Annotated in this window: 61 protein-coding genes and 1 riboswitch (2 of these 62 running past the window's edge); of the genes, 30 read left to right on the top strand and 31 right to left on the bottom strand. The window is 46.9% G+C overall.

The features are described from left to right. The 5 genes in view from ccmE to ccmA are tightly spaced (at most 11 nt apart) and all read right to left on the bottom strand, a layout consistent with a single transcriptional unit that may run on beyond the window. On the bottom strand, positions 1-91 hold the start of the coding sequence (ccmE, locus tag MJO46_RS11570) for a cytochrome c maturation protein CcmE (protein ID WP_253989439.1). It extends 398 nt beyond the left edge of the window; the window shows 91 of its 489 coding nt (coding positions 1-91); it begins with the start codon at positions 89-91; its stop codon lies beyond the left edge, outside the window. After that, entirely contained in the window at positions 88-288 is a 201-nt protein-coding gene (gene ccmD, locus MJO46_RS11565) for a heme exporter protein CcmD (RefSeq protein ID WP_198781930.1), read from the bottom strand. Before ccmD ends, ccmE begins: the two co-directional genes overlap by 4 nt. Continuing rightward, positions 288-1,034, bottom strand: coding sequence for a heme ABC transporter permease (locus MJO46_RS11560; RefSeq protein ID WP_253989438.1), 747 nt, complete (start codon positions 1,032-1,034; stop codon positions 288-290). Before MJO46_RS11560 ends, ccmD begins: the two co-directional genes overlap by 1 nt. 1 nt (position 1,035) lies before the next feature. Beyond that, positions 1,036-1,722 carry a heme exporter protein CcmB gene (ccmB, locus tag MJO46_RS11555; protein ID WP_253989437.1) on the bottom strand — a complete coding sequence of 229 codons (687 nt, stop codon included), beginning with the start codon at positions 1,720-1,722 and terminating at the stop codon, positions 1,036-1,038. An 11-nt stretch (positions 1,723-1,733) separates the two neighbouring features. Next, a complete protein-coding gene (ccmA, locus tag MJO46_RS11550; RefSeq protein ID WP_198781932.1) occupies positions 1,734-2,384 on the bottom strand; it encodes a cytochrome c biogenesis heme-transporting ATPase CcmA in 651 nt (216 codons plus the stop codon). 317 nt (positions 2,385-2,701) lie between these two features. Between ccmA and MJO46_RS11545 the strand changes: the two genes are divergently transcribed. After that, the gene (locus tag MJO46_RS11545) at positions 2,702-3,001 is read left to right on the top strand and encodes a cytochrome c5 family protein (protein ID WP_253989459.1); all 300 of its coding nucleotides are present in this window, start codon (positions 2,702-2,704) and stop codon (positions 2,999-3,001) included. A gap of 82 nt (positions 3,002-3,083) precedes the next feature. Here the strand turns inward: MJO46_RS11545 and ccmI are convergent, their stop codons facing one another. Further along, entirely contained in the window at positions 3,084-4,331 is a 1,248-nt protein-coding gene (ccmI, locus tag MJO46_RS11540; RefSeq protein ID WP_253989458.1) for a c-type cytochrome biogenesis protein CcmI, read from the bottom strand. A gap of 400 nt (positions 4,332-4,731) precedes the next feature. On the opposite strand from ccmI, the gene MJO46_RS11535 reads away from it, so the two are divergent. From MJO46_RS11535 to MJO46_RS11510, 6 genes are all read left to right on the top strand, one after another. Continuing rightward, positions 4,732-6,711 carry a heme lyase CcmF/NrfE family subunit gene (locus MJO46_RS11535; RefSeq protein ID WP_253989436.1) on the top strand — a complete coding sequence of 660 codons (1,980 nt, stop codon included), beginning with the start codon at positions 4,732-4,734 and terminating at the stop codon, positions 6,709-6,711. Positions 6,712-6,722: 11 nt separating this feature from the next. Continuing rightward, a complete protein-coding gene (locus MJO46_RS11530; protein WP_198781935.1) occupies positions 6,723-7,277 on the top strand; it encodes a DsbE family thiol:disulfide interchange protein in 555 nt (184 codons plus the stop codon). Next, positions 7,274-7,753 (top strand): heme lyase NrfEFG subunit NrfF, encoded by a 480-nt coding sequence (gene nrfF, locus MJO46_RS11525; protein ID WP_253989435.1) that lies wholly within the window; start codon positions 7,274-7,276, stop codon positions 7,751-7,753. Before MJO46_RS11530 ends, nrfF begins: the two co-directional genes overlap by 4 nt. Beyond that, positions 7,750-8,334, top strand: a complete 585-nt coding sequence (locus tag MJO46_RS11520) for a TlpA disulfide reductase family protein (RefSeq protein ID WP_253989434.1) — start codon at positions 7,750-7,752, stop codon at positions 8,332-8,334. The genes nrfF and MJO46_RS11520 overlap by 4 nt, the downstream gene beginning before the upstream one ends. Before the next feature lie 475 nt (positions 8,335-8,809). Further along, positions 8,810-9,322 (top strand): DUF1993 family protein, encoded by a 513-nt coding sequence (locus MJO46_RS11515; protein ID WP_253989457.1) that lies wholly within the window; start codon positions 8,810-8,812, stop codon positions 9,320-9,322. A gap of 407 nt (positions 9,323-9,729) precedes the next feature. Further along, positions 9,730-9,939, top strand: coding sequence for a hypothetical protein (locus tag MJO46_RS11510; protein WP_253989433.1), 210 nt, complete (start codon positions 9,730-9,732; stop codon positions 9,937-9,939). 673 nt (positions 9,940-10,612) lie between these two features. Here MJO46_RS11510 and MJO46_RS11505 read toward each other — a convergent pair. The 7 genes from MJO46_RS11505 to MJO46_RS11475 all read right to left on the bottom strand — a co-directional run bounded on the left by MJO46_RS11505 (position 10,613) and on the right by MJO46_RS11475 (position 15,138). Beyond that, positions 10,613-11,089, bottom strand: coding sequence for a GNAT family N-acetyltransferase (locus MJO46_RS11505; RefSeq protein WP_253989432.1), 477 nt, complete (start codon positions 11,087-11,089; stop codon positions 10,613-10,615). Between the two features lie 99 nt (positions 11,090-11,188). Continuing rightward, positions 11,189-12,505, bottom strand: a complete 1,317-nt coding sequence (locus MJO46_RS11500; RefSeq protein ID WP_253989431.1) for a sensor histidine kinase — start codon at positions 12,503-12,505, stop codon at positions 11,189-11,191. 4 nt (positions 12,506-12,509) lie between these two features. Next, positions 12,510-13,169, bottom strand: a complete 660-nt coding sequence (locus tag MJO46_RS11495; protein WP_253989430.1) for a response regulator transcription factor — start codon at positions 13,167-13,169, stop codon at positions 12,510-12,512. Then, the gene (locus MJO46_RS11490) at positions 13,169-13,435 is read right to left on the bottom strand and encodes a PepSY domain-containing protein (protein ID WP_220777685.1); all 267 of its coding nucleotides are present in this window, start codon (positions 13,433-13,435) and stop codon (positions 13,169-13,171) included. Before MJO46_RS11490 ends, MJO46_RS11495 begins: the two co-directional genes overlap by 1 nt. Further along, positions 13,428-13,991, bottom strand: a complete 564-nt coding sequence (locus MJO46_RS11485) for a diheme cytochrome c (RefSeq protein WP_253989429.1) — start codon at positions 13,989-13,991, stop codon at positions 13,428-13,430. The genes MJO46_RS11490 and MJO46_RS11485 overlap by 8 nt, the downstream gene beginning before the upstream one ends. Positions 13,992-14,059: 68 nt before the next feature. Next, positions 14,060-14,497, bottom strand: a complete 438-nt coding sequence (locus MJO46_RS11480; RefSeq protein WP_253989428.1) for a DUF1924 domain-containing protein — start codon at positions 14,495-14,497, stop codon at positions 14,060-14,062. Between the two features lie 53 nt (positions 14,498-14,550). Beyond that, positions 14,551-15,138 (bottom strand): cytochrome b/b6 domain-containing protein, encoded by a 588-nt coding sequence (locus MJO46_RS11475; protein WP_253989427.1) that lies wholly within the window; start codon positions 15,136-15,138, stop codon positions 14,551-14,553. 216 nt (positions 15,139-15,354) lie between these two features. Here MJO46_RS11475 and MJO46_RS11470 point away from each other — a divergent pair, with 216 nt between their 5' ends. Then, a complete protein-coding gene (locus MJO46_RS11470) occupies positions 15,355-15,810 on the top strand; it encodes a DUF2809 domain-containing protein (RefSeq protein ID WP_253989426.1) in 456 nt (151 codons plus the stop codon). 70 nt (positions 15,811-15,880) lie between these two features. Continuing rightward, a complete protein-coding gene (locus MJO46_RS11465) occupies positions 15,881-16,384 on the top strand; it encodes a hypothetical protein (protein ID WP_253989425.1) in 504 nt (167 codons plus the stop codon). Positions 16,385-16,541: 157 nt separating this feature from the next. Here the strand turns inward: MJO46_RS11465 and MJO46_RS11460 are convergent, their stop codons facing one another. Then, positions 16,542-18,062: an aldehyde dehydrogenase family protein gene (locus MJO46_RS11460; protein WP_253989424.1), complete on the bottom strand. Its 1,521-nt coding sequence runs from the start codon at positions 18,060-18,062 to the stop codon at positions 16,542-16,544. A 260-nt stretch (positions 18,063-18,322) separates the two neighbouring features. Here MJO46_RS11460 and MJO46_RS11455 point away from each other — a divergent pair, with 260 nt between their 5' ends. Then, positions 18,323-20,218, top strand: a complete 1,896-nt coding sequence (locus MJO46_RS11455) for a sigma-54-dependent Fis family transcriptional regulator (RefSeq protein WP_253989423.1) — start codon at positions 18,323-18,325, stop codon at positions 20,216-20,218. 42 nt (positions 20,219-20,260) lie between these two features. Here MJO46_RS11455 and MJO46_RS11450 read toward each other — a convergent pair whose 3' ends face one another. Together MJO46_RS11450 and MJO46_RS11445 are read right to left on the bottom strand one after the other, a co-directional pair. Continuing rightward, on the bottom strand, positions 20,261-21,610 hold the full coding sequence (locus tag MJO46_RS11450; RefSeq protein WP_253989422.1) for an ATP-binding protein: 1,350 nt from the start codon (positions 21,608-21,610) through the stop codon (positions 20,261-20,263). Positions 21,611-21,625: 15 nt separating this feature from the next. Then, entirely contained in the window at positions 21,626-22,312 is a 687-nt protein-coding gene (locus MJO46_RS11445) for a response regulator (RefSeq protein ID WP_011074105.1), read from the bottom strand. Positions 22,313-22,657: 345 nt separating this feature from the next. On the opposite strand from MJO46_RS11445, the gene MJO46_RS11440 reads away from it, so the two are divergent. From MJO46_RS11440 to MJO46_RS11430, 3 genes are all read left to right on the top strand, one after another. Next, complete coding sequence (locus MJO46_RS11440; protein WP_253989456.1) at positions 22,658-23,134, top strand: Spy/CpxP family protein refolding chaperone; 477 nt, start codon at positions 22,658-22,660, stop codon at positions 23,132-23,134. A gap of 62 nt (positions 23,135-23,196) precedes the next feature. Next, positions 23,197-24,090, top strand: coding sequence for a cation diffusion facilitator family transporter (locus MJO46_RS11435; RefSeq protein WP_253989421.1), 894 nt, complete (start codon positions 23,197-23,199; stop codon positions 24,088-24,090). 188 nt (positions 24,091-24,278) lie between these two features. Then, positions 24,279-24,842 (top strand): porin family protein, encoded by a 564-nt coding sequence (locus tag MJO46_RS11430; RefSeq protein ID WP_253989420.1) that lies wholly within the window; start codon positions 24,279-24,281, stop codon positions 24,840-24,842. A gap of 127 nt (positions 24,843-24,969) precedes the next feature. Here the strand turns inward: MJO46_RS11430 and glnG are convergent, their stop codons facing one another. From glnG to ovoA, 9 genes are all read right to left on the bottom strand, one after another. Continuing rightward, positions 24,970-26,382, bottom strand: a complete 1,413-nt coding sequence (gene glnG, locus MJO46_RS11425) for a nitrogen regulation protein NR(I) (protein WP_253989419.1) — start codon at positions 26,380-26,382, stop codon at positions 24,970-24,972. Positions 26,383-26,420: 38 nt separating this feature from the next. Then, complete coding sequence (gene glnL, locus MJO46_RS11420; protein ID WP_253989418.1) at positions 26,421-27,467, bottom strand: nitrogen regulation protein NR(II); 1,047 nt, start codon at positions 27,465-27,467, stop codon at positions 26,421-26,423. Positions 27,468-27,588: 121 nt separating this feature from the next. Beyond that, positions 27,589-28,125 carry a DUF4124 domain-containing protein gene (locus tag MJO46_RS11415; RefSeq protein ID WP_253989417.1) on the bottom strand — a complete coding sequence of 179 codons (537 nt, stop codon included), beginning with the start codon at positions 28,123-28,125 and terminating at the stop codon, positions 27,589-27,591. 190 nt (positions 28,126-28,315) lie between these two features. Continuing rightward, a complete protein-coding gene (locus MJO46_RS11410; RefSeq protein WP_253989416.1) occupies positions 28,316-28,942 on the bottom strand; it encodes a glutathione S-transferase family protein in 627 nt (208 codons plus the stop codon). Positions 28,943-29,076: 134 nt separating this feature from the next. After that, a complete protein-coding gene (locus MJO46_RS11405; RefSeq protein ID WP_253989415.1) occupies positions 29,077-29,769 on the bottom strand; it encodes a type 1 glutamine amidotransferase domain-containing protein in 693 nt (230 codons plus the stop codon). Between the two features lie 71 nt (positions 29,770-29,840). After that, positions 29,841-30,998, bottom strand: a complete 1,158-nt coding sequence (locus MJO46_RS11400; protein ID WP_253989414.1) for an iron-containing alcohol dehydrogenase — start codon at positions 30,996-30,998, stop codon at positions 29,841-29,843. Positions 30,999-31,139: 141 nt separating this feature from the next. Continuing rightward, positions 31,140-31,736: a TetR/AcrR family transcriptional regulator gene (locus tag MJO46_RS11395; RefSeq protein WP_253989413.1), complete on the bottom strand. Its 597-nt coding sequence runs from the start codon at positions 31,734-31,736 to the stop codon at positions 31,140-31,142. A 288-nt stretch (positions 31,737-32,024) separates the two neighbouring features. Then, complete coding sequence (locus tag MJO46_RS11390; protein WP_253989412.1) at positions 32,025-32,336, bottom strand: pyrimidine/purine nucleoside phosphorylase; 312 nt, start codon at positions 32,334-32,336, stop codon at positions 32,025-32,027. A gap of 63 nt (positions 32,337-32,399) precedes the next feature. Beyond that, entirely contained in the window at positions 32,400-34,517 is a 2,118-nt protein-coding gene (ovoA, locus tag MJO46_RS11385) for a 5-histidylcysteine sulfoxide synthase (RefSeq protein WP_253989411.1), read from the bottom strand. A gap of 350 nt (positions 34,518-34,867) precedes the next feature. On the opposite strand from ovoA, the gene MJO46_RS11380 reads away from it, so the two are divergent. The 4 genes from MJO46_RS11380 (at position 34,868) to MJO46_RS11365 (ending at position 37,813) form a co-directional block, all read left to right on the top strand. Beyond that, entirely contained in the window at positions 34,868-35,263 is a 396-nt protein-coding gene (locus MJO46_RS11380) for a hypothetical protein (protein WP_198781380.1), read from the top strand. A gap of 279 nt (positions 35,264-35,542) precedes the next feature. Next, entirely contained in the window at positions 35,543-36,394 is an 852-nt protein-coding gene (locus MJO46_RS11375) for a PfkB family carbohydrate kinase (RefSeq protein ID WP_253989410.1), read from the top strand. Between the two features lie 336 nt (positions 36,395-36,730). Next, positions 36,731-37,420 carry an MOSC domain-containing protein gene (locus MJO46_RS11370; protein WP_253989409.1) on the top strand — a complete coding sequence of 230 codons (690 nt, stop codon included), beginning with the start codon at positions 36,731-36,733 and terminating at the stop codon, positions 37,418-37,420. A 36-nt stretch (positions 37,421-37,456) separates the two neighbouring features. Beyond that, on the top strand, positions 37,457-37,813 hold the full coding sequence (locus tag MJO46_RS11365; protein ID WP_198781377.1) for a DUF4870 domain-containing protein: 357 nt from the start codon (positions 37,457-37,459) through the stop codon (positions 37,811-37,813). A gap of 72 nt (positions 37,814-37,885) precedes the next feature. On the opposite strand, the gene MJO46_RS11360 is transcribed toward MJO46_RS11365, so the two are convergent. Then, entirely contained in the window at positions 37,886-39,802 is a 1,917-nt protein-coding gene (locus MJO46_RS11360; protein ID WP_253989408.1) for a methyl-accepting chemotaxis protein, read from the bottom strand. 299 nt (positions 39,803-40,101) lie between these two features. Continuing rightward, entirely contained in the window at positions 40,102-41,751 is a 1,650-nt protein-coding gene (locus MJO46_RS11355) for an electron transfer flavoprotein-ubiquinone oxidoreductase (protein ID WP_253989407.1), read from the bottom strand. A gap of 247 nt (positions 41,752-41,998) precedes the next feature. Next, positions 41,999-42,132, top strand: a riboswitch (molybdenum cofactor riboswitch). Here MJO46_RS11355 and moaA point away from each other — a divergent pair. From moaA to MJO46_RS11320, 7 genes are all read left to right on the top strand, one after another. After that, positions 42,120-43,100: a GTP 3',8-cyclase MoaA gene (gene moaA, locus MJO46_RS11350; RefSeq protein ID WP_253989406.1), complete on the top strand. Its 981-nt coding sequence runs from the start codon at positions 42,120-42,122 to the stop codon at positions 43,098-43,100. It overlaps the preceding riboswitch by 13 nt. A gap of 98 nt (positions 43,101-43,198) precedes the next feature. After that, positions 43,199-43,675, top strand: a complete 477-nt coding sequence (moaC, locus tag MJO46_RS11345; protein WP_006086547.1) for a cyclic pyranopterin monophosphate synthase MoaC — start codon at positions 43,199-43,201, stop codon at positions 43,673-43,675. 23 nt (positions 43,676-43,698) lie between these two features. Beyond that, positions 43,699-43,950, top strand: a complete 252-nt coding sequence (moaD, locus tag MJO46_RS11340) for a molybdopterin synthase sulfur carrier subunit (protein ID WP_198781372.1) — start codon at positions 43,699-43,701, stop codon at positions 43,948-43,950. 1 nt (position 43,951) lies between these two features. Further along, positions 43,952-44,419: a molybdopterin synthase catalytic subunit MoaE gene (gene moaE / locus MJO46_RS11335; RefSeq protein WP_253989405.1), complete on the top strand. Its 468-nt coding sequence runs from the start codon at positions 43,952-43,954 to the stop codon at positions 44,417-44,419. A 235-nt stretch (positions 44,420-44,654) separates the two neighbouring features. After that, complete coding sequence (modA, locus tag MJO46_RS11330) at positions 44,655-45,458, top strand: molybdate ABC transporter substrate-binding protein (RefSeq protein ID WP_253989404.1); 804 nt, start codon at positions 44,655-44,657, stop codon at positions 45,456-45,458. Then, positions 45,458-46,138, top strand: coding sequence for a molybdate ABC transporter permease subunit (gene modB, locus MJO46_RS11325; protein WP_253989455.1), 681 nt, complete (start codon positions 45,458-45,460; stop codon positions 46,136-46,138). The genes modA and modB overlap by 1 nt, the downstream gene beginning before the upstream one ends. Then, positions 46,119-47,222 (top strand): ABC transporter ATP-binding protein, encoded by a 1,104-nt coding sequence (locus tag MJO46_RS11320; RefSeq protein WP_253989403.1) that lies wholly within the window; start codon positions 46,119-46,121, stop codon positions 47,220-47,222. Before modB ends, MJO46_RS11320 begins: the two co-directional genes overlap by 20 nt. Positions 47,223-47,236: 14 nt before the next feature. Here the strand turns inward: MJO46_RS11320 and MJO46_RS11315 are convergent, their stop codons facing one another. Beyond that, positions 47,237-47,398 (bottom strand): hypothetical protein, encoded by a 162-nt coding sequence (locus tag MJO46_RS11315; RefSeq protein ID WP_253989402.1) that lies wholly within the window; start codon positions 47,396-47,398, stop codon positions 47,237-47,239. 370 nt (positions 47,399-47,768) lie between these two features. Here MJO46_RS11315 and MJO46_RS11310 point away from each other — a divergent pair, with 370 nt between their 5' ends. Genes MJO46_RS11310 through MJO46_RS11295 form a run of 4 tightly spaced genes read left to right on the top strand, consistent with a single transcriptional unit; the run spans position 47,769 to position 51,040 of the window. Further along, positions 47,769-48,290, top strand: a complete 522-nt coding sequence (locus MJO46_RS11310; protein WP_253989401.1) for a hypothetical protein — start codon at positions 47,769-47,771, stop codon at positions 48,288-48,290. A gap of 49 nt (positions 48,291-48,339) precedes the next feature. After that, a complete protein-coding gene (locus tag MJO46_RS11305; RefSeq protein ID WP_253989400.1) occupies positions 48,340-49,017 on the top strand; it encodes a response regulator transcription factor in 678 nt (225 codons plus the stop codon). 49 nt (positions 49,018-49,066) lie between these two features. Further along, a complete protein-coding gene (locus tag MJO46_RS11300; protein ID WP_253989399.1) occupies positions 49,067-50,323 on the top strand; it encodes a HAMP domain-containing histidine kinase in 1,257 nt (418 codons plus the stop codon). A gap of 33 nt (positions 50,324-50,356) precedes the next feature. Next, the gene (locus tag MJO46_RS11295; protein ID WP_253989398.1) at positions 50,357-51,040 is read left to right on the top strand and encodes a TIGR01621 family pseudouridine synthase; all 684 of its coding nucleotides are present in this window, start codon (positions 50,357-50,359) and stop codon (positions 51,038-51,040) included. 4 nt (positions 51,041-51,044) lie between these two features. Here the strand turns inward: MJO46_RS11295 and MJO46_RS11290 are convergent, their stop codons facing one another. Continuing rightward, the gene (locus tag MJO46_RS11290) at positions 51,045-52,223 is read right to left on the bottom strand and encodes a GGDEF domain-containing protein (RefSeq protein ID WP_253989397.1); all 1,179 of its coding nucleotides are present in this window, start codon (positions 52,221-52,223) and stop codon (positions 51,045-51,047) included. Between the two features lie 195 nt (positions 52,224-52,418). Between MJO46_RS11290 and MJO46_RS11285 the strand changes: the two genes are divergently transcribed. Then, positions 52,419-52,586: a YqaE/Pmp3 family membrane protein gene (locus MJO46_RS11285; protein WP_006079767.1), complete on the top strand. Its 168-nt coding sequence runs from the start codon at positions 52,419-52,421 to the stop codon at positions 52,584-52,586. A gap of 72 nt (positions 52,587-52,658) precedes the next feature. On the opposite strand, the gene MJO46_RS11280 is transcribed toward MJO46_RS11285, so the two are convergent. Beyond that, on the bottom strand, positions 52,659-54,827 hold the full coding sequence (locus tag MJO46_RS11280) for a TonB-dependent receptor (RefSeq protein ID WP_253989396.1): 2,169 nt from the start codon (positions 54,825-54,827) through the stop codon (positions 52,659-52,661). A 346-nt stretch (positions 54,828-55,173) separates the two neighbouring features. Between MJO46_RS11280 and MJO46_RS11275 the strand changes: the two genes are divergently transcribed. Further along, the gene (locus tag MJO46_RS11275; protein ID WP_253989395.1) at positions 55,174-55,362 is read left to right on the top strand and encodes a DUF2986 domain-containing protein; all 189 of its coding nucleotides are present in this window, start codon (positions 55,174-55,176) and stop codon (positions 55,360-55,362) included. A 33-nt stretch (positions 55,363-55,395) separates the two neighbouring features. Here MJO46_RS11275 and MJO46_RS11270 read toward each other — a convergent pair whose 3' ends face one another. Continuing rightward, positions 55,396-55,446 carry the 3' portion of a M23 family metallopeptidase gene (locus MJO46_RS11270; RefSeq protein WP_253989394.1) on the bottom strand. 462 nt of this gene lie beyond the right edge of the window, so 51 of the gene's 513 nt are visible here — the last part of the coding sequence; the start codon falls outside the window, past its right edge; its stop codon occupies positions 55,396-55,398.

Below are 55,446 nucleotides of genomic sequence, written 5' to 3'. Positions count from 1 at the left end.
TCAGCGCATACAGTAAAAGCGAAGCAATCGCGGCAACACCACCGATTAATGCTACAGCTAGCGTCAGTCTCTTTTTGCGTCTTGGGTTCACGATTTGGTACTCCTAGTTTCTTTAAGGCGTTCTTCGCGGTTCATTTTTTTCGCAATCTCGATCAGTACTTTGCGTTTTTGGCGCGCACTGGTAATGATGAGTGTAGACAAGCAGAAGAAGGTTACACCGTAGGATAGCCAGACATAGAATGCATAGCCGCCCATATTGAAAAAATCACTGATTGAATCGAATTGCATTATTTGACCTCCTCAGCCTTTGCAAGTTCACGCACCCAAGGGCGCATGCCATTTCTTGCTAAAATCTCTGCTTTAAATCTCACAATAGTGATGGCGCCTATCATAAGGCCGAAACCTAAAATATTGATTAAAAGTGGGTACAACATTTCAGTCGACATGGTCGATTTCTCGGTAATACGGATAGTTGATGGCTGATGTAATGAACTCCACCATTCAACTGAGTATTTGATAATAGGGATATTAATGACACCCACGATCGCCAAGATCCCTGCAGCACGAGCCGCAAGCACTTTATCTTCAAATGATGCATAAAGTGATATTACGCCTAGGTATAGGAAAAGTAGCACTAGTTCCGATGTCAGGCGTGCATCCCATACCCACCAAGTGCCCCACATAGGTTTACCCCATGCAGCCCCGGTGAAGAGCGCAATAAAGGTGATGACAGCACCAATAGGTGCGATGGACGCTGCAGCCCAATCCGCCAGTTTGACCTGCCAGACTAAGCCAATAAAGGCGGCCGTCGCCATACCCATATAGGCGGCCATCGACATAGAGGCGGCCGGAACATGGATAAAGATAATGCGGTAGCTATCACCCTGTTGGTAGTCTGTGGGGGCAAATAGCAATCCCCAGACTGTGCCTACTGTGATGCAAAGACAGGCTAAGGTAGCAAACCAAGGAAATAAGGTTCCTGATAATTTATATGCGCGTTCAGGATCCGCGTAAGGGTGTAACCATTTCCACATTTTAGTTAGTACTCACTCGCAGAGATGCACCGATAGCAAAGGGTGCTAAGGTTAACGAACCGACCAGCATGGCGCCAATTATAGCGAGCTGACCATCATAGGGTAAATTCATTCCTGCCGCATCTATAGCGCTAGTTGCGAAAATGAGCACGGGAATATATAGGGGTAAAATTAGCAAGCTGAGGAGCACACCACCTTTGCGTAGGCCAACCGTTAACGCTACACCAATAGCGCCAAGTAGCGAAAGAACTGGTGTCCCGAGGGCGAGTGTCGCAATGAGCGCGCCGTAACTATTGCTATCGAGATTGAGCAACACCGCAAGCAGTGGCGCGATAATGATCAGTGGCACACCGGTTAAAATCCAGTGGGCTAACACTTTCGCTAATACCAGAATGGCTAATGGTTGTGGGCTCAGTAGCATTTGTTCTAAGCTGCCATCACTAAAGTCGGCTTTGAATAAACGTTCAAGCGAGAGCATAGACGCGAGCAACGCCGCAACCCAAATGATCCCTGGTGCAACGCGGGCTAACATCTGTGGCTCTGGCCCAATGCCTAAAGGGAATAAGGTCACGACCATCACGAAGAATAATAACGGGTTAAAAATATCACCACGGTGACGGATGGCAATTTTGAGATCTCGCTGGAGCAAGGTAACAAACGCCTGGGTAAAGCTGATGCCTCTTTTCATTGTGCTTAACCTTATACGAAGCGATAATCTAGACGAATTTTACGAAGCCTATCATCTTTGATAATGCCCATATCTTGGTGAGTTGTGAGGATCACGCAACCTCCATTATCCGCATGTTGGATAAATAATTGCTCCAGTTCTTCAACCCCTTTTTTATCGATAGCAGTAAAAGGTTCATCGAGGATCCAAATTCTACTGTTATTGTGCCAGAGTCGCGCTAATGCGGTTCTGCGGTGCTGGCCAGCGGATAAATGTCCTGCTAGTGCTTCTTCAAAGCCAGTTAAATTAACTTTGGCTAAAATTGACGCTGTATCAAAATCATCATAACCACTGATTCTTAAATTGAAATTAAGGTTTTCTTCGGCGGTTAATTCGCACTTTACTCCGGCAAGGTGGCCTAAATACAACAAGTCTTCATTGTATTCATCGCGGCAGCTGTTGATATCTTCATTGAGATAATAGGTTTGTCCCGCATAGGGGCGCGAAAGGCCAGCCAAAATACGTAGTAAGCTCGTTTTACCCGCGCCATTAGGTCCTTCAATTTGGACTATATCACCAGCATTAATTTCAAAACTTAATTCATCAAACAGGATACGTTCTTCGCGGATACATGTCAGCTTGCTCGCTGATACCAGTGTGTTTACTGAAGTTATATTTGTCACTGAACCCTCTATCTCAAGCCGGAAGGAAACACAAGTGATTCTAACACAAACGTTATTGGGGGTTTACACTTGCTTTGTACTAGATGTCAGCAATTTGATGTGGTTCCAATAACCGCAATATTTATCGAACTTTTTTACGACTTGCTAATATATTAACGAATTTGCCATGCTTGTCGCCTGATAAGATTTACGCTGAGATTCTAATCACAAAAAGGTGAGATTTATTGAAGTTTGTAGTAATCTTAGTGCGCTATTATGAGTCTGCCTTAGAAGGGCAGCGTCGAGCTTTGTACGTATTTGCATTAGGAACATTGAACATGAAAAAACTGTTAGCAATGACTGCAGTCGCTGCTTTGACTATGTCGGTCAACGTATCAGCTCAAGAAGCTGAAGCTATTTATAATAAGGCATGTACCGTATGCCACAGCATGGGTGTTGCTGGTGCTCCAAAAGCGCATAACGCTGCAGAATGGGAACCACGCTTAGCTAAAGGTATTGATACTTTATTGAAAAGTGTGAAAACTGGTCTAAACGCTATGCCACCAGGTGGTATGTGTACTGATTGTACTGATGAAGATTACAAAGCAGCTATTGAATTTATGTCTAAAGCTCAGTAATTTTTTCAGTGTTAAAAAAACCGGCGCAAGCCGGTTTTTTTATGTCTGCGCTAAGCCAAGACTTAGCGCTATGGGAGAAGATTTATTGTACTTGGGTATCCAGTACTAAATTTGCGGTTTCACCCACATTCACTTTGCTGATCTTGCCTTGGATATCGCCAGCCTGTGGTTTGATATTGCCATGCTTAGATAAGACGGCAATGACTTCAACACTCGCGGTTTGGCTTAATTTTACATCGCCACCCATGCCAGTGCTGTCATCCAATGTCACTGTAACAGGTAAGGATTTTGCACTGACCTTAGTCGCTGCTAACGGTACTTTAGGGCCTTCAGTTGCACGGGCGAATACAAAGATAGTGTCTTCTGGGCTAGCCTTAGCTGCAAGTTCGGGAGAGATAGAGATAGCGATACTCACCGATTTGTTCGCAACCTTAGCTTGTTTGTGCGTGTCATCGTTTGGCATACCCGTAGTTTCAGCTTTCATCCGCAAATTAGCGGTTTCGATGGCTTCCATCAAAGCGGCGCGATCAACATCGGTGCGGTTACTGTCGAGAATGGTTTGCCAAGAGGTGATCGCTTTTTGGTAATTTGCCGTGAAGAATGCATCCATACCCACGAGAAGCAGGGTTGACGGATCCTGTGGATCCATTGCTAAGGATTCATCGATCAATGCCTGAATGGGCGGCGTCATTTGCTGGCCAGCCTTGTAGTACATAGCCGTGGCTTTTGGACCTAACAATTCAGCGTGCTTACCCACTAACGCTATGACTTTATCAAATGCGGCAATGGCTTTGTCGAATTGGTTTGCAGAGACATAGGCATGGCCTAGGCTAAACCATGCTTGGCTGTTCTCTGGCTCGGCTTGAATCTGAGCTTCCATCATTTGCACACGTTGCGCCATGATCTGCGCCGTATCCATGCCTGCATGGGGATTAGCAGGTTGGACATTATCGATGTTTTGGAAGGCACCTAAGTGTTGATAGAGGTAACCTGAGATGGCAATCAAGCATACCGACATGATCGATGGCCAGAGGATGGTTTTGGGTTTGATTTGATTTACTAACGAATCATCACCCGCTTGTTTGATATCTTGTAGCAAGCTGATTTCTAGCTCTTTCTTTAGGGCATCGAACTCGGCTTGATCGAGTAATTCTTCGCTAAGCTCTTTTTCAAGCGTCGCCAGACGTTCATTAAACAGTTCGAGGTTGGTTTGTTTACGCACGCCGGCCTCTTCTGTGCGTAACAGTTTTTGTTGTCTGAAATGCGGGATCCAAATCAACGTTAGGCTGACTAACACAACAAGCGCAATAAAAATCCAAAATGTCGTCATTGTTTCTATATTCACTTTAGTTTGCATAAAAGCGGTGTTACCGCCGGCTTGGAAGCAAGATTATACGTAAAGATTATTCATTGAACAGTAATATAAGGCATTCATGACGCTGAAAGCTTATAGTTGGGCACTGGTTCACAAATTGATCCATCTTGTCAAATTGGTATGAAACTTAAGGCTCATTTATCTGTCACACCCAGAACTGTAGGCCTTATATGACTTTTATTTACCTCAAAAATTGAGAATGAGACAAGTCACCCAGTTTTGTACGAAAGAGGCAGACAGGAACAATAGCAAATACTAAAATGAGCAAAATTTCGTGCGTTTGTGTGAACAGCATGTTGTGCGTTGGTCTAGAATCTTTCTAAATCAACATATTATTAGAGACTGAGGAAAACCCATGATCCCAGAACTTGGACACTTTTCGTTGATAATAGGGGTGGCATTTGCCTTCTTATTAATCAGCGTTCCCCTTATAGGTGTTGCCCGTAAAGATCAATATTTAGTGAGATATGCTTGGCCGTTAGCGTATGGAATGTTCTTCTTTATCACTTTATCTGTGATATCACTTGGTTATAGTTTTGCCGTCGATGATTTTTCTGTCGCCTATGTCGCGCATCACTCAAATTCTCAGTTACCTATCTTCTTTAAGATTGCGGCCGTATGGGGCGGTCACGAAGGGTCACTACTATTTTGGGTATTCGCCCTGTCGACTTGGGCTGCATCGGTTGCCTTATTTAGTAAAGGCTTAGAAGAAGTGTTTACTGCCCGTGTGTTGGCGGTATTAGCACTGATTGTCATTGGCTTTAGCTTATTTATGTTGCTCACCTCGAGCCCATTTGAGCGTTTATTCCCTATGCCAGCAGAAGGCCGTGACTTAAATCCTATGCTGCAGGATGTGGGATTAATCTTCCATCCACCTATGTTGTACTTAGGTTATGTGGGTTTCTCGGTAAGTTTTGCCTTTGCCATTGCAGCCTTAATGAGTGGACGTTTAGATTCTGCTTGGGCGCGTTGGTCACGTCCTTGGACATTAGCCGCTTGGATCTTCCTAACTGGCGGTATCGCGTTAGGTTCTTGGTGGGCATATTACGAATTAGGCTGGGGCGGCTGGTGGTTCTGGGATCCAGTGGAAAATGCTTCCTTTATGCCTTGGTTAGTCGGTACTGCGCTGGTTCATTCCTTGATTGTGACCGAGAAACGCGGAGCCTTCCGTAACTGGACGGTATTGCTGTCAATTTTTGCCTTCTCTTTAAGTTTACTCGGCACCTTTATCGTGCGTTCTGGGGTGTTGACCTCAGTGCATTCATTTGCAGCCGATCCAAGCCGCGGTATGTTTATTCTATTACTGCTTGGTTTAGCCATCGGCGGTTCGCTGACTTTGTTCGCCTTCCGCGCCAGCGAAATGAGTAGCCCAGCACGTTTCGAACTGAAGTCAAAAGAAACCATGCTGTTAGTCTGTAACGTGTTACTGACGGTTGCAGCGGGTACTGTACTGTTAGGCACTTTATATCCACTGCTGATCGATGCGTTAGGCATGGGTAAAATCTCTGTTGGACCTCCATATTTTAACGCGGTATTCGTGCCTATCGTTTTAGTCCTATTCGGCTTTATGGGTGTGGGTCCAATCATTCGTTGGAAAAAATCCAAAGCGGGTGAGTTAAAGCGTCAGTTATTACTGCCAGCACTTATTTCAATTGCGATTGGTGCTGTGATGCCATTCATTATTGATGGCGTCTTTAACGCTTGGGTTGCCTGTGGTATCGCTGCCGCTACATGGATTATTCTTGCGACGATCAGAGCGGCTTATAACATTGTTAAGCCAAAAGATGGCGATGTGAGCATAGCTCGTATGGGACGCAGTCAACTTGGTATGATCATCGCTCACTTAGGTATTGCCGTGTCAGTGATCGGTGCCACTATGGTGTCCAACTACTCGATTGAAAAAAGTGTTCGTATGGGCCCTGGTATCAGCCAAGAGTTAGCGGGTTATACCTTTAAATACCTTGAAACTAAGAATGTTGTTGGTCCTAACTACACAGCGCAACAAGGCCAGATCGAGGTTTATAAGGGTGATAAATTACTGACATTACTCAAGCCTGATCGTCGCCAGTACAATGTGCGTACCATGGATATGACTGAAGCCGGTATCGACTGGGGTCTGTTCCGCGATCTGTATGTGACTATGGGCGATCCTATCAGCAGCACCGAGTTTGCAGTACGTTTGAACTATAAGCCCTTCGTTCGCTGGTTATGGTTCGGGTCAATTTTTATGATGGTCGGCGGTTTCTTTGCGGCATCAGACAAACGGTATCGCTCAAAGGTCGCTGAAGTTGTTAAGCCGGAAGCTGGCAAAGCGAAATTGGCAACGGCTCAATAGTTGGGGAATGTATGAAGAAGTTGGTTCTGTTTATCCCATTGGTCATATTTCTCGCCATGGGGGTGTTTTTATATAAAGGATTATTCTTGAATCCACAGCAACTGGATTCCGCCCTAGAAGGAAAGCCTATTCCGGCTTTCCAACTGGAACGTCTCGAAACACCTGCAGAGATGATTACGAACGAGCAATTGAAAGGTAAAGTGTCACTACTCAATGTGTGGGCGACTTGGTGCCCCTCTTGTAAATATGAGCACCCTTTCTTAGTGATGTTAAAACGTAAAAATCTTCTGCCAATATATGGGATTAACTATCGCGATGAACGTGGTCCCGCATTAGAAGAGTTACGTCGCCAGGGCGATCCCTATAACGTCAATATTTATGATAAAGATGGTCGTTTAGGATTAGATCTTGGCGTTTACGGTGCACCTGAAAGTTTTGTTGTTGATCATAATGGTATTATTCGCTATCGCTACGCGGGTCCAATTGACCAGCGTGTATGGAGTGAAACCCTTTACCCAATGATCCAACAATTACAAGCTGAAGCAGTGAAGGATGGCGCATCATGAAAATGCTGACAAAACTCATCGGTGGTCTAGTGCTGTTGTTCAGCATGACGACCGCCGTCATGGCAACACCAGTCGATACTTACGAATTCAAAACACCTGAAAATCAAAAGCGTGGTTTGTCTTTGGCCCATGAACTGCGTTGTCCACAGTGTCAAAATCAAAACTTGATCGATTCTAATTCACCCGTTGCCCGAGATTTGCGTCTTGAAGTCTTTAAGATGGTTGATGAAGGTAAAGGAGATGAGGAGATCATCGAGTTTATGACCAGCCGCTATGGTGAGTTTGTACTCTATAAGCCCAAAATGGAGACTAAAACCTACATTCTCTGGTTAGGTCCCGTAGCTCTATTGCTATTCGGGTTACTTATCGGTTTTGTCTTTATTCGTAAGCAACGTATTAGTGGCAATGCGCCACAGGAAATCAGCGCCGAAGATCAACAAGCGTTGGATGCGTTACTCAAGCGTGATAATAAATGAAGCATCCATTAGCGACGACATTGATTCTATCTTGCCTATCCTTATTGGTTGGTGGCAGTGCTTATGCCTACCCAGGCATGCAACAGGCAACTAAACCGATAGAGTCAACGGTCGATCTCATCAATATATTGCCGAAGACATACCCAATCAAACCCGTAGCCTTTAATGATGTCGATGGCAAAGCCATCGACTTCAGCCACTACAAAGGTAAAGTCATTATGGTGAACATGTGGGCAACTTGGTGTCCACCCTGCGTGAGAGAGCTACCTGCGATTGAAAGATTGGCAACTAAGTTTAAAGCGGAAGACTTTGCGCTGTTACCTATATCCATCGATGCTGAAGGTAAACAGCAAGTACAATCGTTTTTGAACACACTAGGGATGGCAGGGTTTAACTCTTATTACGATCCTGAGCAAAACCTAGGACAAGTATTTCCACTTGATACTATTCCTGCCACCTTTATCCTAGATCAAGACGGTCAGCTCATTGCGTTTGTGCGATCTTTTGTCGATTGGGACGACGCAAAAGCTGTCTCATTAATCCAAGGTTTTATTGATAAAGGCCGTGAAAAGCCCAATTAATCGGCACTTTGCATAGAAAAGAATCGCCATTGTTTAAAAGATCGCCATGCGATCTTTTTTCATTTAATAGCCCAGTTAGGCATCCATGCCTCTCGTTCATGAGCTCATCGCGGTGCGATATTTCACCCGCCAGCATTAAGACGAAAGCCTCTGCAGTAATGCAGAGGCTTTTTTCGTTGTGGAGAAATTGACATTATTGGTGATGTCTCAAGCTATTATTCGTTCAACTGTCCAACTTTTGTACCGTTAATCACTTTTGTCCTGATTGAATCTTAACCCCTTGTCGCTTAACAAATACTCTTCCTTAAAAGATTCATCTGTTTCTAATCATTTTTAGCTGCTTATTAGGGCTTATTTTGATGTGTTTATTGTTAAGCAGATACTTAAATTCTAAGAATGATTGAAATTGAGTTATTTGCCCCAAGATAGTCTTAAGTGCTGCAGTTTTGTAGCGTCCATCAATGAGGTCTATGCCATGCTTTATGATTTAACGGTTGTGCAATTTAGCAAGATGCTGAAAAATTTAAGCGTTATTCTTGAAAAGGGTGAGTGTTTCGCAAACCTCAAAAAAGTTGATATGGCGGTGCTATTAAACTCACGTTTAGCGCCGGATCAATTTAACCTTATTCGCCAAGTTCAAATTGCCTGCGATACTGCCAAAATTGGCGTGGCACGTTTGACTGATAACTTAGATACAGTGCCGAAGCACGATGACAACGAAACAACTTTGGCTGAGTTGCAAGCGCGTATTAGCTCAGTATTGGACTACTTAGCTACGTTCAAAGCGGATGATTTTGCTAATGCGGCCACGATCCATGTCTCGCAACCACGCTGGGAAGGAAAATATCTTACAGGTTATGAGTTTGCGATTGAGCATGCGATTCCGAATTTATACTTCCATATAACAACAGCCTACGCAATTTTGCGCCACAACGGTGTTGAAATTGGCAAGAAAGATTACCTCGGCGCTATGCCATATAAGTCGTAAATTTAGGCTAGATGTAGTACTGTTGCGCAGCCTAATTGTTGCGCAACAGCGTTTTGCCGCTCGAGCTGACCAACCTTTCTGCATTATTACCTGTTGTTTTTCTATCTTTGTTATGTCGCTTTATCGCCGGAAAATTTAGGACTCGTTAGGGTTCTGTTGTGTCGATGAAGTTAATCAATACTCAGTTTTTCATTTCGACCTTACGTCTCGATCATCTTCACCCTATCAGCAGTGATTTAATCTTGTTGACTTAGGTCGGTTATATGGATTGTAAGTTTATGAGTCGCCAAATGCGCTGTTACTTAAAGTGAATGGCGAATGAACTCATTAAAGATGACCTGTTTGTTCGTTTTGAGCAGGGATTTACTGGAAGAGCCTATTTAAGGTTCTCATTAAAGGAGTTAGCTATGTCTATCGAATCTCAAGCCATCGAGAGTCCCACGGATGCAACGGCAACTGATTTGCCGATGAAGAGCAAGAAAGCCAAAAAAGCCGCCATTACCACTGGTTTGCGCCTCAAAGACAAGTTGACCCACGACACTCGCCGTCGAATTGAAATTTTGCACGAGCAACGCCAACTATCCAATCGTTTTGGCGTAGATATTGAAATTGGTTAATTTAGTTATAGCGATTATTTTTGCGTAATGCTGAGAGCCCAGACTTTTATTGAGTATGGGCTTATTTTTAGCAAACCTATTGATGTTACCTTGATGGTGCTGTGAAGGAATGAACACTCGTTAATTGTATTATTGTGTTTTATTTGTATCTCAATGAATAACCCCGCCAGCTCTTGCAATACCAATGATCCCAATCAGGATCCAAAATCCATTCAGTAAGGTGTAGGCATTATCTTTGCGTAATGTGGCGCACCATGTAAGTAGCACTGCATCTATCGTGTTGAATATCCAGACAAACATAAAAGGACTTTCTGGTCCTAGCCAGCTAACGAGCGAGAAACTAAAAATCCTCATTAATACGCCAACCATTTCTAGGGTTCGCATGTTGGCTGTTATGTAAGCGTTAATTTTTGTGAGAAACCAAGCCATTATCTACTACTTTTATAAGTTAAGTTTATTCAATAATTGAATTTTTATTGGGTAACGGTGCTATCGAAGTTGATCGAGCAAATTGCCAGCATGCTAACTGATGTTTTACTTGTTTCCAAGGTCACTTCAGTTGAAAAATGGCAAAAAATTAACTTATTTTCTAGCGGTTACCAGTGCGTTAGATTTTGAATCGAGGGCTTAGAGGATTTAGTAAAACTTATAGTAGATCGTTTGGTTAATATTTTTATCTATTTGAGTGAGTTAATTCATACTCCATTATCGTGACCATCTCGCCCTTATAATCTTCCTGTGAAATCCTTGACCAACCCAGTGCTCGATAAAAATCGGCTTTATCTGCAGTAAACAAATAGATTTTCTGTAAACCAATCGCTCTAGCATGCTCAATGACGGCATTGACGAGCAATTTACCTAATCCTTTATTTCGATGGGCTGCATTCACATACACATTGGCGAGCCAAGGACTTAAGTCGGTTCGGCTGTCCATATCGGCGGCGATTAATGACGATGATCCCATTACTTGATTTGCCTGTTCGCAGATAAACATTGTAGGCATAGCTGTGTCAGTTAAATACTCGTTCATTTCCTCAATCAATGTAGTGACTGAAGCATCCGCAGAACTCAAATGTGCCCATGCTTGATGATGCCACTCCGCCAATTGTGGAATGTGCTGCGGGGCAGATTTTAGGTCGATAACTTTCATATAAATCTCTAGATTGATTGGGGAAAGGGGGAAATGAGCAAATTATCCCCTCTGTTACTTGCATGAACTCAGTGGTCACAGGCCGAGTGAGTATACTGCTTAACTTGGGAGCGGCAGAAATATGCTGGCGTTAAGTCCACCTTGTTGCGCGTGGCTAAAGCTGAGTTTGCCTTGATAACTGTCGACGATATCTTTACAGATTGATAATCCTAAGCCATGGCCTTGGATGTTTTCATCTAGCCGAATGCCACGCTCAATGATAACGGACAGTGCGGCATCTGAGACGCCTTCACCATCATCACTCACTTCTATCCCATAGCCTGTTGCTGGTACATTCTGCTGGCTGATACGGATCTCAATGTTCTTGCGGCTATGTTTGCAGGCGTTATCCAGTAAATTGCCTAAGAGTTCGAGTAAGTCATCCCGATCAAACGGCATCACTAAGCCACTCGCGTAATGGCTATGAATAATGCGGTCTGGGTAGATGCGCTGCATCACTTGGATCAGCGGCGCGAGATCGTCATCGAGCACGGTATAACGCCCCGGAGTGGATAGGCCGACAATCTTAGTTCGCTTAAGCTCTCTCTCAATGATGTGGTGCAGGTTTGCGAGCACCTTGCTGCCCTCACTCCGCTGTTCTGGCGGAAGGCTTTCTAGGTAGGACTGCAGCCCTTGTAGCGGACGCTTCATTTCGTGGGCTAAGTTACCCAAGGCATTCCGGGAGCGTTGCACTCGCTGGCCCAATTGATTGACTAAGCGATCTATCTCCTCAATCAGCGGAATGATTTCGCTCGGCATTTGGTCTGGATTGATTTCTTGCCCTTGGGTGCGCATTTGCCGGATAGCTTCTGGCATCTGCTCTAGGGGTTTAAAGCCACGTTTCAGTAGCTGATACTGCGCTAGTAATAGAATGACAATCGTGAGTAATACCGCCGCACTGGCAAAGGCTAAAAAGTGGATTTGGGTTTGTTCAAGTGAGCTAATATCTTCCGTTACCCATAGGGTAACTAACTGATCTTCTTTGATTACGGCCTGACTGAACATCAGCCAATGTTCTTTACCGACAAATTCAGTGGCTTGATGTTGTTCGCCCGCGTTTAGCTGAGGAATATTCACGTCTTGGTCAAATAAGGATCGTGAACGCAGGGTTTGCTCGCCGATTTGAATTGCAAAATAATGCCCAGAATTAACCCTGTGGTACACATTGGGTAAACGGTCGGAGGTGAGCGCCCAGGTGCCATCGGGATTATGATTCAGGGCGGAGATCAGGCTATCGGCATCGTGTTGCAATCGCGAGGCAACAAAGTCTTGGGTTAATACTTGGATACCTTGGTACAGAAAATACAGTAATAGCACCATGGCAAAGGTGAGCGTGATCAGCAGATTGCGCGTCAGATAACCCTTGAGTGAATACACGCCTTTACTCCTTGAGTCGATAACCTTGGCCGCGGCGGGTTTCGATATAATCCTTGCCTAGGCGCTGGCGCAGGCGGTTGACATACACTTCGATGACATTGCTGTCTTTGATTTGATCTTCTTCGTAAATACGTTCACTGAGCTCTGACTTAGAGACGATCTTGCTGGGATTGACCATTAAGTAATGTAGCAGCCGATATTCAATCTTAGTCAGTTCTATTACTTCACCATCGACATTGGTGACGGTTTGTTTGTCGACATCGAGGGAGACACCGGCATGTTGTAGCACATTGTCGGCTCGGCCAAAGTGGCGGCGGATCAACACTTCGAGCCTTGCGAGGAGTTCTTCTATGTGAAAAGGCTTGCCGAGGTAATCATCGGCACCCGCCTTGAGGCCGTCGACCCGTTCGTGCCACGCATCGCGGGCGGTGAGAATAAGCACTGGCATAGCCAAGCCCTTTTGTCGCCATTGGCTGAGGACTTGTAAACCGGGTTTGCCGGGTAAACCCAGATCGAGGATCACGGCTTCGAAGTTTTCTTCTTCGCCTAAAAAAGCGCCGTCGATACCGTTATCGGCGTGCTCGACGGTATAACCCGCCTTGTTGAGTGCGGGAATGAGGCGCGCGACCAGATCGGTATCATCTTCAATCAATAGCAAACGCATCAGTCGACCTTTTCCTTTAGCCACTCGCCGGTTTTGGCGTCAATCTTGATTTCATACACTATGCCATCATCGCGGAGGATTTCGAGCTCGTAGATGATCCTTCCATGTTTTTGCTCGACTTCTAAGTCCAACAGTCGCCCCTGCAGGCGTGATTCATAGCGTTGCATTATGGTGTCGAAGGGCAAAACCTTGCCCTCCTTAACCCACTCGACTACTTTGTTTGAAAGATCATCGTCGTGGGCATCAGTGCTTGCACTGCTAATCATTCCAACGGCCAAAGCCAGGAATATTAACGGTATCTTCATCGAATATGCCCTTCTCTGCGAGGTTGTGACAATTGCTGCATTGACTGAATGAGCCGACTTTGGGGTTATCTTGCACCATACGCCTTGGGATCTCATCGTGTTCGTGGATAAAAAATGCCTGTTCTGTGATCTTCTGCGGCCCTGCGCTTGCGAGCAGCGGCGTGCTATTTTTCATCACCTTACCATTTTGTGCCGCATGTTGAACCAGATATTCCTCAATTCTGGCAGTGACTTGAGGATCTAGGCTGGCGTTGTCGCCAAAGTGGTTATCAAGATTTGCGGTAATGGCACGCCACTTGTCGGCGGGGAGTAAGTTCGCTGGGTAAGCCATGTGGCAACTGCCACATTCTGCCGTATATTCCACATTCTGTGGAATGGCGCGGTTGAGTTCATGGCCATCGTCCGCATAGCCTGTACCGGTTAAGGTTAGGCTGATGCCGATAACGCCAATGGCTAATGCCGCGGCTGTGAGTGATGAACCTAAGATCCAGCTAATAGGGTGTGCTTGTTGAGTCATAATATCTTCCTTTTTGTATCGTTACCTTCTATGGAAGGTATTGAAATTAATCGCTCTAATTAAATGAGTTATTGCAGGCTTAACCAGAGTAAGGCATCGCCTTTTTCCTGCGGTGTGCAGTCGCGTTTAAAGGTCCAGTTACAGTTACGGCTAAACCATTTCTCGATTTTGGCTGAGTCGGTTAACCGATCTGCGGTAATCGACGGCGCCATAGGGTCAATGGGTTTACGGGTATTTTGGTGCATGCCCATGTCGGTGACTTTGGCGGTATGGCAACTGGCGCAGCTGCGACCGTCCATGTCCTGTAGCCAAAGCTTTTGTCCTGCGGCGGCGGTAAAAGGTCCAGCACCTTGGGCTTGATAGCGTTGCAGTTGCGTGCCAATACGCTCGGCGCTCAGTGGCAGGCTTTGCACTTTATTGTTAGCGGCACTAACGCTAGTCAGCAGCAAGGTTGAAATCGCGACAACAAGGCATTTCTTATTCGTGTGTCTGGTTAATCTGTTCATAGGGCATTCCTTTTGGGCTGGATGTCTTATTGCTAAACAAAATGGCTAATGGATTAATCTTTTTGTTCCACTGGGCGTTGTTTCTTGCCCGTGACCATGGCTCTAACTAAGTTTTCTTTGTGTAACAGGCTGCTGACGATGACGCCGCCAACATGGATGACCACAAGGAACACAGTGAAGTTAGCAAAGAATTCATGGACTTCTTTTATGGCGCCTTCTGGCCAAGTGGCGAAAAAGCTCGTGGCTAATGGGCCGTGTCCGTCGGTTGCGTACAGTGCCATGCCTGAGAATCCCGTGATGGCTATGCTGGCAATCAAGGCCACAATCATCATTGCCCCGGCGGGGTTATGGCCTATGTAGTCTTTGGCTTTGCCTGTGGTGAATCCTTTGAGGTACACCAGCACTTCTTTAGGGCGAGTGACAAAGTTGCTAAAGCGCGCATTGTGGGTGCCCATCACGCCCCAGATCAGACGAAACACCAGTAAAATTAAGATGCTATAACCCGCGTAACTGTGGATGGTCATCCACTCGTCTTCGCCTTCAGTGAGGTAGGCTAAGGTAAAAAAGCCGACGAGTGACCAATGGAATATGCGGATCAACAGGTCCCAGACTTTGATGGTTTGCAGTGTGTTTGATGACATGGTGTGACGCTCCTAAGTGGGTTTAGGTGTAGGCTACTTAACCCAAACTTAAACCTCGCTTAAATTTTGAGGCGCGAACATTTATCGAATTGGTGGGGTTAAGTGGTGCGCTTGCTTGGGTGGCGAGTCTTAAATGTCAACGAAAGCTCGCTTGTTAACCTCTTGGTATTACGGTAGATTCTGCGACCACAACCGAGTGAAGGGACTAACTTATCTATGTCTACCGCCGTTATTCGCGCTTTCATCAGCCGCAATCCGAGTCGTAAATCCTTTTGTATTTATGCTGTTTTATTATTTTTGACCGAAGTCTTAATTGCTTTATATGCGCCTGCGGGTTTTATCCGTGGTTTTGTGGGCGATGTATTGGTGGTGATCTTACTGTTTTGCATGGTGCGGGCTGTCGTTCCTCTAGCAGTCAATCCGGTCGCCAATAGTAAAGACGAGGGCATTAAGCGCTTATTTCAAACTCCTTGGTTGGCGCTCGCGGTATTGCTGTTTGCCTTTGCCATCGAGTTTGGTCAGTATTGGGGTTTAGTCGACAAGCTAGGCTTGGGCGGAAATCGCTTGGCGCGGATAGTGATAGGTAGCCATTTCGATCCACTCGATCTGTTGGCATATTTTGTTGGTTACTTAATTTTATTGGGCTGTTATTGGAAAAGCCGTCAGTCCTAGTATTTGAATCTGCAAGAGCTGCGTGGCATGTGTTTTCGCGGATAAGTAGGCGAGATAAGTGGGGTAAGGGATGCAGCCGATAACGGGGTTTTCACTGCTAACAGCACGTACCGATGGACTTGAGCTTAATCCACTGAAAATGCCTTTGTATTTCAATGGCCAACATACTCATACCTTTATTGCAGGCTTAGTGATTGAAGGTCAATACCGCTGCGTTTTACCCAATAACACCTCGGGGTATTTGGTCATCACTTCTTTCGATTGTCCCTTTGAAGAATCAACCGAGTTTAGTTTGCTTGATGAAGGGTTTAAGCTCATTGCGACAACCTCTTTGGCGCAAATGTATGATTCATTCCTACTGCACTCACACTGGCCCATGGCGGATAACCGCGTGCGGCTGCACTATTACGGTCAGTTTGTGCTGGATTTAGTCATTACTGCGGGCAGCTCTTGGTTAACGGCGCGGCCGAAACTTAAGCTAGTTGAGGTTGTTGATCCCCAAAGCGATCCGCAAACAGCAGCCTCTCTTGCTGAATTAGCCCAGCGATTAGCGCAGATTGATAAAATCAACTGAGTGGGTTTGAATTGAGTGAAAAGAGAAAGGGCTATTCGCCCTTTCATGTTTATCATTTATATCTATTACTCATGCGGAAAGTTTTATAAGCCTGTTTACAAAGACATTTAAAAACCTAAATAAAAGCTTCCTCACATCATCTAGGTCCCTAAAAATCTTAGAAGAAACCTAAAGGATTCACATCGTAACTCACCAAAAGATTCTTGGTATTTTGATAATGGTTGAGCATCATCTTATGGGTTTCGCGGCCGATGCCGGATTTTTTGTATCCGCCAAAAGCGGCATGGGCAGGATAGGCGTGGTAACAGTTAATCCACACGCGGCCCGCTTGAATGCCGCGTCCCATACGTTGAGCTGTGTTCATATCCCGCGTCCACACGCCAGCGCCTAAGCCGTACTCAGTATCGTTGGCGATCGCTAAGGCTTCGGCTTCATCTTTAAAGGTGGTGACCGAAATGACGGGGCCGAAGATCTCTTCTTGGAAGATACGCATCTTATTGTGGCCTTTCATAATCGTCGGGCTGATGTAATAACCTTCGCTTTGGCCGCCATCGAGTTGGCAAAGAGTGCCTCCCAATAGCACTTCTGCACCTTCAGCCTTACCTATGGCTAAGTAGCTTAAGATTTTATCGAACTGTTCTTTAGAGGCTTGAGCGCCAACTTGAGTGTCGGTATCTAAGGGATCGCCTTGCTTAATGGTTTGCGCGCGGGCGAGTACTTTTTCGATAAAGCGATCGAAAATCGACTCTTGGATTAACACCCGTGATGGGCAAGTACAGACTTCACCTTGGTTAAAGAAGGCTAGCAACATGCCTTCGACGGCCTTATTTAAATATTCGTCTTCATGGTCCATCACATCGGCAAAAAACACGTTAGGCGACTTGCCGCCAAGCTCAACGGTCGATGGAATTAAGGATTCTGCGGCGCATTTTAAAATGTGATAACCAATTTCGGTGGAGCCCGTAAACGCAAGTTTAGCGATGCGTTTGCTGGTGGCCAGTGCTTGTCCTGCTTCGGCGCCAAAGCCGTTAACTACGTTAAGGATCCCTGCGGGTAATAGGTCTTCAATCAGTTCGAGCAAGACCAGAATCGATACTGGTGTCTGCTCCGCAGGCTTGAGTACCACACAGTTACCCGCCGCCAGCGCAGGGGCGATTTTCCATGCCGCCATTAAGAGCGGGAAGTTCCAAGGAATAATCTGGCCGACCACGCCTAAAGGCTCTGGAAAGTGATAACTGACAGTATTGCCATCGATATCGGCGGCGCTGCCTTCCTGTGCGCGGATGCAACCGGCAAAGTAGCGGAAGTGATCGACGAATAAGGGCAAGTCGGCATTTAAGGTTTCACGCACCGCTTTACCGTTTTCCCAGGTTTCGGCGACGGCTAAATATTCGAGATTTTGTTCGACCCGATCGGCAATGCGCAATAACAGGTTTGAACGTTCGGTAACTGAGGTTTTACCCCATGCTTCTCTCGCTGCGTGGGCTGCATCTAATGCTAATTCAATATCTTGGGCATCGGAGCGTGGGATTTGGCAAAAGTTTTGGCCATTCACGGGGGAGCGATTATCGAAGTATTTACCATTGACTGGGGCGACCCATTTACCACCGATAAAGTTGGCATATTTTTCTTTGAAGTTAACGATTGCGCCTGCGGTTCCGGGCTGAGCATAAATCATAGAATCATTCCTTCTTGTTGATTAGCTTAGTGTTCTCTAACGTAACACTTGAGACTTGCATACCTAAGGTGCATCGCAAGGAGGGTGCCAAACTGGCAAGAGTTGTACACTTGTTGCGCTAACAGTATGATGAAAAGCTAATTTTGCAGATTTGAAACAGTATGGGCACTCAGGGAGTGAGGTGTGTCCTGTGGTCACTTTGTCATCGAACGGCACACTCAAGTGTGCCGAAACGGAACACAGCTCGGGGGAGCACGGCTATGGCAGTTAAACCGCATTTACCATCGACACAGGCGTGGTTGGCCGATTCGTGGCAGCGCAGCATTGGCGCTGGCTTGTCCGAGTTTCAGTTACCCCAAGAACTTAGGCTCGATGCTAGCGAACTAAAGCAGAAACATGAGCAATATCAAATGCTCATAGCATTAGTGCAATCCCATGCCTTGCCCTTGTTCAATCAGTTGATGGCGCATTCTAATAGCCGACTCTTGCTCTCCGATGCCGAAGGTTATGTGCTTAGGCACTGGGGCGTGAGCCGCTACTCCACAAAACTGGCGGATGTGGCTCTGGATATTGGGGTTAATTGGCTTGAGCAGCACAAGGGCACCAATGCGATAGGGACGGCACTCACCGCCAAACAAGCGGTTTCTGTGGTGGGTGAGCAGCATTTTATTCGCCAGAATCGTTTTATGAGTTGCACCGCCTGCCCAATATTTTCCCCTCAAGGTGAAATGCTTGGGGTGATTGATATCACCAGCGAGCAGCAAAGACACACTCAGCAGACGCTGATGTTAGTGTCGAGTTTGGCACAGCAGGTCGAGACCGCGCTCTTGTGTCATCTGCCCGATAGCCATTATCGAATCGATTTAGCGGCGCAGCCAAACCTGCTGAATTCGGGTTGGCAGGGCATAGTGATTGCCGATAGCGATGGCCGCATCGTTGGGTATAATCCCATGGCGAAACAATTGCTTAATCAAGCCAAGGTGGGTGATAGCGTTGAGCAGTACTTAGGCGATAATTGGAGCCGTGCGGGTGGCTTTAATCAGCATTTAGACTTACATCTACAGACTCAATCCTTAAATATTCCCAGCGCCAAGAGTCGGGTGGCGATGAGCAATAAATCGCTTAATCAATTGGGTGTGCGGTTTCGCGATCCTCAACTTGAGCGCGCATGGCAACATGCCAATAAGGTGATCACTAAACAAATTCCGCTGTTAGTGCTTGGTGAAACCGGCGTCGGTAAAGAGCAGTTTGTGAAAAAACTCCACGCCCAGAGTGCGCGTCGCACCGAGCCCTTAGTGGCGGTGAACTGCGCCGCATTGCCCGCCGAGTTAGTCGAATCTGAACTCTTTGGTTATCAGGCAGGCGCGTTTACTGGGGCCAACCGCACTGGATTTATCGGTAAAATTCGCCAAGCCCACGGCGGTTTTTTGTTTTTAGATGAAATCGGTGAAATGCCGCTGGCGGCCCAGAGTCGTTTACTCAGAGTACTGCAGGAGCGCGAAGTGGTGCCCGTTGGCAGTAATCAAAGCTTTAAAGTCGACATTCAAATCATTGCCGCGACCCATATGGATTTAGAACAACAGGTGACTCAAGGGTTGTTTCGGCAGGATTTATTCTATCGATTGAATGGTCTGCAAGTACGTTTACCTGCGCTGCGTGAGCGGCTGGATATCGAGCGTATTATCCATAAATTGCATCGTAAACATCGTATCGCCGCGCAGGATATCTGCCCTGAACTGCTAGGGCAATTGATGCAACACGACTGGCCGGGCAATTTGCGTGAACTGGATAACCTTATGCAAGTGGCTTGCTTGATGGCAGAAGGAGATGGCACCCTAACGTGGCAGCATTTGCCCGATTATCTGGCGGCTAAATTAGCGGGCGAGCCGCAAAAAGTGGAACGGTTAAATGCTGAGTTGTTATCAGAAGAGGCGATAACTCATCAAGATCCAGCATCACTGCTGCAAAGTGGCAAGTTCACTGCGGAGTTGAATATCGCGGCGGTTAGATCAGACTCCTTAAATAAGGCGATTTATAGCAATGTGCAGCAGGCATTTCAGGCTTGTAATGGCAATGTAAGTCAATGCGCTAAACGCTTAGGGATTAGCCGTAATGCCTTGTATCGTAAATTGAAACAGATGGGACTTAAAGCTTAGCTCTAAGCGTAAGGTTTAGTCCCATGTCGATTGATTTAAGGTTTAAACAGGTAGAGTAATATTGACTTCAAGCCCATGTGGAATGCAGTTTTTCGCCTTAATCTTACCCTTATGGGCGGTAATCGCAGCTTCGGTAATGGCAAGTCCTAAACCCCAACCGCCACTTTCTCTCTGTCTTGCCGAATCGGGGCGGTAGAAAGGCTTAAAAATAGCATCAAGCTCAGAGGCATCAATGCCAGGACCATCATCTTTAATGGTGATATAGACTTCATCAGCCGTGGCGCTGGCGTGTATATAGATATCATTTTGGGCATAACGAATCGCATTGCGCAGCAGGTTTTCGATGGCGCGGGAAAGGGATTTTGGAAATTGAGCTAATTCGATATCTTCATCTATTTCTATGGTGATTTTTTTGCCCTGTTGCTCGGCTTCAAATTCTGCATCATCCAATACTTGGCTTAAGGATTCGGCTAGGCCTAATTTGACCTTTGTCTCGTTAGTGCTGAGTTTAACTCGTGACAACTCGAGTAACTCGGCGATCAGTTTCTCTAACTGCTCGGCCTCGTAGGCGATGCGGTCTGTCTCTGTGGTTTGCTGCCCCTTTTTACGGGCGAGGGCGAGGGATAGTTGCAGGCGCGTCAAGGGGGTGCGCAGTTCATGGGAAATGTCACCCATCAACCGCTGTTGGTTGTTCACCATAGCTTCAATGGAATCCGCCATGCTGTTAAAAGCAGTGGCGAGTTGGCCTATTTCATCATTACGTTGGGTTGTTGCCCTATCTACGCGGTTGCTTAAGTCACCTTCTGCGAGGGCATTGGCACTCTTTTTAAGTGAATTTAATGCTTTGCCTAGATGCCATGCGAGTAGGCCACAGAGTAATCCCGATAGAAAAATCGCTAGGCTTAGCGTTAATAGCTTGTTTTCAATGAAGAAGAAAAACCAAGGACGCGGATGGATATCCGGTAGGCGGCCATAGATAAAATAGGTTTCACCTTCTAAGGTGAATTGGTGGGGACCGAAAACCAATTCGTCTTTAAATTGATGGCTAATAGGTTGTTTTTCTTCATCGGTCATTAACATAAAGCTGCGAACACCGCGGCTTATTCTATTGGTATTAAGCACTTGTCCTTGGCTGTTTACTAAGTACAGCCGCAGTGGTTTACCTTCTATATCCCTGTGTCTTTCCCAGCGGCGCAGAAAATCTGATTTGAGTAGAGTCGGATTTTCTTGGATGCGTAATGCAACCGTGGCGAGCATTTTTTCAAGGTGCGGTGGAATGGGTGCCCTATCATGATTTTGTTGTAGCAATGGCAATAGGCCAACCAAAGCAATGATCAGCGAGCTGCAGAGCCAAAATCCGAGTAATAATTTGATAAATAAGCGATTAGGCACAGTCAACTCCGCCGTTTAGGGTAACCAAATATAGCCTTTGCCACGGATAGTTTTCACCCTCGGCCTGCCATCGCTACGTTCGGGGAGCTTTTTCCGTAAATTGGACAGGTGCATATCTAAACTGCGATCGAAGGGCATCAGTTTTTTACCGAGCACAATTTCGTTTAATTCTTCCTTATTCATTAACTCGCCAGCGTGCAGCGCCAGAGTATGCAGCAGGGTAAATTCTGTGCCAGTGAGTATGATCAACTGCTCGTTACAGTAAGCCTCTTGGCGGGAAGGGTCTAAACGCAGATCACCAAATTCCTGTGCTGGAGTCGCATGAATTTCTTGGGCCGTTAAATGGGAGCGGCGGATAATGGCGCGAATACGGGCGATAAGCTCTCTGTCGTTAAAGGGCTTAGGCAAATAGTCGTCGGCCCCGATTTCAAGGCCAACAACGCGGTCGATTTCATCACCTCGGGCGGTCAGCATTAACACTGGGGTTTGCTTATGTTGTCGTAGGGCGCGTAGCACTTCGAAACCATTTAACTTAGGTAACATCACATCGAGTAAGATCAAATCGTAGTCCGTCGCCAAGGCCAACTCTAGGCCCTGTTTGCCATCGTAGGCCAGGGTTAACTTAAACCCTTCTAACTCGAGTAATTGCCCGAGGAGTTCCGATAAACCGAGATCGTCATCGATCAATAATATCCGACTCATACTGTTCCTTAATCTTTGTGATATGGCTTTATACGCTTTTATCACTGGCAATTTTGTACTTTGGCTGAGTATACCCGTTTTGATGTCAATTGCTGTGTAGCAATGTAAGCCAAAGTAAAGAATAGAGAATCTGCTATATCCAAGTTACCTCAAGAGTCGAGTTTCAGCATATTAAGGTTGTTTGGGCAGAGTTATTGTCGCAACTTTACAGTGATTTACTCAGGCAACGCCCTCACTTACATATAGCCCTTTAGACTGTAATGGTCGAAAGTGATTTGGCTTTTAAAAGGGTCGTCACTGTGTCTTATCTTTACAACATAAAGTTGAACTATTGAGGTTAACATGATGAAAACATTATCTCCTTTAAAAGCAGGCCTATTTGCCTTATTCGCAAGCTCAGCCGTATTAGCGACAACGGTCAATGCAGAACCGACTCAAGGTTGTGACCATTCAATGGGTGAGTTCCATAAAAAAGGCGATAGGATGGCCCATGACGGTATGCACAGAATGTTTGAAGGGCTCGATTTAACCGATGCGCAGAAGGCCGATATTAAAAAACTGTTTGCCGAGCAACGTGCCGCTCGCAGTGAAGATCGACCAACGAAAGAAGCACGTTTAGCCCTTCGCAATGAACTGCAAGCTTTAATCACCTCTGCAAGCTTTGATGAAGCACAGGCCAAGGCGTTACTCAGCGCGCAGCAAGAAAAGCGTCAAGAGCATGCTATCGAGCGTATGAAGATGCAGAACCAAATTTACAATCTGCTGACGGCGGAGCAGCAGGCTAAATTTAAAGCGCGATTTGAAGCACAAGTTGTTAAATAACCTCGCGGTTAAGCAACTTAGCTGATATACAATAGAGTCATAGCTTCCCGATATAAATCCCAATGACTCAAACTTCCCAATACGATTTTTGGGTCAAACTGGCTAGCCGCGCTTCCGTGGCTACCGCTTTGACCCTTATTACTATCAAGCTATTGGCTTGGTTATACTCAGGTTCTGCCAGTATGTTGGCGTCCCTGACGGACTCCTTTGCCGATGCACTCGCTTCTATTATCAACTTTATTGCCATTCGCTATGCGTTAGTGCCTGCCGATCATGACCATAGGTATGGTCACGGAAAAGCAGAACCCTTAGCATCCCTCGCCCAATCAGCCTTTATTATGGGCTCCGCTTTTTTGTTGCTGTTTTACGGTGGAGAACGCCTTATTACCCCTGCACCTGTGGAAAATGCCACCCTAGGGGTAGTGGTTTCTGTGGTTGCGATAGTGTTGACACTGGCATTGGTGATGTTGCAAAAACGGGCGCTCGCCGCAACCAATAGCACAGTGGTAGAAGCCGATTCATTACACTATAAGTCCGACCTATTCCTTAATGCAGCTGTGTTATTGGCATTAGTCCTATCCCAATATGGCTGGTGGTGGACAGATGGATTATTTGCGGTAATGATTGCCTTTTATATTGGTCATCAAGCCTTTGGCCTAGGTTATCGCTCAATTCAGGCTCTGTTAGACCGAGAGTTAGATGAAGAAACCCGTCAGCAGATCAAGCAAATTGCGAAGGAAGACCCTCGGGTGCAAGGGCTGCATGATTTACGGACGCGGCAGGCGGGTAAAACGGTTTTTATTCAATTTCATTTAGAGCTCGATGGCAATTTAAGTTTGAATGAAGCCCACAGTATTGCCGATACAACAGGGATAAGAGTCAAGGCTGCATTTGAAGATGCTGAGGTGATTATTCACCAAGATCCGGTAAAACTGGAGCCGAGTCTCAATCCGTAAGTTTAGGATGAGATGTCGCGGTTAAAACAAGTCTACGACTGTATAGCGGTTCTTTTTGAGCCGCTTATTTAAAGCTGAATCAATCCTGTATAGAGTGTATTTAATTTTTGTCACCGGTAACTCTTCTTATCGGTTTGTTGTAATATCCGCAGCGTTTAGTTATCAGCTTAAATCATTAGGGAAGTATGATGAAAAAATTATCTTTAGTTACCATTTCTTTATTATCAGTATTAGCGACAGCCCAAGTTTCTGCGGCCACCGACACAACAGGATTTTATGTAGGTGGTGCATTGAATAAAGTCACAATCGATGGTGATGATTTTACTGACTCTCAGTCAGGTACTGGTATTGGTGCTTACGGCGGTTATAACTTTAACGACTGGTTTGGTTTAGAAGCTAACCTGTTTGCCACTGGCGATCTAGGCGATAGGGATGTGGATGTTAGCGCTGGCGCATTAAGCTTTACACCTAAATTTACCGCACAAATCAATGATATTTTCTCAGTTTACGGTAAAGTGGGTATCGCCTCTATGGCGATAGTGCTCGATGGTAATGGTTTTGATGAAGACTTGACTGGTTTTGGTTGGACCTACGGTGTAGGTGTAAATGCTGCCGTGACCGAGCACCTCAATATTCGAGTCAGTTATGATGTCACTACGGGTGAATTGGATGCTGATAATAACTATTTAGGATTAAACGATATTGACACAGATATTAAGCAATTTGCTGTCGGTGTACATTATCAATTCTAATTTGTCGGTATTTAGCGCGTTTAATCGTCGCGAGCCGCAATAGAATAAATCTATACAAAGGGATATGAATATATCCCTTTTTGTTGTCTAAAAATAAACCTATATCGCTATTATTAGCGGGTAACGCTTAATCCATAGACAACTCTTTTAATTTTCGCGTTAGCGTATTTCGCCCCCAACCTAAACGTTTCGCCGCTTCTTGTTTATGGCCTTGGGTATGGCGCAGCGCAGTTTCTAGTAGAATACGCTCGAAAGCGGGCTGCACCTCGGTCAATAGATCGCTATTTCCCTCCGAGAGTTTTTGATCTATCCACTCAGTCAGTGCTGATTGCCAATCTTGGCTGCCTTTCGCCGCGTGGGCCACACTCACAGGCTCTTTGAGCAGCTCAGGCGGTAAATCCTGGGGTAAAATTTCTTGCCCCGATGCCATTACGGTTAACCAACGACAGGTGTTTTCGAGCTGCCTTACGTTACCCGGCCAGGGAAGCTGTGAGAGCTTAGCCGCAGTTTCCTTGGTCATTATTTTAGTTTCGACGCCGATTTCCTTTGCCGCCGAGGCCAGAAAATGGGTAGCGAGCTGGGGTATGTCCTCACGGCGTTGTGATAGTGGCGGTAAGTGCACGCGGATCACGTTGAGGCGATGGAATAAATCTTCCCTAAAGCCGCCTTTTTGTACTAACAATTCAAGATCTTGGTGGGTCGCCGCAATAATGCGCACATCGACTTGTACCGCGCTGTGGCCACCGACTCGGTAGAACTGGCCATCGGCGAGGACCCGTAGCAGTCGTGTTTGCACATCCAGCGGCATATCGCCGATTTCATCTAAAAAGAGGGTGCCACCGTTAGCTTGCTCGAAGCGACCTTGGCGCACGTTGGCGGCACCTGTGAAGGCACCTTTTTCATGGCCGAAGAGTTCAGACTCGATCAAATCCTTAGGGATCGCCGCCATGTTCAGCGCGATAAACGGCTTATCTTTACGTGGGCTGTGCTTGTGTAATGCGCCAGCCACTAACTCTTTTCCCGTACCCGATTGACCATTGATCAGCACGCTGATCGATGAGCGTGAAAGCCTACCTATAGCGCGAAACACTTCCTGCATCGCTGGCGCTTCACCTATGATTTCGGGGGTTTTGACTTGGGTTTCCTGCGTGGGGGCCGGGCTCTGCTCGGTTGCATGGGTGAGTGCGCGCTCGACGAGGGAGATGGCCTCATCGATGTCGAAGGGTTTGGGTAGATACTCAAATGCGCCCGCTTGATAGGCGCTGACGGCACTGTCTAAGTCCGAGTGCGCCGTCATAATGATCACGGGGATATGTGGGTAATGGATTTGCAGCCTTTCGAGTAGGCTGAGCCCATCTGTTCCCGGCATGCGGATATCCGACACTATTACCCTTGGTTGGGAGATCTCTAATGCCTGCCATAGGGACTCAGCCGCGGCAAAGCTGGCGGTGCTGAGTTTGGCACCTTGGAGTGCTTTTTCTAGCACCCAACGTATCGAGCTATCATCGTCGAGGATCCACACTTGTTCACTCATTCGCATCTTGCTTCCTCATACGGTATGGGTTGGTGCTGTCGCAATTATTTGGCGCTTAAAATCGGTAAAGAAATCATAAATTCGGTATGCCCTGCGCTGGAGAGACAATCGATTCTGCCCGAATGTAATCGGGCAATATTATGGGCAATTGACAAACCTAGCCCTGAACCTTGCTCCCGGCTGGTGACCATAGGGTAAAACAGCGTATCCATCAGCTCTGGTGGTATACCAGGACCATTGTCGATAATGGATAGGGTTAGCACTAGCTTGTGGCGCTGTGAGCCTATTGTCACTTGGTGCTGGGTGCGAGTGCGGATCAAAATCTCGCCGCCCGTATGCTCAAGTGCTTGGACTGCGTTTTGCAAAATATTGAGCACGGCCTGCTGCATTTGGTCTGGGTCCATCTCGATATCGGGAATGGACGGATCGTAGTCTCGCTTTAACTGGATATTGGCGGGCAGCGTCATTTCCACCAGTTTGTACACCTTCTGCACCACTTGATGAATGTTATGCAGACTGTGTTGTGTCGGCCTTTGGGGGCCGAGCAGGCGGTCGACTAAGTTACGCAGGCGATCGGCTTGCTCTATGATTAGGCTAGTAAATTCCTTTTGTGCCGGGTCGTCGAGTTCCCGGGATAATAGCTGCGCCGCACCGCGCAGACCGCCGAGGGGATTTTTGATCTCGTGGGCTAAGTTACGCACTAAAAACTGCGCCGCTTGCTGTTGTGCATCTTGGCTCAGTTGCTGGTGGATACGTCGCTGTTGGTCGACTTGGCGCAGCTCAAGCAGGCTCAATTGCGTTTCATTTTCGAGGGGGATCAGTGTGAGATCCACAGTGTGATGTTGGCCATCGAGGGTGACAAGTGTGGCGGTGTTTACCGTTAATCCTTGGCTGGCTTGTACGGCATCACTCAGCAATTGAGCCTGGATACCAAGAATTTGATAATGCTCCGGCAAGGCTTGCTCTATTAGTCTATGGCTACCCACGCCTAATAATTGCTCTGCCGCCGCATTGGCATAGCAAGGTTTGAGATCCTTATCTATGACAAGTACCGCAGTGACTAAATGATTAAGCAGAGTCTCTTTATCCATCGACCGTTCCTGAAAATAAAGTTGCACCACTATGGTGCACCAATCTGGTGCAAGCTGCAACTCGACTTCATCAAACGGTCTAATTTATCCTGAACAACCTAACACATTGTTATTAAATGTCTTAATTGGATTTTGGTTGTTTCTTTGGGGGTGGAGTCATCGCCGCTTGATGAAGAAATATCTTTCTTGGTGAACTAGATGCAAAGACTTTGCCGCTTTGAGTCATAGCGTCAACAACAAGGGTATGTTCGCCCCTATCTATGTTGGTGAGTTTAAATATGCCGCCCACTTGGGGTTGGCCAACCACTTGTCCATCGAGTTTTAATGCCATCAGATATCGGCCCTTAATTTCGGGTGTCACAGTGGCTATCACTTCAAAATCGCCATTATTATCTCTGACGGTCGCTTCTTCTTCAGGCGAAGTGATATTGACTTGATAAGCCATGTTTTCAATCACTTGATCGTTAGCGCTAGAATCGAGTTGGGCTGGAGGTAAGGCGATTTGGTTCAAGGTTTTCTCTTTTAACTCAACTACTTCTGCATTGGGATGTGGTTCATCAGAGTAATGAACTTTCCCATCCTTATCGACCCATTTATACACAGTTGCCTGTGCCAGCATGCTAAGCAGCAATAGGCCTATGAGTGTGAATGTGCGCATGCAAAAGCCCTTTTATCAGTGAGGGGGAGTTGATCAAGATTAGTCTCTTTTACATCAAAAATCATGGTGTTTGTTATGCGGCGTCGTTATATGGAAGGTGTAAAGCAGGCAGAAAAAGGGAGGCAAAAGCGGACTGGGTCCAATGTGCTTAAATTCGGGCACTATCATGTACCCGAACTCGAGTTGTAAATTACAGGCTTGCGTCGAGTCGTTTCTCGATCTCACTCGCTTTAACCCAAGCAGAGTGTTGGAACAATTGAGTTGCATAGCGTTGAATGTGTTCAAATTTTGCGAGATCGCCACTGTTAGCCAGTAGTTCGACCACGAAGGACATCATAATATCCGCGCCTGTGAGCTTGTCTGCAACCAAGTAGGTTTTATCGGCTAACCTATCATTGAAGTAGTGGCTTATCTTGCTGACTTCCATCGCCGCATAACCTTCAAGGAAGTTGGTTTTACAGCCATCCTTTTGCACGAACATACGCAGTAATAAAGGCAGCATGGCTGAGCTTTCGGCAAAGTGTAGCCATTGCAGATAATCGACGTAGTCAGCGCTGTCTCTAGCCGGTGCTAAGGTGTCAGCCGCATATTTTTCAATCAGATACTCAGTGATCGCGCCCGACTCGGCTATCACTTGCCCGTCCATTTCGATAACGGGAGATTTGCCCAACGGATGAATTTGCTTAAGTTCGGGTGGTGCGAGAAAAGTCTGGCTATCACGCTGATAACTCTTGATTTGATAAGGTTGACCGAGTTCTTCTAGCAACCAGATGATACGTTTAGAGCGTGATTTATTGAGATGGTGCAAGGTGATCATGGGCTTCCCTTTCGACGGTGAGAGTACATTTTGGCTACCGCACCATTATGGTGCGGCAGATCTTTTTTAACGCATTTAGCACACTTGTGCGCCTGTCTTTGTTTATTTCAAGCTGAGCATTGCGTATTTATCGCTTAGCCTCTCGCGTTCAGTTGCGCAACTATGGCCTGCGCAACGGCTTCCGATGACCCCGGATTTTGGCCTGTGATCAAATGGCCATCTGCGACGACAAAGCTTGTCCAGTCATCACCTTTGACATAAGTGCCACCATTTTTCTGCAGCATGTCTTCAACCAAAAATGGCACGACATGAGTGAGTTGCACGGCTTCTTCTTCAGAATTACTGAAACCAGTAACACGCTTACCGCTGACCAATGGCTTACCATCACTGGTTTTAGGATGCAGCAATGCAGCAGGCGCATGACAGACTAGCCCTAGGGGTTTATTCGCTTGATAGAACTGTTCAATCAAGGCGATAGAATGCTTATCTTCGGCAAGATCCCACAGTGGGCCGTGGCCGCCTGGATAGAAAACCGCATCATAATCCGCTGCGTTTATTTCACTTAAGCGAGTGGTATTTGCCAGCAGTGCTTGCGCCTCGGGATCTTTGCTAAAGCGCGCAGTAGCTGCGGTCTGAAAGTCTGGCTCATCACTTTTAGGGTCGAGCGGTGGTTGACCGCCCTGTGGCGAGGCTAAGGTAATATCAAAACCTTTATCTTTAAACTCATAAAAAGGTGAGGCGAATTCTTCGAGCCAAAAGCCGGTTTTTAAACCTGTGTCGCCGAGTTTATCGTGTGACGTAAGTACCATTAATATATTCATTTTCATACCTTTACCTAAGTTGCTCACCTCAATACGTGTGAGCTTTGGGTTTAGTTCAATCAGGATACTATTTGACGTTAGAGGGCTAAGGTCAAAATCTCACGACTCATGGCTGGGTCAATATTGCCGTGTTCACCAAGCGCCACCATGCCGTGCAGTTCAAGCTGTTTCACGACAGTATCAACGTGGCTGGCATCGAGATCATAGGCAGATAAATGTGTCGCTATGCCCATGGCTTCGAAGAAAGCCTTGGTTTTTGCAATGGCGGCATCGATGCGCTCGTCATCAGTACCTGTGTTGATGTGCCAAACTCGGTCGGCGTATTGGAGTAACTTTTCGCGTTTAGCCTCTTTTGTGCACTGCAGCAGGGCAGGCAGTACGATTGCCAATGTACGCGCATGGTCGATATCGTAAAGTGCAGTGAGTTCATGGCCTATCATGTGGGTTGCCCAGTCGTGGGGAACACCGACGCCAATCGTGCCGTTAAGTGCCATAGTGGCGACCCACATTAAGTTGGCGCGAATGTCATAGTCTTGGGGTTGCATTAGTACCTGTGGACCAAGCTCAATCAAGGTTTGTAGTAGACCTTCGGCAAATCTGTCCTGCACGGCAGCGTTAACTGGGTAAGTTAAGTATTGCTCTGTGATATGCACAAAAGCATCGACCACACCGTTGGCCACTTGGCGTTCTGGCAAGGTGAAGGTTTTCGTCGGATCGAGTATGGAGAATTGTGGATAAACCAAGTCATTACGGAATGGCAGCTTAGCTTGCAGTGATTTACGGGTCACTACGCTGGCGTTGTTCATCTCTGAACCCGTCGCTGGCAAGGTTAATACTGAGCCAAAGGGCATAGCTTGAGTCACTTTTGCGCCCCAGCTAGTGAGGATGTCCCAAGGTTCACCTTCAAATACCGCTGCCGCGGCAACAAATTTAGTGCCATCGATAACCGAACCACCGCCAACCGCGAGGAGGAAGTCGATATTCTGCTCACGCACTTGGGCGACGGCTTTCATTAAGGTTTCATAGGTTGGGTTTGGCTCAATGCCATCGAACTCGACAACGAAACGATTGCCCAATGATTGTTTTACTTCGTCTAACGTGCCGGTTTTTCTGGCGCTGCTGCCGCCAAAGAGGATCATGACTTTAGCATCGCTGGGTACTAAAGCATCAATTGCGGCGATAGTGTTTTTACCAAAACGGATGCGGGTCGGGTTGTAATAGTTAAAATTTAGCATGGACAATTTATCCTACGATTTCATTAATAAGTGGCCCTTAAATTAGTAGACCAGTCGTCTAATTTGAGGGCGTGAAAATGTATTCTTTAAAAATCTTTGGCTGATCGATATCAGCCAATATTAGTTTTGAGTCGGTTTAGATTAAGGGGCCGTTTTAGGCGTTAAAATGGCTTTAGTCGTCACGAGCGCGCGTTCGAGTGCCGCAGGGCTGTGGCCTAATTTATTCATTAAGCTGGCGCCTAACCACATGTGATACAACATTTCCGCGGTCGATTGCGGATCTTGCTCGGCGATTGATTTATCAGTTATGCCCACTTGAACACAAGTGGTTAGCCTGTCTATGATGCCGGCGGAACCTTTCAATAAGGCAAGGCGCATGGCTTCGGATAAATCGGCCACTTCGGCGCTGAGTTTCACGACCAGACACTTTTGATCTACGCAGCCGTCGGCTTGTACGTGCAGCCATTGTTGCCAGTACTGCATCAAGCGTTGATAGCCCGTCAGTGTTGAGTCATTGAATAATGCGTCTAAATCTAACTGATATTTTTCAAAATAATCAGTAATCAGCGCTTCGCCAAATTGTTCTTTGGATTTGAAGTAGTGATAAAACGAGCCTTTAGGCACTTCGGCCGCCTGCAGCAGTAGGGATAAGCCGACGCTGGAGAAGCCTTTGCGTACGATCAGCTTATAGCCGATGTCGAGAATGTGCTGGCGAGTGGATTGAGTTTCAATTTTCATGGGGCGTAGCATAAATCAAATTAGACCGGTCGTCTAGTGTTGGTTTTATCTTCGATTTTCAACACGCCCAATTTAATCTTCTTTAAGTCGGGAGGTTTAAGCGGTCCTGAGTCAGTTTAACAAAACGGCCAGATTGATAAAAAGCCAGACGGATAAGGCATGCAGAGGGGGAAATTGTGGCAAGGAGAAATGGTTCGGTAGGACAAAATACCCACAGTGCTGAGATAAACCGTCACAGTGGGCATTAGATTCATAATTGATATTGAAACTTTTACTCAATCAAGCTGATTAGAGGTAACTGCAGCAATATTCGGCAATGGCTGTATTGCGGATTTTGAAGCTGACATTGGCGGCAAGCTCAAATTGCGTGCCTTCGCTAAATTCTTGCCAAGTCGTCGTTTCTGGCAGTAATACCTCAAAACGGCCGCTAGTCACTTCCATAATTTCGCCCTGAGAAGTCGAAAATTCATATTCACCAGGAAGCACTACACCTAACGTTTTTTTACTGCCATCGGCAAAAAATACACTGCGGCTGGCAACTTTACCCTCAAAGTAGATATTAGCTTTTTTAGCGACTGATACTTGTTCAATTAAACTCATTATTTATCCTCAACAAATTGGCTTCAATCGAATTTATATGCATTTTAAATAAGTTTCAATGCATTATTGACGTTTGCGCCAAATGGTCATTTCCGAAATGGAATGCTGGAATTTACGTTTAGTCTCGCGGATCACAAAGGGAATTTCCTTCACTGCAACCAGCTCAAATTGGCCGATTAAGGTTTCGGTCAAGCCATCTAAGGTCGTAAAATTCTCACCTTTGATTTTAATACCTCCAAGCCATTTCTCCTTCGGGGTATAGTCCTCGAGCCAAGTGTATGGCGATGCGATGACCAGATAGCCTCCTTGATTTATCCGCTGGCCAATACTGCCGAGAAAATGCTTAGGATCCTGTAATCTATCAATAAGATTAGAGGCATAAACTAAATCGTAACCAGTATAGATGGGCTTTAAATTGCAGGCATCTCCCTGCATAAAGTTAACTTTTTTAGCCTCATTCTGATAACCCAGTTTAGCTAGGCTAGCACTCTTAAACTCCTGCAAGTCACCTTCAGTGCGAATGGTGTAGCGCTTCTCACCCTGTTCGGTCAGTGCGTAGGCCTGTTGAATAAAACGTGCCGAGAAGTCGATACCATCCACATGATCGAACACTTTTGCCAGCTCAAAACTGGCGCGTCCAACGGAGCAGCCAATATCGAGGGCTTTAGCGGTATGGGTGAGTTGAATTTCACTCAGGGCTTGCTGCACGCCATTCACGCAGAAGTTAGCGACACCGAAATATTCGGCGCCATAGTGAAACTCAAGGTATTGGGAAATCAGTTCATCGGTTTCGTACACGTTGACCTCGGCCATTTGGGCAGGATTTTGTAGGGACTCCACATAGCGAAAGCCCGCATGTTGATAGAAATGTCGACGAAACGCATAACGTGATGAAGCTATGGCTTCATTACCCGTCGAGATCCATGAGCCGCCCTTGATGAGATTATGTTTACCGTCGAAGGTCGGGGTCGAGAAATCGTCGTACAGCGGATGCACGGCAAAGCCGTTAAAGCCATCGATTGCGGTTTCAGTCCATTGCCAGACATTGCCAATAATGTCGAAAAAACCATTATGTTCGAATCGATTGGTTGGGCAGGAGGAGGCGTAATAAGCTAGGGCGATATTGCCAGGGGCCTCCTGCCAATCGGGCGCATCCACGGGAATATTTTGCCGAAGAATGTACCATTCAGCCTCGGTGAGTAAACGGATATTGCTTTGGTTTTGCTCGGATTTCCAATTACAAAATGCCTTAGCTTCGAGTTGATTCACCTCTACAGGCCAATTTAAGGGCAGGGGCATTTCCGTCGTCAAATTGCGTTGCCACCATTTGCCCTCCCGCTGGCGCCAAAAGCGAGGCATGGTCGCCTGTGTATAGGCGAGCCAAGCTTGGCCTTCTTCACTCCAAAAATGCGCCGTTTGATATCCACCCGCCATAACGAAGGCGAGGTATTCTTGATTGGTGACTAAATACTTTGATGCCTTAAAATCGGCGACCTTAAAGGTTTTATTACCGTATTCATTATCCCAACCATAGGTTTGATCCGATTCCTGTTTCCCTAGGGTGATTTTTTGCCCTGCCACGGCAATGAGCTGATTGGGTTCGGCTACGCCTGAGTCATGGCATTCGGGCCAGAGTGGGTTGGGAGCAATGTACTCGAGTGGCAGTTGGCGTATGATGACTGAGGAGGTTTCTAAATGGATACGTTCATGCTCAATCCCCATCAAAATTATCCAGGCAGGACTATCCTGAGTGATTGGTAATGGCAGTGGCATAGTGTCTATGACCCTGTTAACCACGTCTTTTACCTGTTGGCGGTATTGGCGAACATCCGACACGCTGGGCCACTGGTAATGGGTGTCATTTAAATCATCCCAGGACATCTCATCGACACCTATGGCAAACATTGACTCAAAGTGGTCATTAACTCGTACATCGAGATATTTGCCGAGCATGAGTTTATTGATGTAAAACGTTGCCGTATGACCAAAATAAAAGATCAGTGGATGGCGTAGCGGTTCGGCTTTTAGATAGTAGGCGTAATCCTGTTGGATAAGATCAAACAGTGATTCGTAGAGTGTCCAGGTCTGGTTAAAATATTGCTTTAGTGCTTGACGTTTTTGCGCCTCATTATCACCCGTGAGTTTGAGGGATTGAGTGTTTTGCATGTTCGGCTTTTCCATAGGGCAAGCAAACTCCATATTTGTAGGCCTGCGATGCAAGCATGGTAATGGCTGATCAGTATTGCGATATATACGCTCAAGCGAGATCTAGGATCACTGCACTAACCGCTGGCATTGTTTTATCGATGCGTTTTCCCAAACTAACAGAAAGAGCACCGGAGTCCAATGATAGCGTCCGAGGTTGTAGCCTGAAGATATGACCTTGTTGTGCGGTCTTTTATTGCAATGTCAGAGGGCCTAATTCGGGGCTCGGTATGGTAAAAATTATTTTATCCTTTAACAGTATTTTCTCTCTCTAGGTTAAGGCAGAATGATCCCGTCCGTAACATTATTATGCAGGATATAACGGGATGACAATGAACGCATTATGGATACCCGCCTGGTATGAACTTGATCCGTCGCTCGTAGTGGGCGTTACTGAGGAGTTTATATTTCATAAACCCGCGACTAACGAGGTATTAAGATTTTACAGCGGAGCTAAGGGTAACCCAGCCGTAAAGGCGACTGGGACAATTTCAGCCATACATCATAATGTCTTGGGGGACATAGAGAGTGTTGATGCACAGGGGCTTGATTATACGCTAGTTTTAAAGGATGGGCGCCGTCTGTTAGTGAATGCAGAAGAAGATCCTGGACTCATTTATGAGTGGGTTGATGAGAGTTGGCAACCCTCTGATATGGTGGTCGACGATTGGCAGTTAGCCGTGAAATTGACCTCCCTATCAGCATTGACGCCGATAGGTTAACTGGGTTGTCATTTTAAGGGGCAGTTAGGTTCCTCCACTGGGGTCTGCTGCTCCACCCGCTCCCTCAATAATAGCGAGTCCCTTTTTATTGGCTCTACCTCAGCGTTTAGAACTCTAACGTATTCATTCTTCTTGGCAGAGCCGATATCGCCTTATCCCTCTATTCCCATCCCTATATGCTTTGCCCCGGATTGTCCCTAGGGGGATTTTGGTCTAGATTGAGAGCACTTCTTGTTTCTGAAACTGGCGCTTTTTCTTTCCGCCCTCTGGAGCCGCGTAATGGCGAATATTTTGTTGGTTGCCAATCTTAACTGTGATCGGATCTTGTTACTTGATAAACCATTAAAAACAGGTGGTCGCTTTCATTATCAAGATGGTGGACAAAGGCTGGGCGGGGGCGGCGCCAATACCGGGCTTGGCCTAGTGTGGGCGGGTCATAGGGTCGCACTGGTTAGTCAGGTAGGTCGGGACAAAATGGGGGACTGGGTCATTGCCGAGGCGAGTACGCAGGGGCTCGATTGTCGTTTGGTGCAGCGCCGTCCGGGCAATACCTGTGAAATGCTGCTCGTGATGACACCCGATGGTGAGCGCACTATTATTCGGCCCCAAAGACCGATATTTGAATTATCAGTACCACCTAAGTGGCAGCAGTGGGATGCACTGTATTTTAATACCTCGGCCGAGGGGACTGTCAGCTGGGCAAAAACCGCATTAGATCATTGCCTCGTCGTGGCGCAATTAGCTAAGGACGATAGGCCAAGGCCTTGCCATGTACTATTGGCATCTGCGAGTGATATGCAGGGACGATGTGAGGCTGCATTTTGGGACTATGGTGTCAGTATTGCTGGGGATTCACTCCGTTACTTTGTGGTTACCGACGGTATTCATGGGGCCAAGGTATATACCCAAGATCAAGTGCAGCATGTCCCCGCCGTTCCCGCTAAGGTCGTCGATACCACAGGTGCCGGAGATGCCTATGCGGCAGGGTTAATACATAGTTTGTGTTTGGGGCAGACGATTACCCAAGCCATGGCCGAAGGTGCTATCTGGGCGGCGTTTGCGGTGGCGACCGACAGCTCAATTCCCGGGGATGCACTGAAGCAATATTTAGAGACAAAAGACTCGGCTTAATATTTAAGGCTTGAGTCATCATTCTGTCATTTAGGCTTGGTAAATTCCCCTCAGTGACACAGCTTTGTCCTTTAACATTTTCAGTTTTACTCCCATTTTGTTGTTTCGCATGTTTTGCCTCGTTTCCCCAACGGGGCATTTTTTTACCCCAAAAAGTGATCTCCCCCAATAACGCCAGTGGTGCTGAAATTCTGTGCGGCAGTGGCATAATTGCGTTAACATTTGTTCGGCTTAAATACTTAAAACAGTAAGCCATTCAAAGTAGGGGCTTAGTTACAGGTGTGTTGAAGCATTATCGTGCGTATGCCTTGTCGGCCATTGAAAAGGGAGTTACCTATGTTGTTGGTAAGCAAGTTATCTGGATTGTATTCAGGGTTAAATATCCAAGAGATTGAAGGGATTTCGACAGGGATTAAGGGTAAGCAAGCAACAGAACAACTGAAAGTGCATCTTGACCATGTCGAAGGTGATACCCAGGCCGATCCTAAACACCATGGCGGACTCGACCGCGTGCTGCATCATTTCCCCCGTGAACACTATGGTCAGTATCGCCGTTGGGATTTAATCACTCAGCTCGAAGATGCCCCCAGTATGGGGGAAAATATCAGCACAGTTGGGCTCAATGAAACCCAAGTGAATATTGGCGATATTTTGCAGATTGGCCAGGTAAGAGTACAGGTCACTCAACCCCGTTCACCCTGTTTTAAGTTAAACCTGCAGTTTGGCCACAGGGATTTTGCCTTGGCCATGCAGCAAAGCCAATTATGCGGCTGGTTCTATCGGGTACTCACCCCTGGGGTTATTCAACTACAGGATAAAATTGAATTGCTTGAGCGTCGAACCGATATCTGTGTGGCCGAGGCGATGTCTCTCTATTTCTCCCCACACTTTGATGCCAGCGCCTATGATCGACTCGCTTCCTGCGAAGGGTTAGCACAGAGCTGGGTTAATAGCCTGCAGCGCCGTTTAGCAACCCAAAGTGTCGAAGATTGGCAAATGCGTTTATATGGGCCAAGTGGTAAATAAGTATTTATATTCAAATGATAAAACAGGGATGACGTTATGATTGAACCCGTGACAAAGAGCGATAGAGATTTTGGATTACTCGTTTATGCATCGAGTTTTATGGGTTACTTAGTGCCACTGGGCTCAATTTTGGGACCACTGATCATTTGGTTGATGAAACGCGAAGAGTCGGCATTTGTCGACCGATGTGGTCGCAGTTGTGTGAACTTTAAGCTGAGTTTGCTGATCTATGTGATTATCAGTATCGTGCTAGCGTTTATCGGCATTGGGTTTATCTTATTAATTGCGCTCGCTATTTTGGATCTTGTGTGCACTGTGCTTGGGATCATTAAAGCCAGTGAAGGGCAAGTGTATCGCTATCCATTCACAATTAAATTCATTTCCATGGATTAAGCATTAGCGAAAATAAAGAAAACGCCTTAGATGTTCCCATCTAAGGCGTTTTTATAGGGCTGGAATCAAGGGTTACACCTTAAACTTAGCCACTAAGGTATCTAAGCGGTGGGCTAACTGATTCAGGGCAAGACTCGCCTGCGCTGCGGCTTGAGCCGTGTTAGCGGTGCGTTGGGTGATATCGTTAATTTCAGTCACGTTACGGTTGATATCCTCGACCACTGTCGATTGCTCTTCCGTTGCGGCGGCCACTTGAATATTCATATCGCTGATTAACCCTATGCGGTCACTGATACCGACTAGGGATTGGCTAGCTTCATCGACGGCTGCAACTCCTTCATGGGAGCGGGTCCGGCTCTGGGCCATTGCCGCCACGGCGCGACTCGCCTCCGACTGCAGTTTGTCTATCATCCCTTGCACTTCGTTGGTCGATGCCGCAGTACGCGATGCTAGATTGCGCACCTCATCGGCGACGACGGCAAAACCGCGTCCCGCTTCACCGGCTCGAGCCGCTTCAATCGCAGCATTTAGCGCCAACAGATTCGTTTGCTCGGAAATGGCGCGGATCACATCTAAAATCCCCCCAATGGACTTAGTGTGAGTCGCAAGGGATTCGATCACTTCACCGACCTGTTCCACATCCTTAGACAGTTGATTAATGGTATCCCGTGCACGGGTGACGACCACTTGTCCGCTGCTGGATTCGGTATCGGCATCTTTAGCGGCAACGGCGGCTTGGGCGGCATTGCTGGCGATTTCATTCACCGTTGCCCCCATCTCATTGATGGCCGTGACCACCATCATAGTGCGATCTTTCTGCTCGTGGCTGTCTTCTAAGGTTTGCTGCGCCTGATTTGACACATCCTTAGCTGAAAACCCGAGTTGTTCACTGGTTTGGGCAACTTCAATCACCGACTCTTGGATCTTGCTGATAAAGCTATTAAATCCTTGAGCTAACTGCGCAATTTCATCTTCGCCATTGACGGGCAAGCGTTGACGTAAATCACCTTCACCTTCACCAATATCACGGAACATGGTAGCGACTTGGGCAATAGGGCGGCTGACTGAACCTGCGACCACAATCGCCAGCATAATAAAGCCTGCGGCAATGATCAGGGTCCAAATAAGGATTTGGTAGGCGGCTTCTTGGAGTAGCGCAAACACCTCAGCCTCAGGGACTTGGGCGACCAAATACCAATCCATCGAAGGAATATAGCTACTGGCCACGAAGGTGTTTTCGCCATTGACTTCAATATCAATTAGATTGAAATCGCTACGATTTAGCAATGAACTTGAGTTAGCACCTGAGTACAAATTGTTGAGGTTGCTGTTACCAATCTGCTTTGGGTCTGGGTGAAGTTTCACTTCGCCCTTAGCATCGACCAAGTAAACAAACCCTGTATCTTCAATTTTAAAAGAACCGAGTAAGCGCACCATATCATCGAGGGATTTGGCTAGACCGACTAAGCCACGCCCATTGGGTTGCTGATAATTGATAAAGAGTTTTACCTCACCGTTGGCCTCGGTAAACACGTTTAACATGCGTTCTTGGCCACTGTCGCGATAGCCAAAAAACCAGCCGTCCTGTGCGGGAGTCAGCACGCGCAGAAATCCATCTTGGGTGTAATAAGCCGCAGTTTGTCTATCGGCGTAGGAAGCTTGGGCCAATGTATATTGACGGGTGATGTCCTTTAGCTGAGCAACCACTTGGGGTTCTTGCTCCTGCGGGCGACCATTTTCGAGCCATTGCAGCAGCATACGGCTGTTAGCGAGTTGCTCCGCAGCGTTCATTAAGCTGGAGATATCCAACTCAATTTTATTGCGTATTTGCATCATTAAGCTGGGCATTTCCGACCCGAGCATACGTTGTTGTACGACACTTTTAGCGCTACGTTGGCTCAATACGCCGACGAGTATAGTCGACAGTAGCACTGCAAATGTCACTGTCAGCAGGATCTTCTGCTTGATGGTGAGGTTATTCAATATCATAAATATCAATATGCCTGTGTTGGACGTTTGGAAATATCGGTCGACGCACTCTTGTACAATAGTGGTTATCGGACAGGAATGTTAAAAGTTGACCTTAGTCTAGGTCGATTGCCGAATAAAACAGCGTATCAAGATATTTATTTGGCCTAACCTGTTGGTCTTGCGGTAGATCTAATTATGTAGAGTATAGATGGAAATGAGTTGCTGATTGAACGCATGTGATTTTTATGGCGCAATTGTGACCAAAACGTATCTTTTAAGCAAGCAAAAGTAAGGCGCTCATTTGAGCGCCTTGTTGATTACATATTGGGATAGTTTGGTCCGCCGCCGCCCTCGGGGGTAACCCAAGTGATGTTTTGGCTCGGATCTTTAATGTCGCAGGTTTTGCAGTGAATGCAGTTTTGCGCATTGATCATAAATTTAGGTTGACCCGCCTCTTCGACTATCTCATACACGCCTGCTGGGCAGTAGCGCTGTGCCGGCTCATTAAACTGAGTCAGGTTTATGCCCAGTGGAATGCTGTTGTCTTTGAGGCGCAAATGGCAGGGCTGATCTTCCTCATGGAAAGTGCTCGACAGATAGACTGAAGACAGTTTGTCGAAGCTTAACTTGCCATCGGGTTTAGGATAATCAATCTTGCTGTAAGCACTCACTGGCGCCATCTGCGCGTAATCTGGGTGTTCATCACGCAATGTGATAGGGAACTTACCCCCAAACCAGTTTTGATCTATGTAGTTGAAGGCGCCACCGAGGAAAGTGCCGAACTTGTGCATTGCGGGGCCAAAGTTGCGGGATTTATACAGTTCTTGATGTAACCAGCTTTCTTCAAAGTGAGTTTGGTAACAGTCAAGATCTTTGCCGCCCTCAACGCCCGCCATCATAGCCTTGGCTAAGGTTTCCGCCGCAACGATACCGCTCTTCATCGCAGTGTGGGTGCCTTTGATTTTGGCGAAGTTTAAGGTCCCCGCATTGCAACCTATGATAAGACCACCGGGGAAACTCATCTTAGGTAATGAGTTTAAGCCACCCTTAGTAATAGCGCGGGCGCCATAGCTTAAACGCTCACCACCGGTCAGGTATTTTGCGATCACAGGGTGGGTTTTATAGCGCTGGAATTCATCGAAGGGGCTTAAGTGTGGATTTTTATAATTCAAATCAATAATCAGCCCGACCGCAATTTGGTTGTCTTCCATATGGTAGAGGAAACCACCGCCGGAGGCTCCATCGGTTAATGGCCATCCACCAGTGTGCACGACTTTGCCTTGCTCGTGCTGCTCGGCGGGGACTTTCCAAATTTCTTTGAAGCCAAGACCGTAATGCTGCGGCGTTTTACCGTTATCTAGATGATATTTTTGGATAAGTTGTTTGCCTAAGTGGCCACGGCAACCTTCGGAGAATACGGTATATTTAGCGTGCAGCTCCATGCCTGGCATGTAACTGTCTTTAGGCTCACCATCGGCGCCGACGCCCATATCGCCAATTAAAATGCCTTTAACGCTATTATCGTCATTAAATAACAGTTCACTCGCGGCAAAGCCGGGGAAAATTTCGACACCCAGTTCTTCGGCGCGACTGGCAAGCCAACGGGACAAATTGCCCACGCTGATAATGTAATTGCCTTCGTTGTGCATGGTTTTTGGCACAAGGGCATTCGGCATGGCTCGGCCTTCTGTGGCGGAGCTGAGCAGGTAGATTTCATCCTGGGTGACAGCGGTTTTCACTGGGGCATCTTTTTCACGCCAGTCGCTGAACAGTTCATCTAGTACCTTAGGTTCGAAGACTGCGCCCGATAGAATATGCGCGCCCACTTCGGAGCCTTTTTCGACCACACAGACAGTGATTTCTTTACCTGAATCCTGTGATATTTGCATTAATCGACACGCAGTAGCCAAGCCAGCAGGCCCTGCACCGACGATAACAACATCGAATTCCATTGATTCGCGTTCCATCAGTTCACCTCTTCCTTCGCGTTTCCCCAATTTTTATCGGGTGTTGTAGTTTGTAAACGGGCGTTTTATTGCTTGTACCACCTTACCTGAAAATAGGCCAAGGGCACAGTGGATAAACCTACTGTTTAGTCTAAATGAATACAAAACTTTGGGTGAGCACTGTCACAGATTATTCACGCTAGCGTGATCTAGGTTAATAAATACCTGTTTAGGGGTATAGCTAGTGAGTACTTTCGGCCTATAATCACCGACGACGGTTCTCCGAGCTTGCCGGCCTAAGTCAATTGATATGGCGGTGTAGCCGTGGTAATAATGCCACCGGGGTGAGTAAAGAAATGCTCTCACCTCCCACACTTGGAAAGGTGATCATGTCTCAATTACAAGACAGCTTTGGTCGAAAGTTTCACTATTTACGGATGTCAGTCACTGACGTTTGTAACTTCAAATGCAGTTACTGCCTCCCCGATGGTTACCATCCCAATGGTAAGCCACAATTCTTATCTCTCAATGAGATAGAAAACTTAGTTTCCGCATTTAGCCAAGTGGGCACCCAAAAAATCCGCATTACCGGTGGCGAGCCTACGCTGCGCAAAGACTTTACCGACATCATACGTGTCGTCGCTGATAATCCGCGCATTCATACCATAGCAACGACCACCAACGGCTATCGACTCGAAAAACATGCCAAAGAGTGGTTCGATGCCGGACTACGCCGTATCAATGTCTCGGTGGATAGCTTAGATCCTAAGATGTTTTATCAAATCACCGGTGAGAACAAGTTTGACGAAGTGATGCGGGGTATTGATGCCGCATTATCGGCGGGTTTTGAGCGAGTAAAAATCAACGCCGTACTGCTTAAAGGTTTAAACGATAAAGATTTACCCCGCTTTTTACACTGGATTAAACACACGCCAATCGACCTGCGTTTTATCGAATTGATGGAGACAGGTTTAGGCCGCGAGTATTTTCAGGCCCACCATCTAGCGGGGGCCGATATCAAGGCGCAATTATTGGCGGACGGCTGGCAATTCGATGCCCCAAGCGCCTCCGATGGTCCAGCACAAAACTTTAGCCACAGTGATTATAAGGGCCGCATTGGTTTGATCATGCCCTATGCCAATAATTTCTGTGCTACCTGTAACCGTTTGCGCGTATCGGCAAAGGGCAAATTGCATTTATGCCTCTTTACCGAATCCGGTGTCGATTTACGTGATCTACTGCAACATCCTGATCAACAAGCGAAATTAATTGAGCGCTTACACGGTCAGTTAGCCCAGAAGAAAGAAACCCATTATCTGCACCAAGGCATCACAGGTGTCACTCAGCATCTTGCCTCTATTGGTGGCTAGGGCGGATTTGCCCGCCTTAGCAATAATGTTGGCTTGAGCACTGTTATCTGCCCCTTTCCCCGTGCCTTGATTAGGCTTCATTTTAAAGGAACGCTTTAATGAGCAATGTATTTACCCATATCAATGCCGATGGCAATGCCCATATGGTCGATGTGACCGAAAAGGCCATCACCGAGCGTGAAGCCCGCGCCGAAGCTTTTATCGAGATGGCGAGTACGACACTTGAGATGATCATGAGCGGTAGCCACCACAAGGGTGATGTGTTTGCCACCGCGCGGATCGCGGGTATTCAAGCGGCGAAAAAAACCTCAGATTTGATCCCTTTATGCCATCCACTGATGCTGACTAAGGTCGAGGTCGATTTAGAGGCGCAGCCCGAACATAACCGCGTACGTATCACCAGTCTGTGCAAATTATCCGGCAAAACCGGAGTTGAAATGGAGGCTCTTACTGCAGCCTCTGTCGCGGCGCTCACCATTTACGATATGTGCAAAGCCGTGCAAAAAGATATGGTGATTTCCCAGGTTCGTCTGCTGGAAAAGCGCGGCGGTAAGTCTGGACATTTTAAGGTTTAGCGGGTCAAAAACGAGGGAAGATTATGATTAACGTGTTGTTTTTTGCCCAAGTTCGAGAGTTGTTGGGCACGGCTAAGTTAAGCATTGAGGCTAATGAGCAGATGCAAACCGCCGAGACATTACGCGCTGCGCTAGCGGCAACCGATGAAAAGTGGGCCAAGGTATTAACCTCAGACAAATTGCTGGTCGCGGTCAACCAAACCATTAGCCAATGGGATGCGCCCGTTAAAGACGGTGATGAAGTGGCCTTCTTTCCACCCGTTACAGGGGGTTGATATGCGTCTATTACCCGCAGTTCGAGTGCAAGAGGTCGATTTTAGTGTTTCTGACGAATATCGCCAGCTAGCCCAAGACGATAGCGATGGTGCGATCGTGACCTTTATTGGCAAAGTACGGGATTTTAACGATGGTGCCACGGTCACAGATCTCACCCTAGAGCACTATCCCGGCATGACAGAAGCCGTGCTAGAGCAAATCGTTACCGAGGCGCGTAGCCGCTGGCCGCTTAACAAAGTCACAGTGATCCACCGTGTTGGCACTATGGCTCTGGGTGAGCAAATTGTGTTTATTGGGGTGACGAGCGCCCATCGCAAAGCCGCCTTTGCCGCCTGTGAGTTTTTAATCGACTTTTTAAAAACCAAGGCGCCATTCTGGAAACTAGAAGCGGGTGAGCAAGGCAAAAATTGGGTTGAAGCAAAGGATGCCGATGAACAAGCGGCTAAGCTGTGGCAACACAAAGGCTAAATAACTGTTCTTAATTATGCTACATCGCAGGGTATCGCACGCAGGCACTCCATTAACTCTTCCATGAGGGCTCCACCGCGCCATCCATGGCGCAGAGGGCCTGCTTACCGATACCATGCTTGTCACCATGAGGTGACTTACGATTCAAAATGGCCATTTAGTCGTGCGATAACGATACTCGTAGTAGCAACTAGCCAGTTCACTAACCGCGCGAATATTGCACTAAGGTGACCCAATGTCGAGTTTGACCCGTTTTTTCCATACCTTTGGTTTTGCAGTACTGTTTTGCTTAGCTGTCGTGCCATTGTCCAGTCGTGCGGCGGAGAAGTCCGCTGTTCCTGCCATTGCCGCCGCCTCGGATTTGCGCTTTGCCTTAGATGACATTAGCCAAAAATTTACCCATGAAACTGGGCTAAAAGTAAAAATATCCTATGGTTCATCGGGCAACTTTGCCACACAAATCCAAAATGGTGCGCCCTATGAATTGTTTTTATCCGCGGATGAAAAATATATTCAGCAATTGCATAGCGCAGGCGTTGCCCGCGATGCCGGCGTGCTTTATGCCCAAGGGCAACTCGCCATTGTCGCACCCAAGTCTGGCAGTCTGTCGCTTGACCCTGAGTTAAAGGGATTAGCGCAAGCACTTATGGCTGGGGAAATCAGCCGTTTTGCCATCGCCAATCCTGACCATGCTCCCTATGGTGAGAGAGCGAAGGAAGCGTTGCAGTCTGTGCAGTTGTGGGATGCGATTCAACCTAAATTGATCCTCGGGGAAAACGTGTCCCAAGCGGGGCAGTTTGCGATCAGTGGTTCAACCCAGGGCGGGATTATTGCGCTGTCTTTAGCTATGTCTCCTCAGTTTGCGAGCCATAGCCGATACGCGATAGTGCCAGCCAAAATGCACAGCCCATTGTTTCAGCGTATGGTGTTAATGGCCAGTGCGGGTGATACCGCCGAGCGTTTCTATGACTATTTACAAACAGATAATGCTCGCCATATTTTGGCCAATTATGGTTTTTCACTGCCAGAGCAACCATGATGGATTGGCAGGCACTCTGGTTATCGGTCAAGCTCAGTAGCATCACAGTGTTGGTGCTGATCCCCCTTGCGATCCTCGCAGGGCGAGCCTTGGCTTATCGCCAGTTTGCTGGTAAATCTTGGGTAGAGGCGCTGATTATGGTGCCCTTAGTGTTGCCGCCGACCGTGATTGGCTATTACCTGCTGGTGGGGCTGGGTAGCCAGAGTTGGCTTGGCCAATGGATTGAGCAAGTTATTGGTCAACAACTTGTGTTTCACTTTTCTGGGCTGGTTATCGCCTCCGTTTTAGTCAATATCCCCTTTGCGGTGCAGCCGATTCAGCGCGCCTTTGAAGCTGTCCCCCACGATGTCCGTGACGCTGCCGCATGTTGTGGCATGAGTCGAATTAAAATTCTGCTTAAAATTGAATTACCTATGGTGTGGCCGGGCGTGTTGACCGCGCTAGTCTTGTGCTTCTCCCATGTGCTTGGGGAGTTTGGCGTAGTGCTGATGATGGGCGGCAATATCGCGGGTGAGACTAAGACGATTTCGATTGCAATTTATGACAGTGTGCAGTCATTTGATTTTAATGCCGCAGGGACTATGTCATTAGTATTATTACTGTTTGCCGTTACAGCCTTGGCATTGACGACCAGTTTATCCCGACGTTTAGGAGGTCAGCGTGGCACAAATCATCGCTGATCTGCATTGCCAGATCCAAAACGATAATCACATAAAGCTCAATGCCGATTTTTGCTGTAAGGCGGGAGAGGTACTTGCCGTCGTGGGGCCTTCAGGTGGCGGAAAAACCACGCTGCTGAGGATGATCGCCGGGCTAAACCATCCAGATGCGGGCCAAATCCATTTTGGCGAACGACCTTGGTTTGATGACAAAGCGCGTATCGCCTTGAGCCCGCAGCAACGCCATATAGGTTATATGCCGCAGCATTTTGGGTTATTTCCCAATCTGACTGCCCTAGAAAATGTGGTCGCTGGGCTCGATCATATTCCTAAGTCTGAACGGATTACGCGGGCTAAGGATTGGTTAGAGCGAGTGAATTTGCATGGATTACCCGATAGATTGCCGGCACATTTATCCGGTGGCCAGCGCCAACGGGTTGCGCTGGCGAGGGCGTTGGCCCGAGAGCCTTCCGTTTTATTGCTGGATGAGCCATTTTCTGCGGTAGATAGGGAAACCCGTGAGCGTTTATACCTCGAATTGGCTCGCCTTAAAGAGCAGTTACTTTGCCCAGTGATTATGGTCACCCACGATTTAAATGAGGCCCTATTGCTGGCGGATACTATGATGTTGATCAGTCAAGGACAGATGCTACAGCAGGGTGCACCCTTTGAGGTGTTATCGCGCCCACGTAACGAAGCCGTGGCGCGGCAGATGGGGCTGAGGAATATTTTCGATGGTGAAGTGGTGTTTCAAGACAGCACAAAAGACCTCACTTGGCTTAAGTGTGGCGAGCAATTGATCGCCTGTGACTATGGCAAAGATCGCCCCGTAGGATCACGGGTTCGTTGGGTGATCCCCAATCAAGGCATACGATTTAATTCGATTTCTAATGGCCGTTTATGCCGTAGTTTTAATAAGTTAGATATCACCATTGATTCTCTTCTCGTGATGGGAGAATCGGTACGACTCATCTGTTATGTCACTGGCACTCAGTTACAACTTAACACTGAAGTCTCGCTGCACCTCGCCCAAAAGCTTGCTCTGAAAAAGGGAATGCAGACTACTGTGGCACTGAAATCCGAGCAAATTCATATTTTGGAATAATGTCATATCGCAATCTAATGACGTTTTTTACCAAGTAATCCAATCCAAAATGTTCCTTCTAACAGCATGCCTAAGATGATGAATGCCACGGCGCTTGTAGCGCTGCCATAGGCGTAGGCGCTTAATGCTGCGACGAGTAACAAGCTTAAACTTATCCATCGTGTGGCTGGTTTCATATTCGCTCCGATTCAAAAATGCAGTTACCCGACACCAAGTTATCTGACTTTAGTTGAGTGCGGTCTAGTTGCCAATCCCACTTCTTGACGACACTGATGCACTAAAATACCCGCCAAAATTTAATCATCTTGATTTTAAAAGGCTAAATTGTGGGTTTCCACTGGAAATGTCATGTTTCAAAATCTCTAGATGATCAAAGCTTAATCTCATTTCCATCGGTGTTTCAGTTGGTATTAGGTAGACTTAACGCATTGGACACAAAATGATTGAGTGTTTGGTTTGGAATCGCGCACAGGGACAATAGGTTACATCGACATCTAACTGATTGTCTCATAAGATACAAACATAGCTGATTTATATGGAGGAGCCATGAGACTATGGTTGCTAGGACTCATTTTGGTTTCTGGGGTAGCATCCGCTGCCCAGAGCCTGTATTCGATGTTAGCCAGTGGGGATTATCGGCCACCGCTGAGTGTTATGCAGCAGGTTGAAAAGGATTTTCAAGGGGTGATCACTGAGTTTGAAATGGAAATGCAAGAGGGCGAGTTAGTCTACAAGCTTGAGCTCATTAATCCGCTAGCTAACGCTATCACTCGATTCGAATACCGTGCCAGTGATGGTAAGTTATTGAAGCAAAAGGCGGCTAAAGTGACAGCGGATGAGCTGAGTGAAGTCGAGGCCACACGATTTATTTCGGCTCAGCATCAAACATTTTCAGGCCTTATTGCGATGGCGACTAAGGATCACAATGGTTTTTTGACCGATGCAAAATTAGATCACGACTTAGGTATCAGTTACTTAGAACTTAAGTTGTTGGATGATACCGGCAAGTATAAATTGGCCTTCGATGTGGAAAATTTACGGCAGCTACCTTTACTCAAGTGGGATTGAAGCTTGTAGAACCAAGAACTAAGTGAAGATTGAGGAGCGCAGCGTATAAATGAAAATACTTTTAGTTGAAGATGATGCGACAACGATTGACTACATAGTCAAAGGGTTTATCGAGCAGGGACATAATATTGAAACCGCCAGCGATGGCCATCAAGGGCTGTTGCAGGCCACAAGCAGTCAATACGATTTACTGATCCTCGACCGTATGTTGCCACAACTCGACGGGTTAAAACTGCTTGCCGCCTTGAGGGCGACGGGGGATCAGACTCCGGTGCTGATTTTATCGGCATTGGCCCATGTGGATGAGCGGGTGAAGGGATTGCGTGCCGGGGGGGATGACTATATGACTAAGCCATTTGCCTTCTCCGAGTTATTGGTGCGCGCCGAGAAATTAATGCAACGTGGCCAATCCGCCCCAATCACGACGGATTTAGTCGTTGGTGGCTTGAAGATGGAGTTGCTGACACGCAACGTCACCTTAGACGGGCAGGATCTTATGTTGCAGCCAAAGGAGTTTCAGTTGCTTAAGTATCTGATGGAACACGCGAATCAAGTGATTAGTCGCACCTTGTTGTTCGAGGCGGTATGGGATTATCACTTCGATCCTCGCACCAATGTCATCGATGTGCATATCGCCAAATTACGCCGAAAATTTGAAGAGCTAGGCCACGGTGAATTGATTGAAACCGTGAGGGGGGCGGGTTATCGCTTACGACAAAGGCATTAAGCCTTACCAGAGTAGCGCCTGGCGCATCACGATAGTATTTTCTACCTTAGTGACAGTGATCATAGGCGCTTTGCTATTTGTTCTCTATCGCCAATTGATTATCGAACAACAATATCAAGTTACTCAATATCTTGAGTCAGAAACCCTGCGCTACCAACACTTAGCCCGCACGGTTGATCGCCGTAGTTTTGCCGCCCAGATCCGCGCCGCCGATCCCCAAACCGCCCTGATTGCTTGGCGCAATAGTTATGATATGGTCGGCGCCCTGAGTTTTATGCCCGAAGACATGCCTATGTTGCCACAGACCCGGGATTTCCCCATTTTAACGGGTGGGCCAGATAAGCTGCATATTCTGACGGGGGGCCTAGTGATGACGCGCTACGGCCCAGTGCTGATTGCCACTCGCACCGATAACTTAGCCACATTAATCGATAAGTTTATCAGCGCCGCGGCAACCGCAGTGATGTTGACTATTATCTTGACGTTGGCACTGGGCTATTTGTTTTCTAAGGCGATTCTGCGCAGGTTAGTGCAGTACAACCGCTTGAGCGAGCAAATTGAGCGTGGTCACTATGATACGCGTTTACCCTTAAGTTGGCGTCAGGATGAATTCGATATGCTGGCACTGCAATTTAATAACGTGCTGGATATCCTCGAAAATAACCTGATGGCGGTGCGCGGTGCGACCGATAATATCGCCCATGATTTACGAACTCCACTATCCCATATCCGTATTGGCATCGAGCAGCTAGCCTCGAAATCAACAGATGAGGTCAGTGAAGAGTGTGCGATCTTGACCGAGGAGCTAGACCACTGTTTGGCTACCTTCGATGCCATGTTATCCCTGACTCGAATCGAGGAGGGGCAGCAAACCTTAGATCTACAGGAGTTGAGTTTGGCCCAACTCTGCACCGATCTATTGGAAATGGCCGATGCCGTCGCTGAGTCCAATGGACAAACCCTGAGCCTGTCCCTGCTCAGTGATCACACTGTTCATGGCGATAAATACTTACTATTCCAAGCCTTATATAATCTTGTGGATAATGCGATGAAGTATTCTGGGCAGGGTGCACGGATCGATATCATTCAGTCTGGCCCACAAGTCCAGATTTGTGATAATGGACCAGGTATTCCCGATGAGAGTAAGGAAAGAGTGTTCGAACGCTTAGTGCGGCTCGATCCTAGTCGCCATCTTCAAGGTACGGGATTGGGATTATCTATGGTCAAAGCGATTCTCTCGCGGCACAATGCCAAAATTAATCTTACGGATAATCATCCCGGCTTAGTGGTCACTATTAAGTTTTAAGTCGATGATCCGCATTACAGTGTTGAGAATTCCATGTATCGAATCATAGCCGATGAGGCTGATTTTCTGGTTATTTCTAAATCAGCCCAAGTGCATTTTCACAGTCAGGATGGCACAGCGGGTGTGGTGGCGCAGGCCGAGCAAGATCTGGGGATTAAGCTTTTTGCCGTACATAGACTCGATACGCCAACCTCGGGCCTGTTGATTTTGGCTAAGAACACCGCCGCAGCCCAGCAATTTACTGAGTTATTTACCGCCCATAAAGTGCAAAAGTTCTACCTAGCTTTAGCAAAAGGTAAGCCTAAGAAGAAACAGGGCTGGGTGATTGGCGATATGGCAAAGTCGCGGCGTAGTATGTTTAAGTTGCTGCGCACTAAAGAGAATCCCGCTATTACGCAGTTCTTTTCCCAAAGTGTGGGTGAAGGATTACGTCTCTATTTGCTTAAACCCCATTCGGGTAAAACCCACCAGTTAAGGGTCGCCCTAGCAAGTTTAGCTGTGCCCATTTTGGGCGATGACCTCTATGGCGGTGAAAGTGCCGACCGTTGTTATCTGCACGCCTACAGTTTGCATTTTAGCTATAGTGACGCCGCTGGGCAGCGGGATTATGCCTACCTCGATATGCCTTTGCAGGGAGCACTATTTAGCAGCGAGCCTGTGGCAGCGGCGCTCGAAGTGTGGAAAGAGCCCAATACCTTAGCTTGGCCCGATAGATAATCATTTATTCAATGATATCGGCTTGGCAGATACGGTCACGTCCCGTCGATTTAGCGAGGTACATGGCTTGATCGGCTTGAATGAGTAACTGATCTGGCTGGCATCCATGGTAGATAGTGGCGTAACCTAAACTGGCGTAAAGCTTGACCTCCTTGCCTTGCCAGTTGAGCGGATTTCCCCTGAGAATTTTATGTAGCTTGTCGGCAACCACCCTGGCTGAGGGTGCATCGGTTGCGGGCAATAGCACTAAAAACTCTTCTCCACCATAGCGGCAGAGGACATCGTTTTCCCTCAATACAGTTTCAAATAATCTGGCCGCTGTGAGTAGGGCACGATCCCCTGCATCGTGACCGTATTGATCATTAATATCTTTAAAATGGTCTAGGTCTAATAGGATCATGCTGTAAGGTTCGTTGGTCTTAAGCCAGCGCTGATGGGTGTTTTTCAACATCTTTTGCATTGCCCGTCGATTCCAGAGACCCGTCAGCTGGTCGCGCTCGGCCAGAATTCGGATCTTGCTGACTAGGCGCGTCAGCGCGTTGCCTATCATCACTATATTGATCACAAGGGCGAGGAATACGTAAAACCAGAGTACGGGAATGGCTTCTTGGGTGTACATAGCGATAAATATTGGGGCTTCTTCTGGTGATAGGACTGCGATAAAAAAGCGGATAATAAAAACCGCCGCCATGGCAATTAAAGGTATCGCCATGGCGGTTGCGACTCTGTTTCCCGTATCACGCTTAGTGGCAATGAAATTATCCTTAGTCAACAGGATAAAGGTGATTGCCGCATTGGCGGAGAATAAGCTGGCGAGGACTCGCTCTGAGCTAACGTCAGGGGGAACGAGTAACATCAATACTGCAGTGATGGTGAGGACGGCGATATCAAATTTTGTACTGTGCTCGAGCCGAAAGAGATGTTGTGTTCCCCAGCGCAACATGACAAATCCCAATAAAATCAAAATATCAGAGCCAAACCAGAAGAAATAACTCGCTGCTTGTGTGCGTTGGGTGTTGAGTATTATGCCCAGTAAGACAAAGAGGTTACCGAGTGAAAAACGCATGCTGGCTTTGGGGGCTATTTTTAACGGTTGTGCGATAAGCCCCCAAGCAATGGTCGAGGTACCTGTGAGCAGACAAATAAACTTAATCAGCAAAAGGGCTTGGGGATCAAATGTCATATAGGGTCATTCGATTTTTCTTTAACTATAGATGGCTTTTGGGCCCTTGGTTGAAATTGAGCATGCTGCAGCATATTACGGCAAAGCTCAGCCTGAAATGCCAATATCGCCTAAAGTATTTGCAAATGTAGGATCTTCCTGCGAAGTTATATTCTGTTGATTTGCTAATCATTTCCCATTTAAGGATGCTCGATTATGGATACAAATAAATTACTCCTAGTGATCATTGCGATTCTACTCCCTCCTGTTGCGGTATTTTTGAAGGCGGGCGCGGGTAAAGATTTATTAATAAACATAGTGTTATGTTTACTCTTCTGGTTCCCTGGTTTATTGCACGCACTTTGGGTGGTGACCAAGGCATAATTTTGATTTATCTGCCGAGAATGAAAAAAGCGCAAATTAATGCGCTTTTTTGGCTTCAAAAACGTCCCTTACTTAAAAGGGGATGCTGTAACCTATAGTTGCAGTACGTCCCATCCCTTTGAAATAGCGATCATTTGTACCCATAGTTTGTGAGTAGTAGTTGAAATAATCCTTATTAAATAGGTTTTGTACACCTAGGCTTAGTGTGCCAGTGTAAAGTGGCATAGCGAAGGATGCATCGACAGTCGTGTAACCCTCAAACTCGGCGTATTTTTCCCCCGCGGCGTCTTCAAAATCGCGGTCCATAAAGTAGTTAGCTTGAACACGGGTCGACATTTCATTATCGAAGTTATGAGTCCAGAACAGGTTGATACGATTTGGTGAAATGTTGGCACCATCGAGATCTGTATCTGTTTTATTGTCATCGTTAGAATCGTATTCACCCCGCTGGATGGCGATATTCATGCCCAGATCATCGTTACTCGTCAGGTAAGCGGTCACATTAGCCTCGATACCATCGATAACACTCTTTTCCCGTTTTACATCGTAAAAACCATCGCTGTTTAAGGCTAAGCGTGAACCATAGTCTGTGGCTGAGCGGTAGTAGGAAATCTTAGCACTCAAGTATTTACCTTGATAATCTGCACCCAATTCAACGTTATCCGTCACAATAGGGGCGAGGGATAGGGAGTCTTCTATGCTGGGGTTATCACCGGGGAAGCTATTGCCGTCACGCAGAATACGGCCAATGTCCGGCATGCCAAAACCTTGGTTAAAGCTAGTGTAAAGGCGGATATCTGGGGTGATTTTGTAGGAGACGCCGATATTAAATAGGGTTTCGTCAAAGCTGACTTCTCCTCCTTCTATCTGCTTATTGCCTGCACCGTAAAGGGTTTTATAGTCATCAACATTCAGGGTAGCGTGTTCGTAACGCACTCCGGTTGATAGGGTTAAATCGGTAATTAAATCATAATCTAATTGTAAGTATGGCGCGAAGTTGTCATAGGTACTTTCGGGCACCCATGAAAGGCCAGTTTGCACTAGATCTTGCTCAGTAGTATCCCGGAATAAGTCGAGACCATAGGCGGCATCTATGCCAGTATCGGCAATATTTTTGGCAATCAGCGAGGTCTTTAAGCCCCATTTGACCGAAGAGTTGCGGGATTGCTCGTAGTACCAGTTCTCACCCTTAGGGCCTTCACATTGTACGAGTTGGTCGTCATTGGCAAACGCAGGATCGAAGAAGGTTTTATTGCAGCCACCGCCATATACGGCTTGGAAATCCTGATTAAACAGTTGTACGTTCAGCTGTTGGCCGGCAATATTTTCGTGGCTGTAGGTCAGACTGGAGGTAGTGACTTGGTTATTAGCGGCCTCCCAAGGCTGTTTTTCTTCCACTGCGCCCGTCGGTATGCCATTGGCGATATCGCCTTTTACGGGCATCCAGTCGCCGTTGTTTTCCATATTGTAATGGTTAACCATTAGCTCTAGCCGTGACTCAGCAAAGTTGTGACCAAGTTTGATAAAGAAGTCAGCGCTTTGGCTATCCATTGACTCGCCTTGAGTCGTATCGACGCCAACAACATCGTGGTTAGCATCATAGTAAACCCCATTATTGCGATAGCTGACGGAGCCTAGCATGTCGATCAACTCAGACTCACCGGAAAACGCATAACTGGCACCAAAACTCACGCCATTAGCTTCAAGCGAATCCGGCACTGTGACATCGAAACTTGCTTGGTGCTCGTTATCACCGGATGGCTTTTTAGTGATGTAGTTAATGATCCCGCCCTGGGCGCCTAAACCGTGCATCGCATTGGCGCCATGAATGATTTCAATCCGTTCTATCATAGCTGGATCTATGGTTTGTCCTTCTCGGCCACCGCTACGTAGAGGGTTAGATTGGGGGACACCATCGATCATAATGAGTGGTGGACGGCCGCGTAGGGTTTCGCCCGTGTTGCTCATCTTCTGGCGGCTTGGCGAAAAACTGGGCGCTAAGTTACCGATAATGGTGGATAAATCCTTAGTGGTGCGAAACTGTTCTTCTAATTGGATGCGGTCGATAATAGTGACAGTATTCGGGATCGAGCTTGGAGACTTATCCATACGGCTCGCGGTGACAGTGATTTTTTCGATTTCTTTATTTTTATTGTTACTGTCAGGGGCATCCTGTGCCACAGCAGATTGGGTCAGTGCCGCGAGCACGGCTAGGGCAACAAACGAGGTTTTAAACGTCATATAACTTCCTGCATAGGTCGAGTAAGTGTGTTACACCGAATTCCTTGGCATCAGCACATTCCGTTAAATAGCATTGCAAATGATAACGATTTTTATTAAATGTGAATTCTATGGGAGTAGATATCGATTGTCTAGCCGTTATATCGATGAAATTGCTTGGTAAGGCGTCAATATCTGGAAGTTGTGATTTGTCTTACAGTGAGAGGTGTATTTAAATTGAAGATTAACCCCAAAACCTAGATAAGCTATTATGTCGGCCAAATCACAGTCAGTTACAGCCAATAAGCTGATCCAGAGCGGGATACGAATATACGTTTGAGTTGGCTGGCGGCTATTTGGTGCTCCTATGAACCGTAAAAAGAAGATTAATCAAACCCTAAAAAGCAAGGCGAAAAAAGCCAATGCTAAACTGCGAACCAATAATAAACCCAAATACATAGCTAAGGCAGACAGAGAAGCCTTAGCCGTTGCTCAAACCGAAATTGTGCCACTGGAAACTGTACCGCTACCTGACGTATCCGGATTAACTCATTGATAAAATCTGTACGTAACACTTTGTAATATAAATTTATTGTTCTTTAAGATACTCGATAGGATTTTGATAAACGGCTTTTTTATA

This window comes from Shewanella sp. KJ2020, from assembly GCF_024197625.1.
Taxonomy (GTDB): domain Bacteria; phylum Pseudomonadota; class Gammaproteobacteria; order Enterobacterales; family Shewanellaceae; genus Shewanella.
Note: the sequence above shows the minus strand (reverse complement) of the source record. Positions and strands in the feature narration are given on the sequence as shown.

Excerpts from the sequence above, each read along its gene's own strand:
- MJO46_RS11530 (WP_198781935.1), top strand. The coding sequence starts at position 6,723 with ATGAAGAAGTTGGTTCTGTTTATCCCATTGGTCATATTTCTCGCCATG.
- moaC (WP_006086547.1), top strand. The coding sequence starts at position 43,199 with ATGAGCAATGTATTTACCCATATCAATGCCGATGGCAATGCCCATATG.
- MJO46_RS11490 (WP_220777685.1), bottom strand. The coding sequence starts at position 13,435 with ATGATTAGCAGTGCAAGCACTGATGCCCACGACGATGATCTTTCAAAC.
- MJO46_RS11535 (WP_253989436.1), top strand. The coding sequence starts at position 4,732 with ATGATCCCAGAACTTGGACACTTTTCGTTGATAATAGGGGTGGCATTT.
- MJO46_RS11310 (WP_253989401.1), top strand. The coding sequence starts at position 47,769 with ATGAGACTATGGTTGCTAGGACTCATTTTGGTTTCTGGGGTAGCATCC.
- glnL (WP_253989418.1), bottom strand. The coding sequence starts at position 27,467 with ATGGATAAAGAGACTCTGCTTAATCATTTAGTCACTGCGGTACTTGTC.
- MJO46_RS11470 (WP_253989426.1), top strand. The coding sequence starts at position 15,355 with ATGTCTACCGCCGTTATTCGCGCTTTCATCAGCCGCAATCCGAGTCGT.
- MJO46_RS11455 (WP_253989423.1), top strand. The coding sequence starts at position 18,323 with ATGGCAGTTAAACCGCATTTACCATCGACACAGGCGTGGTTGGCCGAT.
- MJO46_RS11435 (WP_253989421.1), top strand. The coding sequence starts at position 23,197 with ATGACTCAAACTTCCCAATACGATTTTTGGGTCAAACTGGCTAGCCGC.
- MJO46_RS11430 (WP_253989420.1), top strand. The coding sequence starts at position 24,279 with ATGAAAAAATTATCTTTAGTTACCATTTCTTTATTATCAGTATTAGCG.
- MJO46_RS11545 (WP_253989459.1), top strand. The coding sequence starts at position 2,702 with ATGAAAAAACTGTTAGCAATGACTGCAGTCGCTGCTTTGACTATGTCG.
- MJO46_RS11460 (WP_253989424.1), bottom strand. The coding sequence starts at position 18,062 with ATGATTTATGCTCAGCCCGGAACCGCAGGCGCAATCGTTAACTTCAAA.
- MJO46_RS11295 (WP_253989398.1), top strand. The coding sequence starts at position 50,357 with ATGTATCGAATCATAGCCGATGAGGCTGATTTTCTGGTTATTTCTAAA.
- MJO46_RS11560 (WP_253989438.1), bottom strand. The coding sequence starts at position 1,034 with ATGTGGAAATGGTTACACCCTTACGCGGATCCTGAACGCGCATATAAA.
- MJO46_RS11315 (WP_253989402.1), bottom strand. The coding sequence starts at position 47,398 with ATGAAACCAGCCACACGATGGATAAGTTTAAGCTTGTTACTCGTCGCA.
- MJO46_RS11290 (WP_253989397.1), bottom strand. The coding sequence starts at position 52,223 with ATGACATTTGATCCCCAAGCCCTTTTGCTGATTAAGTTTATTTGTCTG.
- MJO46_RS11390 (WP_253989412.1), bottom strand. The coding sequence starts at position 32,336 with ATGAGTTTAATTGAACAAGTATCAGTCGCTAAAAAAGCTAATATCTAC.
- ovoA (WP_253989411.1), bottom strand. The coding sequence starts at position 34,517 with ATGGAAAAGCCGAACATGCAAAACACTCAATCCCTCAAACTCACGGGT.
- MJO46_RS11445 (WP_011074105.1), bottom strand. The coding sequence starts at position 22,312 with ATGAGTCGGATATTATTGATCGATGACGATCTCGGTTTATCGGAACTC.
- ccmD (WP_198781930.1), bottom strand. The coding sequence starts at position 288 with ATGCAATTCGATTCAATCAGTGATTTTTTCAATATGGGCGGCTATGCA.
- MJO46_RS11520 (WP_253989434.1), top strand. The coding sequence starts at position 7,750 with ATGAAGCATCCATTAGCGACGACATTGATTCTATCTTGCCTATCCTTA.
- moaE (WP_253989405.1), top strand. The coding sequence starts at position 43,952 with ATGCGTCTATTACCCGCAGTTCGAGTGCAAGAGGTCGATTTTAGTGTT.
- MJO46_RS11305 (WP_253989400.1), top strand. The coding sequence starts at position 48,340 with ATGAAAATACTTTTAGTTGAAGATGATGCGACAACGATTGACTACATA.
- MJO46_RS11510 (WP_253989433.1), top strand. The coding sequence starts at position 9,730 with ATGTCTATCGAATCTCAAGCCATCGAGAGTCCCACGGATGCAACGGCA.
- MJO46_RS11400 (WP_253989414.1), bottom strand. The coding sequence starts at position 30,998 with ATGCTAAATTTTAACTATTACAACCCGACCCGCATCCGTTTTGGTAAA.
- MJO46_RS11475 (WP_253989427.1), bottom strand. The coding sequence starts at position 15,138 with ATGTCATCAAACACACTGCAAACCATCAAAGTCTGGGACCTGTTGATC.
- moaD (WP_198781372.1), top strand. The coding sequence starts at position 43,699 with ATGATTAACGTGTTGTTTTTTGCCCAAGTTCGAGAGTTGTTGGGCACG.
- nrfF (WP_253989435.1), top strand. The coding sequence starts at position 7,274 with ATGAAAATGCTGACAAAACTCATCGGTGGTCTAGTGCTGTTGTTCAGC.
- MJO46_RS11410 (WP_253989416.1), bottom strand. The coding sequence starts at position 28,942 with ATGATCACCTTGCACCATCTCAATAAATCACGCTCTAAACGTATCATC.
- MJO46_RS11355 (WP_253989407.1), bottom strand. The coding sequence starts at position 41,751 with ATGGAACGCGAATCAATGGAATTCGATGTTGTTATCGTCGGTGCAGGG.
- modB (WP_253989455.1), top strand. The coding sequence starts at position 45,458 with ATGGATTGGCAGGCACTCTGGTTATCGGTCAAGCTCAGTAGCATCACA.
- MJO46_RS11395 (WP_253989413.1), bottom strand. The coding sequence starts at position 31,736 with ATGAAAATTGAAACTCAATCCACTCGCCAGCACATTCTCGACATCGGC.
- MJO46_RS11380 (WP_198781380.1), top strand. The coding sequence starts at position 34,868 with ATGACAATGAACGCATTATGGATACCCGCCTGGTATGAACTTGATCCG.
- MJO46_RS11505 (WP_253989432.1), bottom strand. The coding sequence starts at position 11,089 with ATGAAAGTTATCGACCTAAAATCTGCCCCGCAGCACATTCCACAATTG.
- MJO46_RS11405 (WP_253989415.1), bottom strand. The coding sequence starts at position 29,769 with ATGAAAATGAATATATTAATGGTACTTACGTCACACGATAAACTCGGC.
- MJO46_RS11465 (WP_253989425.1), top strand. The coding sequence starts at position 15,881 with ATGCAGCCGATAACGGGGTTTTCACTGCTAACAGCACGTACCGATGGA.
- moaA (WP_253989406.1), top strand. The coding sequence starts at position 42,120 with ATGTCTCAATTACAAGACAGCTTTGGTCGAAAGTTTCACTATTTACGG.
- MJO46_RS11440 (WP_253989456.1), top strand. The coding sequence starts at position 22,658 with ATGAAAACATTATCTCCTTTAAAAGCAGGCCTATTTGCCTTATTCGCA.
- MJO46_RS11365 (WP_198781377.1), top strand. The coding sequence starts at position 37,457 with ATGATTGAACCCGTGACAAAGAGCGATAGAGATTTTGGATTACTCGTT.
- MJO46_RS11360 (WP_253989408.1), bottom strand. The coding sequence starts at position 39,802 with ATGATATTGAATAACCTCACCATCAAGCAGAAGATCCTGCTGACAGTG.
- MJO46_RS11415 (WP_253989417.1), bottom strand. The coding sequence starts at position 28,125 with ATGCGCACATTCACACTCATAGGCCTATTGCTGCTTAGCATGCTGGCA.
- glnG (WP_253989419.1), bottom strand. The coding sequence starts at position 26,382 with ATGCGAATGAGTGAACAAGTGTGGATCCTCGACGATGATAGCTCGATA.
- MJO46_RS11480 (WP_253989428.1), bottom strand. The coding sequence starts at position 14,497 with ATGAACAGATTAACCAGACACACGAATAAGAAATGCCTTGTTGTCGCG.
- MJO46_RS11515 (WP_253989457.1), top strand. The coding sequence starts at position 8,810 with ATGCTTTATGATTTAACGGTTGTGCAATTTAGCAAGATGCTGAAAAAT.
- modA (WP_253989404.1), top strand. The coding sequence starts at position 44,655 with ATGTCGAGTTTGACCCGTTTTTTCCATACCTTTGGTTTTGCAGTACTG.
- MJO46_RS11285 (WP_006079767.1), top strand. The coding sequence starts at position 52,419 with ATGGATACAAATAAATTACTCCTAGTGATCATTGCGATTCTACTCCCT.
- MJO46_RS11495 (WP_253989430.1), bottom strand. The coding sequence starts at position 13,169 with ATGCGTTTGCTATTGATTGAAGATGATACCGATCTGGTCGCGCGCCTC.
- MJO46_RS11370 (WP_253989409.1), top strand. The coding sequence starts at position 36,731 with ATGTTGTTGGTAAGCAAGTTATCTGGATTGTATTCAGGGTTAAATATC.
- MJO46_RS11280 (WP_253989396.1), bottom strand. The coding sequence starts at position 54,827 with ATGACGTTTAAAACCTCGTTTGTTGCCCTAGCCGTGCTCGCGGCACTG.
- ccmB (WP_253989437.1), bottom strand. The coding sequence starts at position 1,722 with ATGAAAAGAGGCATCAGCTTTACCCAGGCGTTTGTTACCTTGCTCCAG.
- ccmI (WP_253989458.1), bottom strand. The coding sequence starts at position 4,331 with ATGACGACATTTTGGATTTTTATTGCGCTTGTTGTGTTAGTCAGCCTA.
- MJO46_RS11375 (WP_253989410.1), top strand. The coding sequence starts at position 35,543 with ATGGCGAATATTTTGTTGGTTGCCAATCTTAACTGTGATCGGATCTTG.
- MJO46_RS11275 (WP_253989395.1), top strand. The coding sequence starts at position 55,174 with ATGAACCGTAAAAAGAAGATTAATCAAACCCTAAAAAGCAAGGCGAAA.
- MJO46_RS11485 (WP_253989429.1), bottom strand. The coding sequence starts at position 13,991 with ATGACTCAACAAGCACACCCTATTAGCTGGATCTTAGGTTCATCACTC.